48 protein-coding genes and 2 pseudogenes (1 of these 50 running past the window's edge) are annotated in these 57,671 nt (G+C 59.2%); 38 read left to right on the top strand and 12 right to left on the bottom strand.

Features of this window, described 5'->3' with window-relative positions; translation table 11 throughout:
* Together CHB75_RS17810 and CHB75_RS17805 are read left to right on the top strand one after the other, a co-directional pair.
* A protein-coding gene (locus CHB75_RS17810; RefSeq protein WP_089272994.1) for an AAA family ATPase crosses the window boundary here: on the top strand, positions 1-1,078 show its 3' portion. Its footprint begins 326 nt before the window's first position; only the last 1,078 of its 1,404 coding nucleotides appear in the window; the start codon falls outside the window, past its left edge; it ends in the stop codon at positions 1,076-1,078.
* Complete coding sequence (locus CHB75_RS17805; RefSeq protein ID WP_089272977.1) at positions 1,056-2,144, top strand: ParB/RepB/Spo0J family partition protein; 1,089 nt, start codon at positions 1,056-1,058, stop codon at positions 2,142-2,144. Before CHB75_RS17810 ends, CHB75_RS17805 begins: the two co-directional genes overlap by 23 nt.
* Before the next feature lie 419 nt (positions 2,145-2,563).
* Here CHB75_RS17805 and CHB75_RS22150 read toward each other — a convergent pair.
* Positions 2,564-2,779: pseudogene (locus tag CHB75_RS22150) on the bottom strand (DDE-type integrase/transposase/recombinase); the annotation flags it as partial.
* Between the two features lie 55 nt (positions 2,780-2,834).
* On the opposite strand from CHB75_RS22150, the gene CHB75_RS17790 reads away from it, so the two are divergent.
* Positions 2,835-3,545, top strand: coding sequence for an IS6 family transposase (locus CHB75_RS17790; protein WP_089272955.1), 711 nt, complete (start codon positions 2,835-2,837; stop codon positions 3,543-3,545).
* A 170-nt stretch (positions 3,546-3,715) separates the two neighbouring features.
* Here CHB75_RS17790 and CHB75_RS17785 read toward each other — a convergent pair whose 3' ends face one another.
* The 4 genes from CHB75_RS17785 to CHB75_RS17775 all read right to left on the bottom strand — a co-directional run bounded on the left by CHB75_RS17785 (position 3,716) and on the right by CHB75_RS17775 (position 6,821).
* Complete coding sequence (locus CHB75_RS17785; protein ID WP_089272973.1) at positions 3,716-4,279, bottom strand: PAS domain-containing protein; 564 nt, start codon at positions 4,277-4,279, stop codon at positions 3,716-3,718.
* 371 nt (positions 4,280-4,650) lie between these two features.
* Positions 4,651-4,806 carry a hypothetical protein gene (locus CHB75_RS21765; protein WP_176439188.1) on the bottom strand — a complete coding sequence of 52 codons (156 nt, stop codon included), beginning with the start codon at positions 4,804-4,806 and terminating at the stop codon, positions 4,651-4,653.
* Positions 4,807-4,889: 83 nt separating this feature from the next.
* On the bottom strand, positions 4,890-5,783 hold the full coding sequence (locus CHB75_RS17780) for a hypothetical protein (RefSeq protein WP_141135141.1): 894 nt from the start codon (positions 5,781-5,783) through the stop codon (positions 4,890-4,892).
* 96 nt (positions 5,784-5,879) lie between these two features.
* Positions 5,880-6,821, bottom strand: coding sequence for a hypothetical protein (locus tag CHB75_RS17775; RefSeq protein WP_089272969.1), 942 nt, complete (start codon positions 6,819-6,821; stop codon positions 5,880-5,882).
* A 119-nt stretch (positions 6,822-6,940) separates the two neighbouring features.
* On the opposite strand from CHB75_RS17775, the gene CHB75_RS17770 reads away from it, so the two are divergent.
* From CHB75_RS17770 to CHB75_RS17735, 8 genes are all read left to right on the top strand, one after another.
* The gene (locus CHB75_RS17770; RefSeq protein ID WP_141135140.1) at positions 6,941-9,424 is read left to right on the top strand and encodes a hypothetical protein; all 2,484 of its coding nucleotides are present in this window, start codon (positions 6,941-6,943) and stop codon (positions 9,422-9,424) included.
* Between the two features lie 71 nt (positions 9,425-9,495).
* A complete protein-coding gene (locus tag CHB75_RS17765; protein ID WP_089272965.1) occupies positions 9,496-12,822 on the top strand; it encodes an acetate and sugar kinases/Hsc70/actin family protein in 3,327 nt (1,108 codons plus the stop codon).
* Positions 12,815-13,612, top strand: coding sequence for a hypothetical protein (locus CHB75_RS17760; RefSeq protein WP_089272963.1), 798 nt, complete (start codon positions 12,815-12,817; stop codon positions 13,610-13,612). Before CHB75_RS17765 ends, CHB75_RS17760 begins: the two co-directional genes overlap by 8 nt.
* A complete protein-coding gene (locus tag CHB75_RS17755; RefSeq protein ID WP_089272961.1) occupies positions 13,606-15,093 on the top strand; it encodes a hypothetical protein in 1,488 nt (495 codons plus the stop codon). The genes CHB75_RS17760 and CHB75_RS17755 overlap by 7 nt, the downstream gene beginning before the upstream one ends.
* Positions 15,090-17,846 carry a hypothetical protein gene (locus CHB75_RS17750; protein ID WP_176439187.1) on the top strand — a complete coding sequence of 919 codons (2,757 nt, stop codon included), beginning with the start codon at positions 15,090-15,092 and terminating at the stop codon, positions 17,844-17,846. The genes CHB75_RS17755 and CHB75_RS17750 overlap by 4 nt, the downstream gene beginning before the upstream one ends.
* 31 nt (positions 17,847-17,877) lie before the next feature.
* Positions 17,878-20,967 carry a hypothetical protein gene (locus tag CHB75_RS17745; protein ID WP_141135139.1) on the top strand — a complete coding sequence of 1,030 codons (3,090 nt, stop codon included), beginning with the start codon at positions 17,878-17,880 and terminating at the stop codon, positions 20,965-20,967.
* 49 nt (positions 20,968-21,016) lie between these two features.
* Positions 21,017-23,326 (top strand): Yip1 family protein, encoded by a 2,310-nt coding sequence (locus tag CHB75_RS17740; protein WP_089272957.1) that lies wholly within the window; start codon positions 21,017-21,019, stop codon positions 23,324-23,326.
* Between the two features lie 159 nt (positions 23,327-23,485).
* Complete coding sequence (locus tag CHB75_RS17735) at positions 23,486-24,196, top strand: IS6 family transposase (RefSeq protein ID WP_089272955.1); 711 nt, start codon at positions 23,486-23,488, stop codon at positions 24,194-24,196.
* Positions 24,197-24,258: 62 nt separating this feature from the next.
* Here the strand turns inward: CHB75_RS17735 and ptsP are convergent, their stop codons facing one another.
* The 5 genes from ptsP to CHB75_RS17710 all read right to left on the bottom strand — a co-directional run bounded on the left by ptsP (position 24,259) and on the right by CHB75_RS17710 (position 30,793).
* Positions 24,259-26,781 (bottom strand): phosphoenolpyruvate--protein phosphotransferase, encoded by a 2,523-nt coding sequence (ptsP, locus tag CHB75_RS17730; RefSeq protein WP_089272953.1) that lies wholly within the window; start codon positions 26,779-26,781, stop codon positions 24,259-24,261.
* Positions 26,778-27,437: a dihydroxyacetone kinase subunit DhaL gene (gene dhaL / locus CHB75_RS17725; protein ID WP_217898805.1), complete on the bottom strand. Its 660-nt coding sequence runs from the start codon at positions 27,435-27,437 to the stop codon at positions 26,778-26,780. Before dhaL ends, ptsP begins: the two co-directional genes overlap by 4 nt.
* Positions 27,438-27,439: 2 nt before the next feature.
* Positions 27,440-28,507, bottom strand: coding sequence for a dihydroxyacetone kinase subunit DhaK (gene dhaK, locus CHB75_RS17720; protein WP_089272951.1), 1,068 nt, complete (start codon positions 28,505-28,507; stop codon positions 27,440-27,442).
* The gene (locus tag CHB75_RS17715) at positions 28,504-29,349 is read right to left on the bottom strand and encodes an MIP/aquaporin family protein (RefSeq protein ID WP_089272949.1); all 846 of its coding nucleotides are present in this window, start codon (positions 29,347-29,349) and stop codon (positions 28,504-28,506) included. The genes dhaK and CHB75_RS17715 overlap by 4 nt, the downstream gene beginning before the upstream one ends.
* A gap of 619 nt (positions 29,350-29,968) precedes the next feature.
* Positions 29,969-30,793 carry a class II glutamine amidotransferase gene (locus tag CHB75_RS17710; protein ID WP_089272947.1) on the bottom strand — a complete coding sequence of 275 codons (825 nt, stop codon included), beginning with the start codon at positions 30,791-30,793 and terminating at the stop codon, positions 29,969-29,971.
* A 98-nt stretch (positions 30,794-30,891) separates the two neighbouring features.
* Here CHB75_RS17710 and CHB75_RS22520 point away from each other — a divergent pair.
* Positions 30,892-31,302: pseudogene (locus CHB75_RS22520) on the top strand (hypothetical protein); the annotation flags it as partial.
* A 591-nt stretch (positions 31,303-31,893) separates the two neighbouring features.
* On the opposite strand, the gene CHB75_RS21430 reads toward CHB75_RS22520, so the two are convergent.
* Positions 31,894-32,400, bottom strand: coding sequence for a hypothetical protein (locus CHB75_RS21430; RefSeq protein WP_141135137.1), 507 nt, complete (start codon positions 32,398-32,400; stop codon positions 31,894-31,896).
* Between the two features lie 145 nt (positions 32,401-32,545).
* On the opposite strand from CHB75_RS21430, the gene CHB75_RS17700 reads away from it, so the two are divergent.
* The 17 genes from CHB75_RS17700 to CHB75_RS17620 all read left to right on the top strand — a co-directional run bounded on the left by CHB75_RS17700 (position 32,546) and on the right by CHB75_RS17620 (position 48,388).
* A complete protein-coding gene (locus CHB75_RS17700) occupies positions 32,546-33,307 on the top strand; it encodes an ion transporter (protein ID WP_089272943.1) in 762 nt (253 codons plus the stop codon).
* Between the two features lie 238 nt (positions 33,308-33,545).
* Complete coding sequence (locus tag CHB75_RS17695) at positions 33,546-34,598, top strand: FAD-dependent oxidoreductase (RefSeq protein WP_089272941.1); 1,053 nt, start codon at positions 33,546-33,548, stop codon at positions 34,596-34,598.
* Between the two features lie 205 nt (positions 34,599-34,803).
* Entirely contained in the window at positions 34,804-35,208 is a 405-nt protein-coding gene (locus tag CHB75_RS17690) for a cupin domain-containing protein (RefSeq protein WP_089272939.1), read from the top strand.
* The gene (locus tag CHB75_RS17685) at positions 35,201-36,694 is read left to right on the top strand and encodes a class I tRNA ligase family protein (RefSeq protein ID WP_089272937.1); all 1,494 of its coding nucleotides are present in this window, start codon (positions 35,201-35,203) and stop codon (positions 36,692-36,694) included. Before CHB75_RS17690 ends, CHB75_RS17685 begins: the two co-directional genes overlap by 8 nt.
* A 30-nt stretch (positions 36,695-36,724) precedes the next feature.
* Entirely contained in the window at positions 36,725-38,050 is a 1,326-nt protein-coding gene (locus CHB75_RS17680; protein ID WP_089272935.1) for a lysine N(6)-hydroxylase/L-ornithine N(5)-oxygenase family protein, read from the top strand.
* The gene (gene ectB, locus CHB75_RS17675) at positions 38,040-39,380 is read left to right on the top strand and encodes a diaminobutyrate--2-oxoglutarate transaminase (protein WP_089272933.1); all 1,341 of its coding nucleotides are present in this window, start codon (positions 38,040-38,042) and stop codon (positions 39,378-39,380) included. The genes CHB75_RS17680 and ectB overlap by 11 nt, the downstream gene beginning before the upstream one ends.
* A gap of 2 nt (positions 39,381-39,382) precedes the next feature.
* A complete protein-coding gene (locus CHB75_RS17670) occupies positions 39,383-40,282 on the top strand; it encodes a PhzF family phenazine biosynthesis protein (RefSeq protein ID WP_089272931.1) in 900 nt (299 codons plus the stop codon).
* Positions 40,270-40,797, top strand: coding sequence for a DUF3291 domain-containing protein (locus CHB75_RS17665; RefSeq protein ID WP_089272929.1), 528 nt, complete (start codon positions 40,270-40,272; stop codon positions 40,795-40,797). The genes CHB75_RS17670 and CHB75_RS17665 overlap by 13 nt, the downstream gene beginning before the upstream one ends.
* Before the next feature lies 1 nt (position 40,798).
* Complete coding sequence (locus tag CHB75_RS17660) at positions 40,799-41,293, top strand: hypothetical protein (protein ID WP_089272927.1); 495 nt, start codon at positions 40,799-40,801, stop codon at positions 41,291-41,293.
* On the top strand, positions 41,290-41,757 hold the full coding sequence (locus CHB75_RS17655) for a GNAT family N-acetyltransferase (RefSeq protein ID WP_089272925.1): 468 nt from the start codon (positions 41,290-41,292) through the stop codon (positions 41,755-41,757). The genes CHB75_RS17660 and CHB75_RS17655 overlap by 4 nt, the downstream gene beginning before the upstream one ends.
* Positions 41,738-43,306 carry an amino acid adenylation domain-containing protein gene (locus CHB75_RS17650; RefSeq protein ID WP_176439186.1) on the top strand — a complete coding sequence of 523 codons (1,569 nt, stop codon included), beginning with the start codon at positions 41,738-41,740 and terminating at the stop codon, positions 43,304-43,306. The genes CHB75_RS17655 and CHB75_RS17650 overlap by 20 nt, the downstream gene beginning before the upstream one ends.
* Positions 43,307-43,321: 15 nt before the next feature.
* On the top strand, positions 43,322-43,582 hold the full coding sequence (locus tag CHB75_RS17645) for an acyl carrier protein (RefSeq protein ID WP_089272921.1): 261 nt from the start codon (positions 43,322-43,324) through the stop codon (positions 43,580-43,582).
* 9 nt (positions 43,583-43,591) lie between these two features.
* The gene (locus tag CHB75_RS17640) at positions 43,592-44,527 is read left to right on the top strand and encodes an alpha/beta hydrolase fold domain-containing protein (protein ID WP_089272919.1); all 936 of its coding nucleotides are present in this window, start codon (positions 43,592-43,594) and stop codon (positions 44,525-44,527) included.
* Positions 44,524-44,922 (top strand): rhodanese-like domain-containing protein, encoded by a 399-nt coding sequence (locus CHB75_RS17635; protein ID WP_089272917.1) that lies wholly within the window; start codon positions 44,524-44,526, stop codon positions 44,920-44,922. The genes CHB75_RS17640 and CHB75_RS17635 overlap by 4 nt, the downstream gene beginning before the upstream one ends.
* Positions 44,923-44,947: 25 nt before the next feature.
* On the top strand, positions 44,948-46,195 hold the full coding sequence (locus CHB75_RS17630) for an NAD(P)/FAD-dependent oxidoreductase (RefSeq protein WP_089272915.1): 1,248 nt from the start codon (positions 44,948-44,950) through the stop codon (positions 46,193-46,195).
* Positions 46,192-47,166 (top strand): BtrH N-terminal domain-containing protein, encoded by a 975-nt coding sequence (locus CHB75_RS17625; RefSeq protein WP_089272913.1) that lies wholly within the window; start codon positions 46,192-46,194, stop codon positions 47,164-47,166. Before CHB75_RS17630 ends, CHB75_RS17625 begins: the two co-directional genes overlap by 4 nt.
* On the top strand, positions 47,144-48,388 hold the full coding sequence (locus CHB75_RS17620) for an MFS transporter (protein WP_089272911.1): 1,245 nt from the start codon (positions 47,144-47,146) through the stop codon (positions 48,386-48,388). The genes CHB75_RS17625 and CHB75_RS17620 overlap by 23 nt, the downstream gene beginning before the upstream one ends.
* 85 nt (positions 48,389-48,473) lie before the next feature.
* Here CHB75_RS17620 and CHB75_RS17615 read toward each other — a convergent pair whose 3' ends face one another.
* Complete coding sequence (locus CHB75_RS17615) at positions 48,474-49,445, bottom strand: LysR substrate-binding domain-containing protein (RefSeq protein WP_089272909.1); 972 nt, start codon at positions 49,443-49,445, stop codon at positions 48,474-48,476.
* Between the two features lie 100 nt (positions 49,446-49,545).
* Between CHB75_RS17615 and CHB75_RS17610 the strand changes: the two genes are divergently transcribed.
* From CHB75_RS17610 to CHB75_RS17570, 9 genes are all read left to right on the top strand, one after another.
* Positions 49,546-50,238, top strand: a complete 693-nt coding sequence (locus tag CHB75_RS17610) for an HAD family hydrolase (RefSeq protein ID WP_089272907.1) — start codon at positions 49,546-49,548, stop codon at positions 50,236-50,238.
* 29 nt (positions 50,239-50,267) lie between these two features.
* Positions 50,268-51,500, top strand: coding sequence for a transaldolase family protein (locus CHB75_RS17605; RefSeq protein ID WP_089272905.1), 1,233 nt, complete (start codon positions 50,268-50,270; stop codon positions 51,498-51,500).
* Positions 51,500-52,264: a sulfotransferase-like domain-containing protein gene (locus tag CHB75_RS17600; protein ID WP_089272903.1), complete on the top strand. Its 765-nt coding sequence runs from the start codon at positions 51,500-51,502 to the stop codon at positions 52,262-52,264. Before CHB75_RS17605 ends, CHB75_RS17600 begins: the two co-directional genes overlap by 1 nt.
* Positions 52,264-52,995, top strand: a complete 732-nt coding sequence (locus CHB75_RS17595) for an SDR family NAD(P)-dependent oxidoreductase (RefSeq protein WP_089272901.1) — start codon at positions 52,264-52,266, stop codon at positions 52,993-52,995. Before CHB75_RS17600 ends, CHB75_RS17595 begins: the two co-directional genes overlap by 1 nt.
* Complete coding sequence (locus CHB75_RS17590) at positions 52,992-54,200, top strand: hypothetical protein (RefSeq protein ID WP_089272899.1); 1,209 nt, start codon at positions 52,992-52,994, stop codon at positions 54,198-54,200. Before CHB75_RS17595 ends, CHB75_RS17590 begins: the two co-directional genes overlap by 4 nt.
* A complete protein-coding gene (locus CHB75_RS17585; protein WP_176439185.1) occupies positions 54,197-54,973 on the top strand; it encodes a class I SAM-dependent methyltransferase in 777 nt (258 codons plus the stop codon). Before CHB75_RS17590 ends, CHB75_RS17585 begins: the two co-directional genes overlap by 4 nt.
* Before the next feature lie 10 nt (positions 54,974-54,983).
* Positions 54,984-56,246: an MFS transporter gene (locus tag CHB75_RS17580; protein WP_176439184.1), complete on the top strand. Its 1,263-nt coding sequence runs from the start codon at positions 54,984-54,986 to the stop codon at positions 56,244-56,246.
* A gap of 32 nt (positions 56,247-56,278) precedes the next feature.
* Complete coding sequence (metK, locus tag CHB75_RS17575) at positions 56,279-57,481, top strand: methionine adenosyltransferase (RefSeq protein ID WP_089272893.1); 1,203 nt, start codon at positions 56,279-56,281, stop codon at positions 57,479-57,481.
* A gap of 2 nt (positions 57,482-57,483) precedes the next feature.
* The coding region (locus CHB75_RS17570) for an adenosylhomocysteinase (protein WP_141135136.1) at positions 57,484-57,671 on the top strand (188 nt) is incomplete at its 3' end.

Raw genomic sequence — 57,671 nt, 5'->3', positions numbered from 1 at the left:
ACTGCGCGACCACTTTGCCGAGGAAGGCGTCAGCACCAAGGAATACCGCCCCTACCGGCCCAAGGGCCTGCCCGCCAAGGTCGTGGCCGTCGCCAACTTCAAGGGCGGCGTGGGCAAGACCAGCACGGCCGCCCACCTCGCCATGTCCGCCGCGCTCGATGGCTACAAGGTGCTGGTGATCGACCTTGATTCCCAGGGCTCCATGACCTCGATCATGGGTGGTCAGGTGGCGGATGAATGGCAGACCGTCTTCCCCCTGCTGGCCAAGGATTATGCCACCCAACTGGTCGCGGAAAACCGGGTCCGCGAGGCGGCGGGCGACGCCCCCTACCCGCTTGACGAAACCCTGACCGAGGCGCTGAAGGTTTCGCTGCAGGACGTCGTGCAGAAAACCCACTGGCCAAACATCGACCTCGTTGGTGCGCAGCTCAACCTCTACTGGGCCGAATTCCAGATCCCGGTCTGGCGGATGGCTCTGCGCAGCTGGCCGCTTTGGGATGCGCTGACATCCGCGCTGGACGAAGGCGGCGCACTGGACAACTATGACATCATCCTGCTCGATACGCCCCCGGCGCTTGGTTACCTCACCATCAACGCCCTTGCTGCGGCGGATATCCTGCTGGTTCCGCTGGGCGCGTCCTTTCTGGAATTCGACAGCACGGGGCGGTTTTTCGACATGCTCTATTCGACCTTTGCCTCGATCGAGGATGGCGAAAACGCCGGTCGCAAGCGCGCCGGACTGCCCGAGATGAAGTTCGAATGGGACGCCGTGCGCGCCCTGATCACCCGCTTTGACGCCAGCCAGCAGACCGACATGGCCAACGTCATCCAGGCCTATTTCGGTGACATGATGAACGCCTACCGGCAGGAATACACCGCCATGGTGGGGCAGGCGGGGGAAACCGTGTCGGGCATCTACGAGGCGGATTATCGCAACTACAACCGCGAGACCTATACCCGTGGCCGCGAGGCGTTTGACCGCACCTATGCCGAGTTCAAGGAACTGTTGATCGGCGCCTGGTGGCGCGATGAAAAGATGAAGAAGGAGTCGCAGGATGGCGAAGCGCAGACAGCTTGAAGTACCCTCGGCCGAGGCGCTGAAAGAGATTGAGGACGGTTTCGCGCGCGAAACCTCACGCTCGGGAATGCGGCCCCCCATTGCCGATGTGGTGGCCGATGCGGCCCGCAGCGCGGACCCCTTGCCGCCGCTGGCCAGAGAGGAACTCGCCCGTGACAAGGCCGATGCCATGGCCATGCGTGCCGCGCTGGAAAAGGGTCTGGTCATCCAGGAGATCCCGGTTCACGAGGTCATGGCCGACGCCCTGACCCGCGACCGGATGAACCTTGATGACGACGAGATGCAGGAGCTTGTGGATTCGATTTCCCGCAACGGTTTGCGCCTGCCGATCGAAGTTTTCGAGCCGTCCAACCCCGAGGCCGCGGGGCGCTATGCGCTGATATCGGGCTTTCGTCGGCTGGCCGCCTACCGGCAGTTGAACGCGATGACCGGGGGTGAAAAGTTCCGCACCATTCCGGCCTTTGTCCGGGCGCCAACCTCGGTCGCGGCGACGCTGGTGGCGATGATCGAAGAGAACGAAATCCGGGTCGGGCTGAGCCAGTACGAACGCGGCAGGGCGGCGGCTGTGGCGGTGCATGACGGTGTTTTTGCCAGCATCGACGAGGCCGTCAGCGCGCTGTTCCAGAGCGGGTCCAAGGCCAAGCGGTCCAAGATCCGCAGCTTTGCCCTGATCCATGATGAGCTGGGCGACATGCTGCGCCATGCCACCAACCTGACCGAACGCCAGTGTCTGCGGATCGCGACGGCGCTGCGGGCAGGGCAGGGGGATGTGATGCGCGATGCGCTGGACGAGGCCGAAGCGGACAGCCCCGAGGCCGAGTGGACCGTCCTGCTGCCCTTTGTCGAAAGCGCCGAGGGTGCCGCGCCGGACCCGTCCCGGGGTGGGCGGCCGAAGGTGGCGAAAAAGGCCCGGAGCGGGCAGGTCGTGGCGCTGGCCAACGGGGTGTCGATCGAAAAGGTGAGCGGGCCTGAGGGCTATGCGATCCGGTTCCATGGCCGTGCAGTGGATTCCGAAATGGTCGATGCGGTGATGGATCACATCCGCCACCTTCTTGAAGAGATCTGAGGTTTCGCGCGCGAAACCCTGCCGCAGTGGGGCAGGGGAGGGGGGTGAATTTGGTGCGCCAAGTCAGGAGCGGCGACATGAATATTGAGCCATATATCCATTTATCATCAAGTGGATAACCCTGTTTGCGGCCTGCTGTGGCAGTGGCGTTTTTTCAGCCTTGGCGCGGCGCTTCGGAATGGTTCGGACCTTTTGTGCCAGTGCGCTGAGGCACAAGATCCCGAGGTCGCCGCTGTGCACCGCGTGCTTGCAGAGCTGCGCGACGGGCCGTTCGTGACCGCACCGCATGCTGGTGCGGCGGCACTGAAAAGTTGACCGACAGGGGGCAAGAAAACCTGGAAATCTGTCCTCTACGCCACTTCAACCGGCGCGATTTTACGCCAAATTTGCATAACGAACGATCTCATTTCGCGGAAGTCAGCGGATGGCATTTCGTGGCGCGAGAGGTAGAACAGGTTGGCTATCGGATCATGGATCGACAGAAACCGCTGCGCTTGGCAGGGTGATTTGAACCTCTTAGGGCCCCGTTCTCGTCGCCGCGTTGGTTGGTGTGAATTCTCACACCGGTTATTCAAGCCTTTGTGCGACCGATGTTCGACACCGGGCAGAAACTCGCGTTTTGCCGCGCCGTATGACCAAAATGGCATTGCCAAATTGTCTGGCTGGCCTAATCGGGCTATGACGTACTCCATGAAAATACCAACCAGTCTGCCGCGCCTGAAGGGCTTCCGTTTTCCACGTGAGATCATCGCTTACGCGGTGTGGGCTTATCATCGTTTCGCGCTGAGCACGGCTGACGTCGAGGACCTTCTGGCTGAGCGGGGCGTGATTGTCAGCCGGGAAGCCGTCCGGTTATGGGTCAATCGATTTGGTCGGCATTTTGCGAATTTCTTCCGGCGCGATCGTCCTCGTCCCAACGACAAATGGCACCTGGATGAGGTTGTGATCCCGATCCGCGGCAAGAAGCATTGGCTGTGGCGCGCAATTGACGCGAATGGCGAGGTTCTCGATATACTTGTGCATACGCGGAGAAGCGGAAAGGCAGCAAAGCGGTTTTTCAAAGGGCTGATCACTCGGTTCGGCGCGCCGAGGGTCGTGATCACGGATAAATTACGCAGCTACATCAAGCCGATCAAAACGCTGGCACCGGACGCTAACCACCGCGCCCACAAGGGATTGAATAACGCCATTGAAGGATCGCACCGGCCGACCCGCAAGCGGGAGAAGGTATTCGGCCGGTTCAAGTCTCACCGGCAAGCACAGAGATTCCTGACCGCACACGACCCGATCAACCTGATCTTCCGTCCCCGCCGTTACAGACTCACCGCAACATCATACCGCCACGCCCGGGCCGATGCTTTCAGCCTCTGGGCAGATTACACCGCCGAAATGGCGGCGTGATCCGCCGATCACTCCAACCGTAAAAGCTTGAGGCAACAACTTGGCGATGCCACCGGAGCCAATAGTGACAACTCGGTTACTGAATAGCCAAGGTTGTGCCGCGCACCGCGGTTGACCAGCATGAAATTCAGGCTTTGGGCGTCGAAGACGAACACCTAATTGGTCAAGCGTTACACTATCTGCCCCATGCATGACAACGCATCTTCGGCTCGTTTTCGATCAGTGATGTCATGGCGAATGGAGACGAAACCAGCGATTTCATCAGCGTCGCCGCGCAGTGGCAGAATAACGCTGTCGACCCAATAAATGGATCCGTCTTTGGCTCGATTGCATATCTCTCCATACCAAGCCTTCCCCCTGCAAATGGTCTTCCAGAAATCGCTCCAGAATGCGACGTCGTGAGTGCCGGAATTCACAATGTTGTGGAAAGAGCCGATCAACTCGTCTTCACTGAAACCGCTGAGTGCGCAGAAGCCAGAATTCACGCGCTTTATTCTGCCTCTGCAGTCGGTTTCGCTAAAGATCATGTGCTCTTCTATGGCGGCGAGCACCGCTCCAAACTTTGGGGCATTCGCCATCGCTGGCAGAGGGTCCCACAACGCGTCCAGAAAATCTTTGCCAGCTGCAAGCTTCTGGTATTGGTTCCCCATAGTATCCCCGCCAGTGATTCTGAGCCCTTCCAACTTGGCGTCTCTTAGTAAAAAATCTCCTAAGTGGAGTTGATTGGGGTTCAAAAAATGTTCCGGGTGGGCGCAGGCTGTGCAGTCCGGAGGTATCCGCCCACCTATTCCGATAACACCCAGTTACTCCTACCGATTTTATCTGGCCACACAAACCGGGGCATCCGGCCATTTCTTCCGAGAGGTTATGGCGACAATCTCGAGGGAGTGAGCAAAACTTGATGGCCGACGTGGTAGTGTGAGGTTTCGGAACAAGGCGGGACCCACGCTAGTGTCCGAGGGCGTGGTGTAATTTCCGAGTTTCTTGCGGTGTAGGGGGATGGTGGCCACCGAGGTGTATGGTTGGGTGGAGTTTCAACGCTTCAACCACGAACCACACCGAGACCTCGATGACCAAGGCAACAATGGAACTTTCCGAGCTTCTTTCAAAGCACGATCAGGGCGACTTGCCCGTGATTTGCCAGTTTGGCGCGGGTCATCGGGCTGTGCGGGGCCAGCCCGTGGCGGCAAAGCGGCGCGACACCCGGTGCTGCCCCGTCCACGCCCGCCAGAAAATGGCCCGCCTCCGATGCCATACGCATTCCCTACCATCCATGTGTGTCCGGACAAACCGCCGGAAGGGCAGGGGCGTCCGAGCAGTGACGCAGAACGAAGACGAGGCCCGTCAGTTCCTGTGGCTTTTGCCGGACTGTTCTGCCCAACCGAAAGAGATCGGGTCCACACCGATGCGGCGACCGGACGCAGCCAGAATAGCCATTTCTGGAGCGTCGTCCTCTATCGCGCGGGTCCACTCTTTGATCTCGGTCTCGAGTTCATTGACCTCCGCCGATTCCGAATGCGCCGACTTCAGGCTTGTCTTGACCGAGGCGCTGAAACACAGGCCCATATGTGCGCGCTTGGAGCTCAGGCCAATGGCGACATTCACAGGCATGTCAACCAACCCGCTGCCGGATTTTTTCCCTGCGATGCGGGCGGTCACTGCCAGTACATCCAGCGCCAGCATCCATTCGCCGTACTGCGGCTCGCCGTCATCGGCGGTATCATCCGGGTTCACGGGCAGCGATGTCGCGCGCCCACCGGCGCCTATGGCCGCGAGCGCCGCCATGCGAAACGCGCGATTTGCGCGGTTCCGTCCCGCCGTGAAGTGCTTGTAGACATGTCGCTGCGGCGGGACGAGCGTGATCTCGAATGGCGGCAAGGTGTCCGGCGCGCCGCTGATCAATTCGCGCGTCTCAAGCTCTGACCAGGCCCAAGAAAAAAGGCCCGGCGGAATGTCCTGCCAATACTCGCTTCCTTTAAATAGAAGGATTTGAGCGAGTGGAAAGCTGCGGTTGGGCTTCTCATCCAGCGCTTCTTCTTGGCGATATTTCAGACGCATAACCGCCAGGCCCAGCCCCGGCATGGCGCGCACCACGAGCGCGCCGACAGCCCGGCAGGCTGGGTCGATATCACCGGGTTCAGGCGTACCCTTGGGGTTGAGCGCCTTCCAGATGCTATCCGGGTCGGAGGAAAAATCGCTTGAGGCCGCGAGAAAACCCAATTTGGATGTTGGCGCCACCCGTCCGTCGGTCTTTTCGACGTGCTTGCCACGCACAGTCTGGGGAACGCGAAGCAGCTGGGGATCAAGGGAAACTGTCATGCTGATCCGATGTGCTTACATGGCCCGCAGGGCGCTGATGCTGTTATGAAACGGGTTTTCCCATCCGGTCGCGGCATAGAAGAAGGGATCTCCTACCAAGTAGGGGATATAATTCTGCGACGTCATGCCCTGAACCCGCCTCGGGTCCGACCCAGCATCCGAAAGCCGGATATTCGCCGACCCGAAGCCGTTGCAGAAGCCGTGGTTGGACATGCAGATCACGCGTTCCTCGATGCCGATGCTGCGAAATTCGCGCTCCAGCCTGTCGAAATACCGCGACCGTGACTTCAACAGGATCGACGCAACGCGCGCCATGGATTCCGGATCGGAGGCGACGTCGAAAGCCAGATCGGCGATCGACGCGAGATGAAGGTCGATCTTCGTCAGGGCGATCACGATGCGTTTGAGTTGCAACAGCCCCCCCTTGCTTCGCTTGCGTTTGATCACGAAATCCAGAAACGCCATCAGGTGCTTGGTCAGTTCGGTATCGGCGATATCCGTCGCGGGCAGCATGACCACGATGCCGGCGGCGCCGTCTAAGTGTTTTTCGAGTTTCTGCCTGTCCTCGCTGGGCATGGCTGAAGAATCGGAGCCGTACTCTAGCATGATCTCGCCTTTGAAATCCACGCATTCAAAATTGCAGGTGCGCGTTCCCTCAACCATCGGATCGGAGACCCGCAGCCTGTATCGCCACGTATTGAAATCGTCCGTCCCGGACCAGTTTTCCGAATGAACCTCGGCATAATCATCCAGTAGTGTTGCATGCCCGTGGTCGATCAGCTCGACATGTTCAATTGAATCAACGGGGTAGCCGTGTGATCCGACCTGCGACGCATAGTCAATTCTGTGCAGCGCCATGGATTTCCCCCAGCCTGACAGCCCGGCAAGCACCAACTTGGCCTCTTGCGGGAACTCCGGCAGGGCATCGTCACGGATATTTTCTTGCTTAACAATCATATTTTTACTTTAATCGAGTTCAGCCGTCGGTTTCAAAGTGTATTCATTGGCATCTATTCATCCATGACAATACGTTTAACAAAAATCAGACGAAAAAACACGGAGTGGGAGCCTTGGTCATGCCCGGCCAAATGATAAATGTCGTCTGGTATCAATCAGATAGGCTGTACCTCAGTATTGATCGAAGCCTTGTAGGCCTAGCACCTTCGAATTCGGAATTTGCCTTTATCTTCGTCGCGCATTGCGGGCGCGGGCAGCAGATGGTGATGGAAAGCGAGAAACTTATCGGCGCCACGTGCCTGAAATCCGGGCAACATGCAGTTCAGTCAATTCTGGTGATTCCTGCCGCGTGCCAGTATGTCGAGGTCTTGCGGGTTGATTTCGAGCACGAGCAATATGTCCCGCTTCAAATGATCCATCTCAAGTCCGGAGGAATGCCTGCGGCGGAGTCCAATCCGATCCAGGCGATTTTCAAGTTCAATAACAATACACAACCCGCCGGCAAAATAGAGTTTCACGGCTCTCGCGCGGTGCCGGAGATCAAGTCACCCTACATCGCATGGCGGTCCATCCACCGTCAAAACATTGTAGCCAATCCGAACGGTGTCAATATATTTAGCATCGGTACAGGGGCGGTGGATTACCCGACTGCCACGGCATCGCTCAGTGTCGAGCCGCTAGGATTCGAGCGTTGGAGCGAGGATGCGCCGCAACACAGCAGCGTGCAGGCCATCGCGTCGCGCGACCGGGTTCGTTCCGTCGATTTCATCATCTCATGTGCCAGCGAGGACGGAGTGCAGGACGTACTGGAGAACGTCTATCTGATCCACGTGCACAGGATGGCGCAACAGTACCGGGATTGGCTGCCTGAAACTGGCCTGAACGACGAACAGCGCCAAGACCTGTTCCGGGTGTTCGAACGGCGCTTCCTGGAAGTCGTGGCAACATCGGCAGACATTGCTAAGAGCGAGGGGGTGGAAGACGTCAACGATGACATAGAGGCGATGCGTGACACACTTGTCGATAGTCTGGAGAGGATCACGCGGGATGGGCTGCGCTATGAAACGCTTCAGGGCGGGCACGACATGTGGATGTGGGTTGCCGCGCCCATTGACGATTCAACGCTCGAATTGCGCGTCACGAATGTCTCGGTGCAAGATTTTCTCGTGCTTTATGATGCGAAGAGGCGCAGCCTGTCGGTCGTTGGGGATGGGCCGCCGCTGCCTGACGGTTTCGCTGCCTTCCGCGTCGACCATGGCAGTTGCGAGCCGCTCAACATCGGCGAGTTTGACGTGATGGAAACGGTTGCGGAGATTGCCGTCAACGCGGCCCCCAGTTCAGCCAACCGTGCGCGTGAACTGATCCGGCCGCATCCTGCGTTGATACCTTGGTTCGAGGCCAGGAACATCCCCGAGAAGGACCACGACCCGCAGGGCTATGTCATCCTCGAAGCGGAGGTTTACGGCAATCTCGAACCCAGAGTCGCCCCGAAGTGGGAGAACTTTTCAAAGTCTCCGGCAGTCGGCGCGATGCTCGCGCATGTCTTTGAAGCGCCGCCCGCTTCAGGCGAACCTGGCGGGCAAACGGGTTTTGTAGCCGCCGTCCTGAAAGAGCTGGGCGCTCATGTGGAAGACCTGCCGCGCATGCAGGACCAACTGGCCGCGCTGGCGTCCCTGCTGGCCTGCAAGGACGATAAGCATTTTCATAAGGCGGTATCCACGATCGAAGATCTCGATCTGCACCAAGGGCCGCATAACCTTCATGAAGTCATCCGGATTCTCAACGGTGACGAGGTCAAGGCCGAAGGCTCCGAACAGGGCAGCTCTGACATCTACAGCCTGGAAGAATATCGCAAGCGTTACCAGGCAGAGCGCCACGCGCGCAAGGAAGAGGAAAAAACCGCGATCTGGGTACAGGATATCCTGACAAGCACGCATGGCAATTCTGCCGATCCAGCGGACGGCAGTGAAACCGACTTCACGAACCTTGTAAGGACACTGGAGTCGCTGGTCGGGCATGAAAAAATGTCTGCCGAGGACAAGCACATGGTCGAGAAGCTGCTTGCCGAGGTAAAGTCCGAAAAGTTCGCCAAGAGCAAATCCGCCGTCGTCGCCGAGGAAGTGGAGAAGCGGTTCCCGCGTGCGACATACCCCTCTGTCGCAACAGAAGTGCTCAAAGCCGTGCGCGTGGCCCTGATACAGGTCGACGCCAAAGGGCTGGACGAGACCAGGGTCGTGGCGGTGGGGAAGCGGATCTTCGAAGCCTACTATCGCAAGCCCCAATGGCGCGCCAACACGCTGACAGACCGCGCCAAAGTGGCCGGTGAGAAAGTGCATGGCATGATCCTAACCGCCACCTTTGGCGGGCCCGAAGCCATTGATGGCTGGTGGCACGCCCGCTGTGGGATCGAGGCCATCGTCATGGCCGATGATTACGAACGCTGCGCCGCCGCACTCGAGGACGAGAATTTGCCCGAGGTGACTAAAGCCAAGATACTGCGCCGCCTGCATATCTGGCCGGTCGATGCGTCGCGCACCGTCGCTTTCGTGGACGCGGTCTTAAGTGATTGGCGTGCCGCTGCACCCGAGACCGCGCATGTCTGATCACCGGCCTGTGCCAGTCCCGTCCCGTTACCAGACGTGCAGCTGCGCGTTTCGAAGGAAGGATTGAAATCGTGTCAGCCGGATTGACCGCGAAATGGACCATTCCCCTGCAGGAGGATCGCGTCACCGAGAACATCTCCGGCCTGTCCGTCATTGTCGACGAGTGGGGAAAACCCCCGCCTAACCGCATCGTGGTCTACAGCATCAGCGACGGTGCAGGACCAACGAACCTGTCGCTGGTCGCGACGGGATTGCCGGGATGGCTCGCCGTGGAGTTCGGAAAGAACGATGTGCCGATTGGGGATGAGACCTTATGCGAACCGGGTGACATAGTTGGGCTCTTCTTAGTGTTGCGCAGCGAATACGACCACGCTACCATTTCGCAGGATCTCGAAGGCATTGAAGTCAATGTTCAGATCCGGACCGATAATTGCTTCCAAAACCATTACCTGAAGCTTCTAAACATCGAACCGGTGACGAGTACTTTCCCGGATTTGCGCATAGAAAAGCGGCAAAATGAGAAGCCGCTGCAAATCGGCGAGGCCGAGATCCGGGCCGATCAGGAAATCGCAATCGCCACGCTGGAGGTTAAGCAACCTCGACCGAGGCTGGCACATTCAGGTGGTGAACGCAGTGTCACCGTAAGTGCTAAGGTGCAGTGCGCATTCTCCGGTGCCAGCCTGCCGATCAGCGCGCAGATCACCAACAGCAACGGGCATACGGTATCCGATGCCGAACGTGGCATCCCCGACGCCTTCGATGTCGGCAAGACAATGACCTACGACCTGTCGATCCGGGCCTCGGCGATCGACTGGCCCGCGCCGCCCGACAACGTGGATCACGCGGATCTGAAGATCAATTGGATGGTAGCGTTCGAGGATGAGACGCCCGTTTCCGTGATCATTGCCCGCAGGATCACCCTGCGTCAGGGTGAACTGGTTGCGATCCGGTTTGGTGAACCTCCGAGCGTGACCCCGACCATGCTAAAGACGCCACCCGACGTTGACGATCTCTTGCCAGGTCGCGTGAACATGTCGAAACAGGCCCGTGCATTTTCGCTTTCCGTTTGCCAGCTCAGCAGCAAGATCGACACCCTACGCATGCGTTTCCGCCTGTCCGAGGGTGGGCCTGAACTTGAGACCGTAACACCGATAGACATCGACCTATCGGACTTGGCGCCGGGCGAATTCAAGGCCGTGCAGATCGAATTCAAGGCGCAATCCCTAAATGAAGCGCTGTCGCAGGGCAGCGACGAGAATGAGCTGGTGATCGCCCTCCAAGCGGAAAAGCGAGAGGCGCCGGAAGAGAAATTCTTCGGTGCGCTGCATGTCAGCATCACCGCGCACTCTCAGACCAGAGAGGTCATCGGCTGTCTGGATTTCGGGGCATCCTCGTCGGCCTTCTACCTTATGCGGTCTTCCGATGACCGTCGCACACCCTTGGCCCTGGGTGACTTCGCTTTTTCACTGGTCGGCAAGCACGCCGAATCCGTGCCTTCTGCAACCGTGCCCATAGCGCTCTTGCCAATGGCTGTCTCCCTCAACTCCGACGCGCACATGCGCTCGGAAAAAGACCCGTTGTCCCTGGTGCATCCCGACTTCATCGGCACCGAGGAAAGTGCTGTCAGAAAACGTCTGGAATTCGGCGAACGCAGCTACGACGTGTCGATCCCCTGCGTCGACATCGCGGATGCAAGCCGCCATGCGGACCGCACTATTAGGGACCTCAAACGTCGCTTCATATCCCCCGGCACGCTGACCTTGCCGGAAGTGTGGCGCAAGGACGGAAGCTCGGTTTCAAAGATTCGACAAATTGACTTCGACAATCTATTGCATGACGTGTTCAGCGAGTTGGGGTCCTATGTCCTGCCGCGTGCGCTGGTGCAGCCGGGCGGCGACCGCGACCAAGCGGAGGTCTGGCTGGATATGAACCCGTCCAACCTGTCGTTGGTGTTCACTCATCCCTGCGGTCTTGCCGAGGACCGGCTCAACGCGTTCAAATCCGCAGCGCAGCGCTTTGCGAAACATTTCACGGGGCAAGCTGAGGATGACCTGAAATGCCAATTGAAATTCGTCCCCGAGGCACTGGCCGCGGCGTATTATTGCATCGATCAGTATCGCGCCAATGATCCTCAGCGCATTGCGCGAGGGCACAAGACATATGCCTGTCTCGATATCGGCGCTGGTACTCTGGATGCCACCCTTATCACGGTGGAGCACGGTGAAGGCGGCTACGTCAAATCATGGGAAATCGACACGCATTTCGGCGCGCCGGTCGGAGGCCAAGATCTTGACTCGGCCCTTCTCGATGTCGCGCTTTCGACCCTCGATTCCTCGCTTTCGGAAGGCGGCGACCTGTTCGAATCGCATGAATATTTTCCCGATATCGCGGCCGATCCCGCGCGGCGCAAGGCCAAGATGGCGGAACGGATCGACGCCGCGAAAAAAGTCCTTTCCGAAGTCGTTCGCAAACACGCAGCCGAAACGTCAACCGCGTATTCATGGAATTCGACTTCTCTGCCTTCGGCCTTTGACATTGATCTGGCCGAGATTGTGCGCACCAAGATCACCGGTGGGGCTGGCCACTCGCGGAAGTACCTGACGCGATCTGAATGGCCCTGCATTCAGCTCGATCCCACGACAGGTGCAACCCGGCTCTCGATCCCGAAGGACGCGCTGCGCGTGCTGGGCGATTTCGATCTGTCCGACATCGGGCGCACCGACCCGAGATCGGTTGCCGCGCTCCTGGGCCGCGCTGTTCCGGCTATGCTCGCGCGCGAGGCGGAGCGCCGAAACCGAACAAATGTAACATGGTTCGTGACCGGCCGCACCCCGCTGTGGCCGCCGCTGTTCGAAACCATTGCTGAAACGGTCCGGTCGACCGGGGTTGGCGCGCTGGCCGACACCCGACCATTTGGCGCGGCAAAGATGAAAACCGCCGTTGTCGAAGGCGCGATTTCGCTGTCGCAGATCGACCTGGACCTGTCCGACCGCGAAACGCTTCCGCTGGCCTGGGTGCGCCGCGTGTCTGCAATGGTGGATGAGCTTTCGATGCAGAGCATCCTGCGGCTCGAAGAGGTGCGCTATCTCGACACCCTTTTGTCTTCGACGCCCCTGCCCGTGCATGATTGGAGTCTCGCGCACGTCCTTCCGGGATTGCAGGATCATACCAACAGCCCGCAGATCGGCCGAGACCAGATCGAGAAGCTGTTTCGAGAGTTCGATCTGCCAACGGTTCTAAAGTGCGAACCGGTGGCATCCTATGTTGAAAACGCGGTAACCGGTCAGGTTCTCTGCGAAATCCAGGAAAAATCCGACGGTCGCTACATCAAGATCGGCAATCATTCGATCCCCCTCACCACAGGGCGCATCGCATCCCGGAGTTCGGTCCATGCTTGAGTTTTGGACAGAGAACCACATTACCCTGATCGCCGCTGGCGCCGTCCTCGGGCTACTGATCATCGGGGTATTGTTGGTTCGCATTCGCCGGGATGCGCAAGCCATGACAAGCTTCGAGGCGAAGGTCGACACGCTAAAGGCTGAGAACCAGCAGTTCAGAACCGAGTTCGCGAGACTTGTCAACACGGATTCCAATGGCGAGGTGCCTAAGAACATCGCCGAACAGGTACGGGCCAGGTTTGCGTCGGATGCTCAAGGGACGGAACAGGGGCTGCCCATGCCTGCCTTGTGCCGGACGGCCTCCGAAAGCCTGAAGTCCGCTCGGGCCGAGCCCGGCCTGATGTTCAGCGAGAGTGATGCCGCCGACGAAATGCACAGGGCGTCGCTCGTGCTCGACAATATCTCTTCCGGCGAAACGCCGATCCTATCACAGCTGGAATCGGGTGAGCTTGACATCGTGTTCCGCCTGAGCGCCCGGCACCAGACCTATCAGCCTCAGTCAACCATGAGCCCGGTTCTGGCCTATGCCGAGGCCGCGTTGAAGTTGGCATGTTCACGCGAGGGCATCACCATCTGGGTTCCCCCGTTGCTGACCGTGCAACCCAGTGAATCGGTGGCCGAGATTCAACCCGAACCCCAGCTGCGCGACAGCACACTTGTCCGCAGGGCCATCAACCGGCTGCAAATCCCGGACAACGGCGTCTTGATCCTCGATTGCCAGTCCCCAGGGTGGAGCACACGGTCAGAGCAGCGCCCGCCCAAGGTTGTGACACTGGACAGCTCATGGTAAAGCCGATGAAACAGAACCCCCTCAATCGCGGCCAGATTCTGCACTTCAAGTCCCGGGCAGCTGTGGACGAAGGGCTAAATTTCGCACGAAGCGCGATTTTTCAGTCGCAGCCGATGCCGATGAACGGCACCGAACTTGATGAGGACGAGCCTCCTGTCGGCCTGAAGGCGCGGGCGAAAGCCTTATACAGAAAATTGCCGTTCGTGGGCCGAACTCTGAAATCCCTCGATGATATCGTCGCGCGCGAGTATCTCGATGTGCTGGTCGTCGGCGAACGCTCCGGCGGCGGCCGCAGCTTCGAGGTCGTGTATCCCAGCGTCCTGTTGCTCGGTGGCGCGGGCTCGGTGATTGATCCCGGTCTCGCGGATAAGATCGAAATGAAGATTCAACGGACCTTGGAGGCCAGCGCCGACGGCCTGTTCGACCCCGAAGAAGCCATTTCGGTACGGTGTTACGCGTTTCGCGACCGCAACAAGGACGATATCGACATCTTCATCGGACCCTCGGTGTTTGCGCCACGCCAGGGTCAACGGTCGATCGGGAAACTCAGCTTCATCTCGGACAGTGGCGAAGAGGAAGAGCCTCAGCTGCCGGGAAGCCAGACCGCCGGCATCTACAAGAACCAACGCCGGCTTGGGTTCGGCCTAGGCGAGACGCCCTTTCCGTCGGCATTGAGATCGCCCGATTTCAATCATTATGCAGGATATGTCACGCTGTTCGATCAAGGCGCGGCAAACGGCTGGGATACGGCCGTCGACGCACCGTTCGCCCTGCGCCGGCAGCCGTACCAGCGCGGGCAACTGCCTGATTTCCGCAGCACCGAAAGCAAGGACCCCTGGGTCGATCAGGCTTGGGAAATGCAGCATTTCGGCGCGTCGCGCGCTTCCAGCCCAACTCGGGTCGCGCTTACCTTGGATACCCGCCGGTCGCGGCTGTTCTATGACCCGCCCCGGAAGGATTGCCTGCGCGTGACCGGCGTTCATCTGGACCCTGAGGCCTTTGCCCGGCGGCCGCTGCGGGTCTGGTGGAACTTTACCGCCGCGCAACGGGCAAGGTTCTCTGAGATGCAGTGGACCTGGCTTTCCGTGATCTGGGATTTTGAGAAGGAGCGATGCTACGCCTATGATTTCAACGAACCCATCTTGCTGGGGGCCGGTGTCAGCGGGCTGAAGGTCGAGCCAGAGCTTGATGGCAAGGGCGTGGTCCTGTCCCTCGCGGTTGACGACAGGGATACGGCGCGCGGGTTGGGCTACATCCTTCCGCCCACGCGTGACGATGCGCTTGTCTTCACGGAGGAACACGCAACCTCGGAAGGCGGCTTCTGCCTCGATTGGCTGGACAGTCTTGCAACCGTTGAATTCCCGCACCGCAGGATCGGCCTCGCCCGCGCACTGCATGAAGAAGGCGTGGCCTCGGACTTGGTGCGCGCGGACCTGTCGCAAGGGCGAGTGGGTCCGCTTGTCGTCGAGACGGTGGCGTGATGAAGCCGGATCGGATCAGACTTCTCGTTGCCTCCGCAGGCGTGGTGCTCGTGCTGGTCGGCATCGGCGCGTTCAGCTACATCGCCGGCACGTTCAAGCGCAACGCGGAGTGGGTGGGCGCCGCGCAGAGCGTGGGTGCGGCGGCGGTTCCGAAGCTTCTGGAAAACCTTCACGAAGACCTTGTGGACGTCGGCATCATCAAGGCGCGGCGCACGCCAGATAGGCTGTCGATCTGGCATCCGCCCTGTTCCGCGATGGTGCGCGAAGATGCCGGCATTATTGACCCGCCACAAGAACAGCTGCGAAACGCCACTGATCCCCGCGCCCTGCGCAAGAAGCATGCGCGGTTGCTCCGGGTGCTGTGCATCACCGACGTCGGTGAACAGTTGCGCGAGGAGATCGCAAGCTTCAACGCCGGTCAGGCACTGATCGGCATTCGCGACAACCGCGCCGCACGAAGCCAGCCCGTGCTGTGCGAGGATGGCGACGACCCCGGGGCGTTCATTTCCCCGGGATGTCTACCCGGCAAGTGGAACGCGCGGCACAAGGCCAGCGGGGTCCCACTCGATACTGGCGGCCACGCAGCGATTTCGCTGCGCAGCTATGTCGTGCTGGCCAACGCCCAACGGCGGGCGATGGCGGATTGGGTGACGCTGGAGACCGTGGCGCACGGGTCGAACAGCTATATCTTCAAGACCGACCTCGGACCAGTGGCGGGACCGGTCGAGGTTGATGTGATCGGCCGTGTCACCGCCGTCATCATCGACGGTGCTCGTCATGACGTCGATCAGAGCGGTGCGATCATCTCTGGCGGGGCAGGGCAGGGGCTGTCACGCGTCACGGCGGTCTGCGCCGACACGCGCAATACGGAAATCGCCTGCAAGGCCGGGGATGCAGAGCAGGATCGCATCGGCATGCGCTTGTCGCTTCGGGCCGCGCAATCGGCTCAGCCTCAAGACATCGCGGTGGAGATTAAGCCGCAACCGCTGCGGGTGGAGACCCTGCTGCGCAACGCGCGTCGCAGCACAAAGGGGCGCATCGTTGGCAATGGGCTGATCGCGCTCAATTGCACGCTCGCGTGGCCCGCCGAAGCGGCGGGCTTCGGCGAGGGGCCTGTCGCCACCGGCTGCGACGTGGTGTGGAACCGCTCGGGGTCGGGGTCAGGCGGGTCGAGCCGCGAACCCAAGCCCTTCCGCATGATCGCGCGCCAGACCGGGGTCTTCGACTCGAAAGGCGGACTGACCTCCGATGCCTACGCGCTCGGCCTCGCCAATCTGATGGGTTTCGGCATCACCGATCCGGGATCACTGGCGAGCAAACTGGCCAGAACGGCCAACCCCTCGTCGCAGCCTTACCAGCTGACCGTCCGTCCCTCGTTCCAGATGGGTTTGCAAAAGGCGATCCGGGACCAGTGGCCGGGGATCGACAGCCCCCCGGGCAAACGCCGCGCGACCTTTGTCGTACTGGATGCCGAGGGGCCGGACGCCGGCGCGCTGCTGGGCTTTGGGACGATGCCGGGCGCGGCCTATGGCCTGTCGCATTGGGATGTCCTCGCCCTGCAAACCGCCGCCCCGGGAAAGGCCCCAGCACCGGCCCACGCCTGGCGTCGGCACGACCAGCTCTCGACGCCGGGCTCTTCGTTCAAAATGCTGACGGCGCTGGCCGCGATGCAGGCCGTGCTCGACGGCCACCCCGACGCCCGCCAGATCGAAGACCTGCTGCTAGGCAGGTTGAGCGTGAACAAGGCCGAGGCCTTCCTCGGCCTGGGCCGCGGCGGGTTTCATGGCGCGCGCTGCTCGTCGGGAAAAGCCGGCAGGGATTGCTGCGCGCGCCCGCAGATGCGCGATGCCTTCGTCCTGGCCGTTCCGCGCGTCGGCTTGCCACCGCGCTGCATCGGCAATTTCAACGTGGCGACAAACTTGGGAACGTCCTGGAATGCGGGTCCCGGCGTCGTGGGCGCGCTCGACACTTCGTCCAACCTGTTTTTCGCCGGTTTAGCCCTGCGCATGGACCGAGGCGGCCTTGAGGACGCAAACGGGCGTATCCACGACAAGGATGCCCATGATCTCGCCATGGCGCGAATGGCGCGGAAGCTGTTCGGCGACCTGGGGCCGACCCGGCCATCCGAGTTCGACCCGCTGTCGCCCACCTTCACCCTGGACAAGGTGCGCCTGGGGCAAATACCCCGTTGGGCGCCGTCGCCGATCGGGATCGAGGCGACCATCGCAGCCAAGGGCGAGCCGCGGCTGCAACAGCTCGCCTTTTCCGGCATGGGCCAGAACGTGCAGGCGACGCCGCTTGCCATGGCCAGCATCGCAGCCTCGATTGCCACTAACCGGGTAGTGACGCCTTGGGTGCTGAGCCGCGCGGGCGGGGCACCGCCGGCGCGCGGGCCAGAGATGGCGCTTCTCGACATCCCGGTGGGCAAGGACGCGCAGGCTGCCGTCCTGCTGGAAAAGCTGACCGACGGTCTGAACGCATCCGTCTCGAACGCGATGGTTAAGGGCCTCCCGCATCTTCGACCGACGGCGCATTTCAAGACCGGCACCGCTGACCTCGACGGCGATAACCGCAACACGGTCTGGACCGTCGGATTCATCCGGCCGCCGCAAGGTCGAGCCTCTGGCATCGACCAGACCTATGCCATCGCCTGCAACATCGGGCCTGTCAGCGGCACCAGCGCTATCTGCGCCGCCGCGATCCCGAGGATACTGAAGCTTTTGGACGACGGGGTGCATCTGCGTGACAATTAGCCCGGTCCTTCGTTTTCTTGCACCGCTCTGCGTGGTTCTGATCGGCCTTGTTGCAGCTTTTGTCGTGATTGCCTGGTTCGGCGGTGTCATCCTGCATATCGACAGGCAATCCCCCGAGCGCCAGCACTTCAAGAGCCTGGAGGTAATCCTGCCCAAGGGCGATGAAGTCATTCTCGGCCGCGAACAACTGGGCCAGGTGCGGGGCGCATCTTCGGCGGCGCGCAACCATATCGCCCTGCGCGCCGACGCCACGACGGGCCTTGTCACGATCGCGCGGGTCACGTCGGTCCGGCGCCTTCAGCTGAGCCTCGATTCCGGCAAGGGCGCGCTGCTGTCCAACCGGGTGATGATGCCACACGCCGTCGGCAACATGGTGCGGATCGTCCTGGACGACGAGGAGATGGTCATCGACGCCCATGAAAACGGCGCGCTCACCGTGCACCAGAAAGCCGCGGGCGTCACGCGCGTCCATCGCATCCGCCGCGACGGCACCGCTAGGTCGGGCGGGGCACGGCCGGGGCTTTGCGCGCCCGAGGGCCGTGATTGGAAAGACAAGGGGACTCGCGCGATGCGCGAAACCCTTCGACTGCCCGTCTGGCTGGGGATGAACGTCAAGAGACCCGTCGCGCTCTTCGGCGGAACGCAGGGGCTGAAAACTGCGACGCCCTGCGAACTTCGCTCGGGGGCCGTGTTCGTGCCGCTGACCAGGTCCGCAACCGCGCTGGAAATCGTGTTGCAGAACGACACTAAGGCGGGTTTTGCCACGGTTCACGTTCAGCGCAGCCCAGCCACGGGGATCGTCAGGTTTTATCAGACTGACGCTGTGACAGAACCCGGGCGCCTTTTGCAGCTGGGCGCGCGGAGCTTTGCATGGCCGGTGCGCGCGGAAACCGACCGCAAGGGGCTGATCGAGGTCACGGGCTTTATCGCCGGGCGCACGAAGTACGATATTCGGACAACGGAGCGCACCGCAACCCACTCGACCGTCCTCATCACAACCGACATCAACGAGAAGGTGCCGTTCTTTCACAGGGATGGCTGCGTGGATGGTTTGGACGACACCGGTTGTCTCGTCACCGGGAAGAAGAAAATCGAGGACGTGAAGCTCGACATCCGCGCGGAGGAGGTGACCGGGCCTTTGGATCGGCTCGTGCTCGGTCTTCAGGGTGAACATTTGCGCAACAGGGAGCGCCTGTTCTGGGGCCTGCTCCTGGCAATCCTCATCTGTTTCGCGATCATCGCCCGCAAGAGCTGGGGCAGCTATTCCCCGAGGCTTCGGCCGGTCGCGCAGGTCTGCTTCTGGGGCACGCTGGCCCTGACGCTAGTGCCGCTGCTACCCACCGCGGCGCTGGCCGCCCTCGGCGACCTGGCCGACGGGCTGAGCGCATCGCGGCTGCTTCTGCTGGCGCTGCAAGGCGCGTTTCTCCTGGCCAGCGCCCTGGTGATCCTCGGTCCAGACGGCGACTGGAAGTTGACGGTCTACTGGCTAGCCATGCTCGTCATCATATTTCTGGGCGCCACCTCGATCTTTACCCTTAGCGCTGAATCCCCGACATCAAACTGGGATCGGTTCGCGATAAAGCATCTTCTTCTGGTGTTGTGGCTCGTGCCCCTGCCGGTCGCTCTGGCGGCCTCCATCGCCATGCCGGTGGTCCGCCAATCCCTGGGCAAGGATTTCTCTGGCCGCATGACATGGGTCTCGCCGTCGCGCATGATCCTGCGATTGTCGGTGGTGGGCTTTTTCCTGTGGGTCATGATCGGGAACCAGCAGGGCGTGGGCGGGTTGCAGCCTGTCGAGTTCGGCAAGAGCGTCACGATGCTGGCGCTGGCGATCCTGGCGACACAGGCGTTCTCACGAGGTCGGCTGCTGGGCGAGAACAACGGCCGCCTGGCGGCGGGCGCCGTTATCTCTGTCCTGGCGTTCTTTCTCGTCCTGATCGTGGCGCCTGTTGTGCGCAACGATTATTCGCCGTTGATCATAGTCGCGTCCACGACGCTGATCGTCATCGCGGTCGTCTGGTCGGTGACGCTGCTGCGCCTGGTTATCAGCCGGCTTGAGGATAACCGGCAGTTGCAGGACATGCCCCTGCGCTTCGTTCCGCGCTTGCGCCGCGGCACTTGGCGCGAAACGCTGCGCGCCCGGCTCTGCGGCTTGCCGGTTCTCGGCAAGGCCCTTCGCAACGGGGGCGGGGTGTCGCAACGGTTCTGGAAACGGCGCAACCTCAAGGACACCGGCCCGCTCGCCGCGCTTCTGGCGGCTTGCCTAATCGTGTTGCCGATTGCCTTCATGTTGCAGAACAAGGCAGTGCACCTCGGGGCGAAAATCCCGGACTGGTCCTGGAATCATTCGTCGCAACATCAGATCGACACGGTGATTGAGGCCATTGGCGACAGCCGCTATCTGCTGGGCGGGCGGTTGATCGGCTGGGCGGATCTACGGTTCGATGCCACCGGCGAGGACGAGATCGGCGTCGGCCACCCCGATCTTGCGTTGCAGGTGGTGCGGTCGCGCGTGGCCATCGCCAGCGCGCCCTGCGGGTTGAGCCCAAGCCTGAACCGCGATGCCTCGCGGGATGCGACGGAGTGGCTGGTGCCTCTCTTGGCCTGGGTTGCGGCCTGCGATCCGCAGCCGGCGGTCTGGCCGCGCCCCCAATCGGCCACCGCAGGCTGCGATTATCCGCGTATCTTCGACCCGGTCCCCAGCCATTGCATTCCGGTGGTGCAAAGCGATTTCGCGGCCACCTTCCTACTACAGCGCCACGGCCTCTCGGCAGGGCTGGTCTTGGTCCTGGCCCAGATCGTCGTGACCGTCCTTGGCGCAGTCGCCGCACTCAAGCTGCTCAGCCGCAGCTCGCGCGACATCGTTGCCGGTGCCGCCGACCTCGGGCTTGCCACGCTAGCGCTGGGTTTCATCACCTTGCAGGCGCTGCAATGGACCCTCGCATGGAGTAATGCCTTCGGCCTGTTGCCGGTCATGGGGCAGCCGATGACATGGCTTTCCACCGCCACCAGCCACCTTCTATTTATGGCGATCCCCGCGATTGTTGTGATAATCCTGACGTTTCGGCTGGGCACTATGCAGCAAGAAACGGTATCCTTCCGCTGGGTACCGAGACCATGAGAGCAGCCATCGGATCAGAACACCGTCTAGTTTGACAGAGGAGTGTGTCATGGAAATTCAGAACATCGAAAGGCCGATCGGCGTTTGGCTTGCTGCCATCACTATCGGCGGGCTCGGCCTGATCATGACGATCCTCGGCGTATTTGGCGGCGTGGATGAAATCCTCAGCGCCGGTTCCGAAGGCGATCGGCTTCTGCCGATCAAGATCATGGTTCTCTCCGCCTTCATCCTAGTCCTGTTCGGGCTGTTTTCGAGTCTCGCGGCGGATGCGATATCCGGCAAGACGAACGTCGGTCGGACATTCGCGATATTGGGGTTCGCGATCGCTTTCGTCGCGGTAGGTTTCTTCTCCTTCACCTATTGGAGCAATCAGCTTTCCGGCGCGCTCGAGATCGAAGCCGAGGAAGTGAACAGACAGATCACCACTCTCTCCGCCTTCCCGGACGAAGTGGTGGGTATCAGTAAGGATTTCACCAGCGCCGCGCAGGAAACGATTCTGACTGGCAACGCGGCGAAGACCTTCATGGACGAGTTCACCACGATCGTCGAGGCTGCGAAGATGATCGGCGATATCTCTGAAAAATCCTCTGAGCGCCAGTCCGAAAAACTCAAAGAAGCGCAGGGCCGTGTGAAGAAACTGAACGAAGGTATCAGTGACGCAGAAGCCGAAAAGGGTCGCGCCAAAACCCTTATCGCGAACTATGTACAGAGCTTCGAAGGGTATTTCGGCAAGGCCCCGCCCCAGCAGCAGGATCGCCGCCGTCTGATCGCCGATCTGCAAAACGCCCTGAGCGATGAATGCGGCTTTGCCGGTGATGCGCCCATTTCCTTCTCGGAAGCAGATCGCCTGCTCGTGTTCCAGGGCGCGCCCGAGACGCCGAAACCCTTCAGTGCCGGGCAGATCGTGCCGCAAACGAATGGCAGGGCGTGTGGCGGACGCGGCCAATTGGAGCGCGCCCGCGCCGCGCTAAACGCGCTCAGCGAGATATTCGCGGACATCCCCACAGACCTCTGTGCCAGTTTGAGCCGGGCCAGGGGGGCAGGGTCGTGCACCCGTGAAACCGGAGTCGCGCTACTTTTCCTAACCGAGTTGCAGGAACAGGATGAAAGGATCGCCCGCGCGGATGAGACCGCAGCCGCCTTGAACCGCCAACTTCCTTCAGCGAAGCAGGCTGTCGAGGCAGCCTCGGGGACCGTGAATGTCAGCAGTACCGAGGTTTTGCTAAGCGAGCTTGAAGCGTTCAAGCGCTCCCCCACGCCGGATGCCCTGGCCGCGCTTGAGGATGATTGCGAATGGCTGAGCGAGTTGACCGACGCGGAAACCGGTGCCTGCTCCGCCAGCGCGCTCTCGCTCGAGGTGGCGAGCCTGGCGGCGCTGAAATCGGCGCACATCGACCTGCAAGACGAATGCACGTCGGGCAAAACGCAGATCGAGCAGGAGAGGGCGCCGATCATCGACACCACCAAGACCAACGACGCCGGATCGCAACAGGCGTTGCAGGCACGAGCCGGCCGGCTGACGCAGCTGGGCGACGATCACATCGCGCCCTGCTTCGCCGGCGCGCGCACCCTGATACGGGACAACCCGGACCTGCTGATAGAGCTCGACACCGAAGAGGTGAAGTTTAAGCAGTTCTCCGCCGGGCTGACTCAGGTTCCCCCGCCCTTCATCCGGACGGTCGAACGGGTCAAGGCGCTGTTCACCGGACAGGGCGTGAACGCGTATGCGGTCGTTTTGGCCTTCGTGATCACCGTCGAGTTCGGCGTGTTCTCCGCAAAACTGCTGATCAATCGCGCAACCCCACCTGCGCCCCCGGCGCTCGACAGCTTCACCGTAGCCCATGCCAAGGCCGCCAGGACGTTGTTAGACAAGGTCGGCCCCCGCGACAAACGAGGCAACTCCGATCTGCTGCCGGATTTCCAGACAAAGATCGTGGACGAAGATCACCGGCGAATGGTCGTAACACTGGTGGATGACCTGATCGACAACAACATGGCGATAATACGAGAGAACCGCGCCGGCCAATCCACCCGCATCAACGGCCAGGGGCGCAACTTTCTGAAATCATTGGCTGAATACCCTTTTCCTGATCCGGCCAGCGAAGACGGCGCGGATAATCTTGCCGGCCTCAGGCCCGGTTCTTTTTCGCCCAAACCGCGGCCCGACCCCGCGCCGAAGCCGAAACCCGCGAGTTCGGGCGTCCTGAACAGCATTCGTGACACCTTTTCCAAGGGCTCCGGCGGCACGTCGGCAGAACCCACGCCTCGGCCAAACGCGCCGACAATCCACCTCGACAAGGGCCGCCCGCTTCCCCCACGCCGGGGCCAGCATCCATTCGGGATGAAGCGCAGAAAGTAAGTCCATGCATGCCGGGGCCGGTATCATTGTCGGCTGACATGCATATTTAACATAAACCAAATTATGCGAATATTATTAAAGCATTGGTTTTGAATGGAAAAGTCTTTCGAAGGCATTGCCAAATTGTCTGGCTGGCCTAATCGGGCTATGACGTACTCCATGAAAATACCAACCAGTCTGCCGCGCCTGAAGGGCTTCCGTTTTCCACGTGAGATCATCGCTTACGCGGTGTGGGCTTATCATCGTTTCGCGCTGAGCACGGCTGACGTCGAGGACCTTCTGGCTGAGCGGGGCGTGATTGTCAGCCGGGAAGCCGTCCGGTTATGGGTCAATCGATTTGGTCGGCATTTTGCGAATTTCTTCCGGCGCGATCGTCCTCGTCCCAACGACAAATGGCACCTGGATGAGGTTGTGATCCCGATCCGCGGCAAGAAGCATTGGCTGTGGCGCGCAATTGACGCGAATGGCGAGGTTCTCGATATACTTGTGCATACGCGGAGAAGCGGAAAGGCAGCAAAGCGGTTTTTCAAAGGGCTGATCACTCGGTTCGGCGCGCCGAGGGTCGTGATCACGGATAAATTACGCAGCTACATCAAGCCGATCAAAACGCTGGCACCGGACGCTAACCACCGCGCCCACAAGGGATTGAATAACGCCATTGAAGGATCGCACCGGCCGACCCGCAAGCGGGAGAAGGTATTCGGCCGGTTCAAGTCTCACCGGCAAGCACAGAGATTCCTGACCGCACACGACCCGATCAACCTGATCTTCCGTCCCCGCCGTTATAGACTCACCGCAACATCATACCGCCACGCCCGGGCCGATGCTTTCAGCCTCTGGGCAGATTACACCGCCGAAATGGCGGCGTGATCCGCCGATCACTCCAACCGTAAAAGCTTGAGGCAACAACTTGGCGATGCAGTTTCAGCATTTCATGGCGTGGCAGCGGTTTTGGCCATAGCTTTATGCCTGCCAAGAAAAAGGGATGCCTGTTCCCGAACGGATCTGGCTGTATCCAAGCCCAGGACGCGTGCCGACAGATTTCGACACTCTGACAGCGACAAACCCCGAAGAGTGAGTTTGAATTCCGCGATATCGGCTGGCGTCATGCTGAATTCATCCAGTCCCAGCCCTAACAGGATTGGCGCGGCAATCGGGCTGCCGGCCATTGCTCCGCACATCCCGATCCAGATATCCGCATCATGGGCCGCCTTGATGGACTTGGCGATCATACGCAGGACCGCCGGATTGAACGGGTCAAACAGGTCCTTCAGCTTGGGATTGGCGCGATCTGCGGCCATGACATATTGCGTAAGATCGTTCGTTCCAATGCTGAAAAAATCGACCTCGGGTGCGATGAGGTCGGCCATTTCCGCGGCGGCGGGCACTTCGATCATGATCCCGATTTCGAGCCCCTCATCAAAGGGCAGCGCCCGCGTGCGAAGCTGATCCATCACTGACTGCACCCGTTGCTTTGCGGCTTTCACCTCGTCCACGGTGCTGACAAGCGGGAACATGATCCGCACCGGGCCATGGGCGCTGGCGCGTAGTATTGCGGCGAGCTGGGTTTCAAAAAGTTCCGGCACGGCAAGGCTATAGCGCAGACCACGCCAGCCCAGATTGGGATTGGCCTCGGCCGGGCGATCGAGATAGGAAACCGGCTTGTCCCCGCCGATATCTGCGGTGCGCACGGTCAGCGGCTTGCCTTTCAGCCCGGCGACGATGCTGCGGTAGATGTCATATTGTTCGTCTTCACCTGGTGCTGTGTCGCGGCGCATGTAGAGGAATTCAGTCCGCAACAGCCCGACCTCCTGCGCGCCGCTGCGCATGATCACGCCCAGTTCATCGACGGAGGCCATATTCGCGGCGACGCGCACCTTGTGCCCGTCCAGCGTCTCGGCGGGAAGGTCCCGGACAGCTTCGGCCCGTGCCACGTGGTCTTGCCAGATCTTGCGTTCGTTCTGCATGGTTTCGATGGCGCTGGCATCCGGCGCGATGGTGATTTTCGCCGCCGCCCCGTCGAGCAAGACCTGCTGGCCGTCGGCCACTGCCGCCAAGGCATCCCCCAGGGCAAAAACGACAGGTATGTTCAGGGCGCTGGCCAGAATCGCGGCGTGCGATGTGGTGCCACCGGTCGCGGCACAAATTCCCAGAACGGTTTCCTGGTTCAGGGTCAGAACATCCGAAGGGCGCAGTTCCTCATAGGCCAAAATCGAAGGCTCTGCCGCGTGATCCGTGGCGTCACCTTGCCCCATCAAAAGGCGCAGGACACGTAGCCCGACATCGATCACATCCCCTGCGCGCGCCTGAAGAAGGGGGTCCTGGAGCGCAGCATAGGTTCGTGACAAATCCCAGACGACCTGACGCCAGATCGCCTCGGCGCAAATGTGCTGCTTGGAAATCCGTCCTAGCACCGTTTCGATGATGTCAGGGTCGTGCAGATAGCTGATATGGGCATCGAAAATCTTGCGGTCATAGGCGCTGATGCGCTCGCCTGCTGCCGAAAGCGCGCCGTTAATCTCGGTCTCTGCCGCCGATAGGGCCATTTTGAACCGTTCGATTTCGGCGTCGGGGTCAGAGATCGAAACCGGTTCGACCTCGGGCAGAGCACTGCGGACATGACGGATCGGGCCAAGCGCAAATCCGCGCGCAATGGACAGGCCGGTGAGCGTGCCTGCGCTGACGTCGCGGGGCGGCCTGGGCTGGGGCACGGGCTTGCGGATCGGTTCGGGTTTCACAGGGGCGATGCCGTCTTCGCCAAAGTTCTCTTGGATCAACTGGTCAATCGCTGCGAAAACCGCCTCGGCCTCGGCTGGATCTGCCACCATCAGGATCCTATCGTTCCTTGCGACTTCCGACAGCATGACACCGTTGATGCTTTTGGCATTTACAGATGTCTTGCCCTTGGTGACATTACGAAGCCGGATGTCACCCGAAAACGCATTCATTGCACTTACCAGAGAAGCAGCAGGCCGTGCATGCAGGCCCAGCGGATTTCGGATGGTGAATTCGCGCGAAACTCCGCCCGTTTGTGCAGTGTCCTGCTGTTGTTTGACAGCTTCGGTGGGAGCCGGAACCGCTTGGCGGGCTTCGCGCATGGCGTCTTCAAGGCTGCTCCCAGCCGCAATCTGAACAGCAGCGGCCAGCACACCTTCGACAAGGGGGGCGTCGCAAAACTGCACTTTGGTCTGTTCTTCGGGCTCTAGCAGGTCCATGGCCATTTCAGCATTCAGCTTGGCCGAGCCGATATCGGCAAAGACCAGAACCCCGTCATCCGACATGACATCACGGATCGCGTCCAACACACGAATTCCATCTGTGCCCAAGGGATGATCCGGGTCATCCACGCCACCGGCAGAGGCGATGGGAATGGGCACCTGTGTCATGGCATCTGCAACATCCTTGAGGCCATCCGACAGCTTGCGGCTGTGCGAAACGATGACAATCCCGATCATTCTGATGCCTTTTCAACCGCGTCAGAAAGCGCCTGAACAATCAGATAGCTTGAGGTTGCCCCGGGATCCTGGTGACCAATGCTGCGTTCCCCGAGATAGCTTGCGCGGCCGCGTTGGGCCTGCATCGGGATGGTGGCCTTCATACCGGACTCGGCGGCGTTTGCGGCAGCCCTGAGCGCGGCCAGAATCTCGCCGCCCTGCGCCGTTTCAGCCTGAAATGCCTCTGACGCGGGGACAAGCGCATCAAGCATGGTCTTCATCCCCACGTCAGAGCGCCCACGTTTCTTGACACCGGCGATGGCGTCTTCGAAAAACTGCGCCAGATCTGCCTGACTCAATTCGGTTTTGCCCATCAACGGCTTACTGCCCTCAAGGAACAAGGTCCCGTAGAGTGGGCCCGCCGCCCCGCCAACCTTCGCGATCAGTGTCATCGCCACGGATTTTAGCAGTGCGCCGATGTCGTCGCCCTCGGGCAGCTTTTCCAAAACCGCGTTAAAGCCACGATTCATATTATTGCCATGGTCCGCATCACCGATTGGCGAGTCGAGATCGGAGAGGTGCCCGCGGTTAGCCGCGAACACCTCTGCTGATGTCTCAATCCATGCACGGATCATTGGGCCGGTTACGGTTTTGGGTCCAGCCAATGCGTCCGCCATGATCAGGCCCCCCAACGCAATGCAGGGGTTTTCACCGGGGCATCATAAAGCCGCAGGATTTCATCGTCTGTTTTCACAAGCGTGATGGATACCCCCGCCATTTCGAGCGAGGTAATGTAATTGCCCACCAGATTGCGCAGGATTTTCACCCCATGCCGCCCGGCCACTTCGGCCAGTTTGGCATAGACCGTGTAGAGTTCAGAGAGCGGCGTGCCGCCCATGCCGTTGACGATGGCAATCACCTCATCGCCGCTTTGGAACACGATATCTTTGACTTCGACATCGACCCAATCACCTTTCTCTGCATCCCATTCGCTCAGATTGCGGGTATAGGCCTCGTCTTCGAGAATGCGGTTGGCCAGGATTTCGGTCACTTCATCGGCGCTTTTGATCTTGCTGCGGGTGGTGCCGGGTTCGCCATGAATGCCGATGCCGATTTCCATCTCATCTTCGGCCAATTCAAAGCTGGGTGTGCCGTTTTGCGGTGTCGTGCAGGAGGTCAAAGCCATGCCCATGCTTTTGCCAAAGGTGTTCACCTTTTTGCAGAGCGCAGCAAGTTGATCGAGGTCGTAGCCTTCCAGCGCGGCAGCCCCGCAGACCTTTTCGGCGACCACAGTCGTGCCAAGACCCCGGCGCCCAGCGGTATAAAGCGAGTCCTTGAGCGCGACATCATCGTCGATAATGACATTGCGCACCTCGATCCCCTCGTCGCGCAGAATGTCCGCGGCCATCTGAAAATTCAGCACATCGCCAGTGTAGTTCTTGACGATCTGTAGCACGCCTTTGCCGCCATTCACGGCCTTGCAGGCAGCGACCATCTGGTCCGGAGTAGGGGAGGTGAACACCTGTCCCGGACAAGCGGCGTCCAGCATCCCCATACCGACATACCCGCCATGAAGCGGCTCGTGACCTGACCCCCCACCGGACACAAGGGCCACGCGATCTTTCACCCCGCCAGCCACGCAAACAAAGTTCGGATCAAGGTGCACGTCGATACTGTCATAGGCAAGCCCGAAGCCTTTGAGTTGTTCAAGGGTGACGTCTTCGGCATTGTTGATCAGTTTTTTCATGACTTTTTCTCCCATTCGGGCGTTTCAGTATCGTAGGTTTTGAAGACATCGCGATAGAACCCGCGATAGAAGGCACCGGCAACGAGACCACCCGCAATCGAGGCAATTGACGGTATCCACCATCCGCCGCGCGGACCAGGCAAGGCCATTTCGCCCCAACCAAAGAAATACGACATGATGCGCGGTCCAAGATCACGCGCCGGGTTCATGGCGGTCATGGAAATCGGGGCCTCATAGGCGACAAGAGCCGCAACCAGAAGGCCGATAAAGAAGGGTGCGAGGTTGGCCGATGGGGCGGATGTGTTGTGCTGGTCGGTCAGGAACAACACGCCGAATACAAGGATCGCCGTGGTGAAGGCTTCGGAGAGGAACCACTTTGACAAGGGAACCTGCGCAAAGGCTTCGGGGGTTGTGCCAATAAAGGCCGGGTTCGGCGCATAGGTGCCAAAGCCCATCGCACTCAGCTGGCTGCCAGCCGTGCCACGCACAAGTCCGGCGCCGAGTTCATATTGCGCAAGGATGCCAGAGTAGAAAAAGTAGATGGCCGCAGACGCAAGCATCGCACCGACGAATTGCGCTAAGATATAGGGCCCCACCTTGGCCCAGGGGAACCCGGTGAAAACGGCCATAGTCAGCGTGACCGCCGGATTGATATGGCCGCCTGAAATCTTGCCCGAGGCATAAACACCAAGCGTCACACCAAGCGCGAACATCAAGGACACGGGCCAAAGGCTCAGCCCGCCTGTCCAAACCGATACCGCAACAGAGCCAACGCCGAAAAGCACAAGAATAAAGGTCCCGATACCTTCGGCGACCATTTCATGGAATATATTTTTCTTCACCGTATGTTCCTCCCAGAAAATGCGGAAACCGAAATTCGAGCAAAATCGCCCGCAATCCGATCCACTGCGCGGCGAAGCGGCACCAGATATAAGTCACATCTGGAGCTACACCGACGCACCAAACGTACCTGATGCCCGCAGAGGGCGATTGACTGAAATCAACCAAGATGCCTCTGGTTGTCCCATTCATTCAGGCCTGCCAGCGTTCGGGCGGGAATGATGGATGCAGATGTTCCAATTCCCGAAAGGGACCTGAGGAGGGCCCAATTATATGGCGCGGATCAGATAAGTTTTCGAAAACGGGAATTGCGCGGTTTGTCGGTCAGCCAACTACTGGCGCGTCCATATTGCAGTTTCAGCGAAGACCCGGTTCCCGCCCATCGAGAAAATACGCACCAGATTGCCACGTGGGTGATTGCCGGGCGGATTCGGGCCAAACACGAAAAATCGGTGGTCCGCCATGGCCCGCTCTCGCTATAGCCATGCCGGACGGTACTGACTTTGGATCATCCTGTCTGGCTGTTGGCGACGCTGGACCAGCTTGCGCAAAAGCGCCCCGGCTTTGCATCTCAACTGCGGTCGGTGATTAATGCTGAATGCATGCCAGCCAATGACTGGTTTACTTTGGAAGGTGCAACGGTGCGATATCAAGGCGATAATCTTCGGCAACCCGAAATACGGTGCCATTTGGAACCTGATACCAGTCTTCGCCATGCGTGATCGGTTCAGATGCGATTTCGGTCGCGAGATAGGAGCGCTTGGGATCATGATGGACATGTGGCTGACCACAGATCGGACAGCTGTAAGTGTGATCGCGCACCAGATAGAATAGCGATCTGTTCAGGCATGATCCGATCATATGATCGCCGTTTGTCAGGATGACATTCAGCCCGACACGCGCATCAGGGTCCACTTCGGCAGACCACGTGATGACCTGTTCAAGCCCCAGCTTTACTGTCTCAAACAAACCGCGTTCGGGATGCTGCAGAAAGAGACCCAGAAGATAGCGGAAAATGTGTTCGCTATCCGTGGTTCCCTTGATTTCGGACCGGTGCAGTGGATCGATATGATCCAGCATCTTTTCACGGACCTGATCGAAATTCGGGACTGTGCCGTTATGAGCAAAAATCCAGCGGCCGTGATGGAATGGATGTGTGTTTTCTATGCTGGTCCCGCCTACCGTGGCGCGCCGCACATGGGCCACAACAGTCCGCGCATAGACCCGTGCTGCCTTTCGGCTGAAATGCTCGCCATGGAAGGCAGCCCAGACCTGTTTTTCAACCATCGCATTTCCGTCCTGATAGTCGGCAACTCCCCAACCGTGACCATGGGCATATCCCTGCATGTCACCTTTGCTTTGTTCCATCAGAGCGTTCTGGGATTTCACGAGACTGCATTCCACTTTCGTGGGTTCGTTGGCGTGCATCGCATAGAGACGGCACATGGATCGTTTCTCCTGTTTTCTTCCCAGAGTACGGGTTTTCACGTGGTCAGCATGATCGAAATCAAAAGCCGACGAGATATCCCGCCTAAAAGGGGCGAATGAGTGTTGTTGCTTCCTCCACGGATCACGCGGACCAAAGGCATGTCGCAGAGCTGCTTGATGGTGAACCAGCCTTGCTCTCTTCGCTGGATTTTGGGCCATACGTTGCGCAAGGGATCGGTGACGGGCCATCTTTGATCATCGGGGATCAGGCCGAGATTGCACTGCTTGCTTCGGCAAAGGAAACGCGACTCGACTATCGCATGGCTTTGCTGGCGAAATCTGGCGATAGCGTATTCGTCCGCCGACAAGTGCGCGATTTTGAAGATTATCTTGCAAGTAATCTGGGCCAGAAAGACGTTACATATCTGCATGGACGCGGGGATGATGCCCGGCCGGTAACGCAACAGATTCGCACTTCCGCCAAGATGCTTGAAAGGCTCGCCGAAAGGGCACGAAGTTCGGGTGGGCTGACATTGAAACCCTACCTGACAACCGGCCACAGCTGGCGGCTGGCCCAATCTCTGGGCGAGGCAGCCAGGTGCTGTATCCATGTCTGTGGCCCGTCACCCAGACTGGCGCGGCGGGTGAATGACAAGCTTTGGTTCGGACAGTTCGCCCGCCGTATTCTGGGCGACCACGCTACGCCCCCGACACGCGCGGCATATGGCCCGGCGGCGGCGGCAGGGTTGGTAAGGCGCATTGGCAAGCAGAGCGATCAGATCATTGTCAAAGTCCCTGACAGTGCAGGCTCGGCAGGAAACCTTCGCCTTGAAGGCGCTGCGGTTCGTGGGAAAAGCCTCTGTGATCTGAGACAGTTCCTGCTGCATCGTCTTCATACTTTCGGCTGGCAGGACACATACCCGATCCTTGTCGGTGTCTGGGATGAAAATGTCAGGTGCAGCCCGTCCGCACAGATCTGGGTGCCTCATGTTCAGGACGGCCCGCCTCGGATCGAGGGGATCTTTGAACAGCGGGTCCACGATAGCGGGGCTGCTTTTGTGGGCGCGGCGCGATCGACCTTGCCCCAAGAATTGCAGGAACGTCTGAGCGCCGAGGCGTCACGCATTGCGGGCATCTTGCAGCGCCTGGGGTATTTCGGAAGATGCAGCCTTGACGCGGTGATCTTCCGAGGCGCTGACGGCGCCGACAATATCCACTGGATCGAATGTAACGGGCGTTGGGGGGGCGTCTCTATCCCGATGGCCGCCGCAGACACTCTTTGTGCAAATCAGCCTGCGCCAGCGATCTCCGTCATGCAGGAATTGCGCCCCGGCCGTCAGATGCAAACAAAGGAACTTCTGCGCCGACTTGGTGACCTGTTGTTCAGAGTCGGCCATGACAAAACCGGCATTGTCGTGATGTCGCCCCCCGAACACGACAATGGTGCTCATATAAATCTTCTTTCTCTGGCTCAAACGCAGCTTCTTTCCGACGAATTGCTGAATGAAGCCATGCGCCGGATCGCGGATTAGGAATCGCATCTCCTGAGGAAGTTGGGCGTTTCCATTTCGAACGGCGCCAAAGTCCCGCAGTGCTGCCCGCCGCGTGACGATATGAGCGATCACTACATGTCAGATAGTTAAGGAATAATCGTGAGGGCAGGATAACGTTGACAGGCTATGGTCAAAGCCGGGGCAGGTTTCGAACATTGCGCCGCATCAATCTGCTTGGCGGTGCCGCTGATCGCACCCTTGTTCAGGAGAACGGCCCGTGCTGGACCACCTAAGATCGCTTTATCAGGACGACACTCCGCAGGCGCACAGGTTCCGCTATGCGCTGCTGGTGTTTGATATCATCACCGTCGTGTTTGTCATCCTGACATCCTTTATCCAACGGTCGCTGACGATCGAAACGCTGGATGCCATTTTTGGCGTTGTCATCCTTGCCGATTTCGTCATCCGGGTCTGGCTGGAGCCGGAAAGGGGGCGCTTTCTGCTCAGGTTTACCACATGGGCCGATATCGCCGCGATCCTGTCCTTTCTTGCCCCCATTGCGGGCGAAGGCCTGGGCTTTCTGCGCATTCTCAGAACCTTGCGGCTGCTGCGAACCTACCAGCTGCTGGGGCGCCTGCGCCGGGATTTCAAATACTTTCGCGAGAATGAGGATGTCATTCTTGCCGCGATCAACCTTGGCGTGTTTCTGTTTGTGATGACCGGATTGATCTATGTCACACAGGTCGGCATCAACCCCGACATCACCAACTACGCAGATGCACTGTATTTCACCGTCACCACGCTGACGACCACCGGTTTCGGCGACATCACCCTGACCGGGGGCTGGGGGAGGATGCTCTCCGTCGGGGTCATGATCTTTGGTGTGACGCTGTTTCTGCGCCTGTTGCAGGTCCTGTTTCGCCCGCTGAAGGTGCGGCAGGAATGCGAAACCTGCGGGCTGGTGCTGCACGATCAGGACGCTGTGCACTGCAAACACTGCGGCGCCACGATCCATATCGCGACCGAGGGAAGCGTCTGACACGCGGCGCTTGCTGGCGGGAGGCATCGCCGGTGTGGTGAACCCCGCGCCTTTACTGACTGTGCCAGCGCCGCGAAACCATCACAGGCCCCGGCAGTCCTGTTCCGGGAACCATTTCCCTTGCCGCCTTTGGCCCCTTGACGATCAGCACCGGCCGCGCCAGCCTTGGACAGGACTCAAAGGCAGCATCGCCTGATGGCTGTCTGCGTTCTGAATTGCCGGAAAGGCGCGTTGCACAATGACCCGAAAGCCGGATGTCATTATCGTTGGGGCCGGCATCAACGGGTTATCCGCAACACTCGAGTTGGTCCGGCAAGGATTGTCTGTCCGTGTGATAGATCCCTGCGGCCCGGAAAATCCGGCAGGCGCGTCCTGGGGCAATCACCGTTTGATCCATCCCTTTTCCGATCGGCCCGACCGTCCAACTGCCGATGATGCGATCACCGCGCTTCATGCGTGGAAAGAGGTTCTGGAGCATATCGGGTGCGATGGATTTGCGCCGGTTGGTGTTCTGTCACAATGTCCCGGCCCCCTTGCGCGCCGCGCTGCCGGGATCACGCATGTGGAAACACAACCAGCTGAGGCCATTGTCGAAAGATACCCGATATGGAGGGGCTTGCGCGGGGAGGTAACGCTCGCGGTAGATTTCGGAGTGTTGATGGCCAGCGAAATCCTGACATCGCTGCGCAGTCATCTTGAGGCGACCGGGCAGGTTTCATTTGTGACCGAAACGGCCAGCCATCTTGCCCCGGACCAACCTGTCGTGCTGACGGATCAAAACCGGCACGAGGCGCGTCTGTGCGTTGTCATCGCCGCAGGGGCCGGGACGGGCAGGTTGCTCGCCGCGTCAGGGCAGGACCTTGAACCGTTGGCCGGGCATTTCCGGCGGTTCGAATGCCATGTCCTACATGCCGATCACCCGGAGCTGTCGCTGACATCCGATCAGGCCGCATTTTACAGTATGGCGGGTCAGGACCTTTGGGGAATGCAGCCTGTGCGCGGCCAACGTCTGAAACTGGGGTTTGGCAAGCTTAGCAAAGAACAAGACCCAAACGCGCGGACAGGAGCGGACACCATCGCGAAAGCCATGATGCGCGCCTACACGTCGCAGTGGCCGGGGTTTGGACAATGTCATGATGTCGAAGTCGAAAGCAGTCACTGGACCTCGATTTCGCTACCCTTCCCGCTGCTCAGGAAGGGGCCGCACGTGATTGTCACCGCCGATAACGGGGGCGGTTTCAAATTTGCGCCGCTGACCGGGAAATCGGTTGCGCGTACTGTCCTGAGATAAGCCAACAAAATCAACGTATAAGGCCTTGCTCTGCGCCGCTGGTGGTGCCGCGGACAGCTGTCCGGCAGCCTTTTACACCAGCGGCCGCAAATTTTTTTTGACAGGGTATTAATTTATCTAAATTGCGGGAATCTGACTCCCCATGGTACCGATATTTTGAAAATAAGCCTGCCTGAATTATCCAAAGGTATCCAAGGGACACGTAATGGCAATTCATATTTCCAAAGGTAAAGCTGCAAAAACGAATTACGAATATGGATGCGATTTACGTCGGGTTTATCCATGGGATGACGTAATGGATCCTATATACTGGGGAGCCGCAATTGCATCGGTTCGGGTGAGCGAATCCACAACGCCACATTCCCACGACGAAGACGAAACGTTTTTCATCATGTCCGGCAATGGCCGCATAGACGTTGATGGTGAAAATACGCCGGTTGCCGCCGGCGATGTCATTTTTCTCCCCCGAGGCAGCACACATACCATTGCAAACGAGAATGCTGTCGAGCCGTTGGTTTTCCTGACTGTGTTCTGGGCAAGCCCCGAGGCGAAGGGCGCGCTGCGTCGCGCCCTTCAGGCCGAGGAAGCGGGAGAACTGGCCGATGCGTGATACATTGATCATTGCACCGCCGCCGACCCCGAATGGCGATCTGCACGTCGGGCATCTGTGTGGGCCCTACTTTGGCGCCGATGTTTTCCGCCGGTATCTGACCCTGCGCGGCCATACCTGCATCACCGCTTTGTCTGTTGATGTGAACCAGAGCTATGTTGTCACAACCGCAGAACGCCTGGGCAAAGATCCGGGTGCGCTGGCGGTGAAAAGCCATCAGGAAGTGTCTGAAACGCTGGATATGGCCGACATTGATTTCGATATCGTCGGGTTTCCGGATCGGGCCTATACAGCATATATATCTGACTGGTTTGCCGCCCTGTACGAGCGGAATATATTCCAGCGCCAGACCCGACCCTACCCCTATGACGTCGTGCGCAAACGCTTCATGTTCGAAAGCTACGCGTCGGGAACATGTCCGGTGTGCCTGAGCGGCACAAACGGGAATATCTGCGAAGCCTGCGGACATCCCAACGATGCGCGCGATCTGCTGGGGCTTTACCCGACTGGCGGTGCCCCGGGCGACCCGATCGAAATGCGCCCGGTCGAACAATATGTCCTTTCCCTGGAGGACTGGCGCGAACCGTTGCGCGACTACCTTGATACGGCCATTCCGGAACGCCGTCCGAGCCTGCAACGGCTTATTGATGAGCTGTTCGCGCGCCGTCTGCCCGATTTCCCCATCACCTTCCCGTCACAATGGGGCATCCCGGCGCCGTTTCCCAACGCCGACGGCCTAGTCCTGAACGTCTGGGCCGAAATCCTGCCGGGGCATTACCACTGGCTGGAACAGGCGGCGTCCTCCAAAAACATGACGTTTCCGACCGATGCCGATTATGTTCAGTATCTGGGTTTCGACAATTCATTCTTTTACCTCATAGCGCATGTGGCTTTGGCGATGGCGGCAAAAAAATGTGGTGTGCGTTCGGTATTGCCCGCAGCGATTGTGACCAATGAATTCTATCAATTGGACAACTTTAAATTTTCGACAAGCCAGGGCCATTTGATCTGGGGGCGTGATCTGCTTGCCGAAATATCTGCGGATGAGGCGCGGTTCTATTTCGCATGGTCCAACCCGGATTACAGCCAGGCCAATTTCACGATGGAAGATATGGAGCGCGTGTTGAACCGAAAACTGCGCGCGCCGCTCAAAACTATCAGGGCGGGTTTGCAGGCTGTGACGGTTCCGGCGCAGGTGCAGGATACCGTCTGGTCAACCGCGCTCTACTCCCGGTTTGAATCGGTCTACGACATCGGACGCCAAAATCTGCGCGCAGCGGCGCAAACCGTTGCGAATGGACTGTCGATCCTGATCCGCCAAATGGATGCAGGGGCAGCACCATCCGAGCTTTGTGCCAGTGCGCGTGCGATTGCTGTGGGCCTTGCCCCGCTTTCGCCGGGTTTAGCCGCCGAACTCTGGCAGCTGAGCGGCGGCGTTGGTCGCATTACATGGCCGCAATCTGAACAGTTATCTCAAGTGGCCTGAATTTTCGGCCGAAATCGATAGGAGCTTGTTATGAAAGACCAGTACGCCGGACACACTGTTGATGTCCTTGGCATAGGCTTCGGTCCATCGAACCTGTCGTTGGCTGTGGCACATGAGGAAGCGCGGAGCGGGCTGAATATGCTGTTCATTGACGGCGCGTCCGGGCCGGAATGGCAGCCCGAAATGATGCTCCAAGGCTCAGACATTCAGAACAACCCTCTTCGGGATCTCGTGACGCCACGCAATCCGCGCAGCTATTATGGTTTTACCAATTACCTTAAAGAAAAAGGGCGGCTGTTCGAATATCTGAACCTTGGGCTGCACTACCCGCTGCGCAAAGATTACGCGCAATATGTGACTTGGGTGGCAGAGCATTTTGCGTCGATCGCCCGCTACGAGACCCGGGCGAGAAACATTCGCATGGATGTCGACCAAAACCTTTGGCATGTGGAAACCGATTCAGGCGACATCGCGGCACGGGCCTTGGTTCTTGGTACCGGACGCAGCCGGAAGATCCCGAAATTTGCAGAAGCGGCGCTTGGCCCGCGGGTGTTTCACGCAAGCGATTACCTCAAGCGGATGAATGTTTTGGGCATGAACCTGCGCAGCGTCGCGGTGATTGGCGCCAGTCAGTCCGCCGTGGAAATCACGCTCGATCTTGCGAACCGGTTGCCGCAGGCCGAAATCCACACGATTCATCGCAGTTTCTCGATGCGGCAAAAGGATGCCAGCCCATTTTCGGATTACGTCTATTTCCCTGAATTCGTCGACTATTTCTTCCGTGTTGGCGATGAAGCCCGCGAAAACCTGAGTCGGCAGTTGCGTGGCACAAATTACAGCGCAGCCGATCATGATGTGCTGCACAAACTTATGCTGACCCTGTACGAGGAACGGCTGGACCGACGGCAGCGCATCCACATCCGCAACAACACTGCCGTCGAAACCCTTGTATCGGACGCAAACGGTGCGAGCCTTACTTTGAAAGAGCAGCATCTGGGTGACGTTGAAACCCTGAACGTCGATGCGGTCATTCTTGCGACCGGGTTCCGCGATCTGGGCCATGGCGAAGGCGATGAACTGTTCCCCGAGCTTCTGGCGGATGTTGCGCCGCACCTTGCACGCCGCGGGGGCGGCGCTTTGAAGGTTGAACGGGATTACGCTGTAGCCTGTGATGCCGGGCTGGCGCTCTATCTGAACGGTTTGTGCGAAAGCTCTCACGGGTTGGGAGATGCCGGATCGTTCAGTCTTTTGTCCATGCGCTCGGCTGACATTCTGGCCAGCCTGGAAGCGAAGCTTATCGCACCATCCCAATCCCACAGGCACCCAGTTTTGGCGGAGACGACCGATGCAATTTGATAGTAAGGTTTCAGATCTGGACGTATTCGAACGTCATGAATCCTCTGTGCGCAGCTATTGCCGGAGCTTCCCGGCGCTGTTTACCCAGGCCAGCGGCACTGTGATCACTGATGCGGACGGGCGGGAATTCATCGACTTCCTGTCCGGTGCCGGCACGCTGAATTACGGACACAATCACCCCGCTGTTATCGAACCGGTGCAACGATATCTGCAGTCTGGTGGGATTTTGCACAGTCTGGATATGCACACAGCCGCAAAGATGGATTTTATCAAGGTATTTCAGGATATTATCCTAGAGCCACGCGGCATGAATTATAAGATGATGTTTCCCGGACCGACTGGAACAAACGCAATAGAGGCCGCCCTGAAACTTGCGCGCAAGGTCACGGGGCGCCGCAATATCGTGGCGTTTTCGGGTGGCTTTCACGGCATGACGCTGGGTGCGTTGGCAACAACGGCAAGCGCGCAAAAACGCGCCGGTGCCGGCATTGAAATGGGCGGCGTGACGCGCATGCCCTATGATGGTGCGTTGGGATCGCAGATCGACACAATGGATGTGATCGAACGGCAGCTCTGCGCCAAAGGGTCGGGCATCGATCCGGTCGCCGCCTTTCTGGTGGAAACCGTGCAAGGCGAAGGCGGATTGAACGTTGCGCGGCCAGTCTGGCTGCGCCGGTTGGCGGCCTTGGCCAAGCGGCTCGGGGCGCTTTTGATCATTGATGATATTCAAGCCGGGATCGGGCGGACGGGGACATTCTTTTCGTTCGAAGACATGCAAGTCGATCCTGACATCGTGGTGCTGTCGAAATCGCTGTCTGGCTTTGGCGCGCCATTGTCGCTGATGTTGCATCGCCCGGAACATGACGTTTTCGCACCGGGGGAACACAACGGTACGTTCCGGGGCAACAATCTGGGTTTTGTCGGTGCGGCGGCGTCCATCCGGTCTTTCTGGCAGGATGACAGTTTTCAAAACCGGATCGCGGTCCGCGCGCAGCAACTCCGCGAAGGTCTGACACGCATTGCCGCAGACCATCCCCACGCCATCAAACGTACGAAAGGGCGCGGCATGTTCATGGGCCTTGATTGCCGGAATCCGGAAACTGCGGGAAATCTGGCAGGCTGGCTTTTTGACAAGGGCGTCATCATTGAAACATGCGGGCCAGAAGACGAAGTCCTGAAGATGTTGTCACCCCTGATGGTCACCGAAGCGGAACTGGCCAAAGTTCTGGGCCTGATTTCAGAAGGCCTGATCGCCCTCAATACACATCAGATTTCGCCGGACCACGCTGCGATCTTCAACCAGATCCCAAGATCGGCTGAGGTGGTCTAGACATGGGCTTTCCCGACGGTCGTTCAGACTTTGAGCTCTGGCAAATCGACGTCTTCGCACAGGCGCCTCTTACCGGGAATCCGGCGGCGGTGGTGTTTGGGGCGGAGCGCGCCGACACGGCTCTGATGCAGGCGATTGCGCGGGAAACCAACCTGTCAGAGACCGTATTCTTGCTGCCGCCCCGACAGGGGGGAGACGCGTTCATGCGGACATTCACCACCCGAAGAGAGATAAACTTTGCGGTGCACCCCGCATTGGCAGCGGCACATGCGTTTTGTGAAGCGACCAATCCGGGGTGCACCGCCGTCCGGTTTGAACATTCGCGCGGCGATCTGCGGATATGGCGCGACGGACCAAACGCGCCATGGTTTGCAACCGTGCCACAACCAAAGTTCGAAACCACGGTGTTTTCTCCGGCTGATCTTGCGGGGTTATTTGGCTTGTCTGTGGACGATCTTGCACCAGGATCGCCACAAATCGTGGCGACGGGCGTACCTTGGTTGCTGATCGAGCTTGCGACGGAAAGCGCGATCAGCCGGGCCCACCCCGACATGACGGCGATTGCGGATCTGACGCGATCAATTTCGGCTGTGGGCATCACCTTGTTCCGGCCCAACCCGCGCCCCGGGATAAGCGCAGAACTGCGCACATTTGCCCCGGCAGAGGGCATATACGAAGACCCGGTCTGTGGATCCTGTGCCGGTTCAGTGGCCGCTGCCTTGCGCCGCAGAGACCCGGCTTTCGCGGCCCAGGCGCTGCACCACCTTGAACAGGGGCACACCATTCACCGCCCGGGCACGATCATGGTGCGTCTGGAGGATACGGATATCCACGTTGGCGGCCCGACGCTCACCGTTATGCGTGGACACTTCAACAGGGAAATTGCGCTATGCCCCGCCTAGCTTTCACCACTTTCGCGATAATGAAAAAACCTTATGGCGACCCGGTCGTGCACGGGTTCGAAGCGCTCACCCCGGCAGTCTTTCGCAAGGCCGAAGAATCTGCCGGTTTCATCGCCCGGGCCCGCGAAATCGATGACCGTGACGAGCTGACGAATTTTGAACGGGATTGGGGCCCTTGGGGCAAATTCGCCGTACCCCGTTTCTATGATGGCGGGTTCGAAACGGCCCAGGACACACGAGCCTCGACGGTGTCGCTTTGGGCCTCGGTGGATGCGGTGCGGCAGTTTGCCTATTCGGGCCTGCATCAACGCGCCCTGCAGCAACGCGAAAAATGGTTCCGCAAACCAGCTTGGCCAACCTATGCCATGTGGTGGGTGGACGATGCGCATACACCCAGCTGGGGTGAAGCCTGCCAACGGCTTGAACATCTGCACGATTATGGCCCAAGTGCTTATGCCTTTGATTTTTCGCAGGTGTTTGCCGCGCAAGACCGCACACCCGAGAAGGTGATCTGACATGGGGGCCACAGCGCAGATCAGCAATCCGATGAAGTTCGCATCGCGCCAGGTCGTCGATCTGGGTATCGTCCAGGGGGCTTGGCCGGTGAAGGTCTATGCCATTCTGTCCGACAAATGGACAGTGGATGACCTGCCCGACGCCGCCACGTTTGAAGTGGCTGTGCGTGATGCGGCCGCGACCTTGCAGCAGCCGCAGGATCATCCGGCCGGTTTCGCGATTTTTCACATGGCGGATGATGGTTTTTATCTTCTGATTTCGCGGTTCAACAACGCCAACAATATCCGCCACAGCGTCTTTAGCCTTGCGCAGCATGTGACCGGACTCAAATGCGCGCCGCTGGCCGATCCCAAACTGATCGCCTGTATCTGGGAAATGCGCCTGATGATGGCCGAAGCAGATGCCTGGATCGAAACCGTTCTGCGGCCCGGCAACGGGCTGACGCAGGATGCGCTCTCTGCCTATCTGGCCTGCAGATACGAGGGCACGGTATGAGCAATATTCGCCCCATAGAAGCGCGCGATCTCAACGCCTTGGTGCCGTTGTGCCAGGAACATGCCGAATACGAAGGGCTGACGTTCACCAGGTCCGATCAGGTCGAACGCTGGGACAGCCTTTTCTTTGCACCACAGCCGCATCTGTTCGGATGGGTTGTCGATATGGCCGGGCCACTGCAAGGCTATATGACCGCGACCATCGACACCGCTACATGGGCTGCGCGGCCTTTCGTGTATCTGGATTGTCTCTACCTCGCCCCCTCGATCCGTCGGCAGGGGTTTGGCAGGCGAATGATGGCGACGCTTCAGCGTTTTGCATGCGAGCATGACTGCAAGGAAATTCAATGGCAAACCCCGCCTGACAACGATCTGGGCCGGGCATTTTACCACAGTCTCCGGGCTCAGGAACTTACCAAATCCCGCTTCACACTTCAGGTGGCCCATGACCCAGAATTTGTTTGAACCGCCTTGGTCTGCCGATTGCGGGCCCGGCCCTTGGGGCGGAAAGCTGGCTGATCTTGGCGGGTTACTGCGCATGGGCGATGCGACAACGCCGGACAAAGTCGCGGTTGCCGACCCGAAAACCGAACTCACCTACCGGGATCTTGAAACAGCAGCGCTGAACATGGCGCACATTCTAAGGGATCGCTGGGGCATCACCCCTGGGGATCGCGTGGTCGTCCTGACGAAAAAATGGCCCATCGTGCCCGCAATCGCGGTGGCGATCTGGAAACTCAGAGCGGTTTATGTCCCGATTGATGCTGATCTGCCCGCAGAGAGGCTCAGCAGCATGATCGGCCGCGCCCGGCCCGCGCTGACCGTAGGTTTCGGCCCAGCAATTGTTCAAGGTCACCCGCATCTGGATATCAGCGACTGGCACCAGCTGACCAAAGACAGACCAGACGACATAGTGCGCCCTTTACCCGGCCCGGACGACATTGCCTATATCATCCATACCTCTGGATCGACGGGAAAACCCAAGGGCGTACAGATCACGCATCAAAGCCTTTCGGCCTATTTTCACGCGCATAACCAGATGCTGCAATTTGGCGCGGGCGCCCGGGTGCTAAGCTTTGCGCCGTTTCATTTCGATGTTTCGATAGAGGACACACTGCTGCCGCTCTCGGTCGGCGCATTTGTTTATTTGTACAACCGGCCCGCTGTCGGAATGATCATGCGGCGGACCCTGGCGCGTCAGCGCATAACGCATCTGATCGCAGTATCCACTTTGCTCGCCGTGCTGTCAGATGATGCATCAGAGATCCATCCCGATTGTTTCCCCGATCTGGAAATGATCATGACCGGGGCCGAAACCTGCCAGCCCGCAATTCTCAACCTCTGGAAATCTGCCCGGCCTGATTTGCGGGTGTATAATGTCTATGGCCCAACAGAAGTCACCATTGTCTGCACCGGATTCGAGCTGAAGATCCCCGAACCCGGGCGGACAACGGCATTTCCCATCGGTCGCCCGCTGGCCGGTGTCGATATCAGACTGTTGGATCCGGCCGGGCAGGACATCACCGGGGCTGATCAGCCCGGTGAGCTTTGCCTTGGCGGGGTGCAGGTGATGGCGGGCTATCTTGGCGATCCCGCGGCCACGGCAGAGCAGATTTTCGAAAGATCGGGTGTCCGCTATTATCGGTCAGGCGACATATGCAGCTTTGATGTGGATGGCGATCTGGTCTTTCTGGGGCGCGCGGATTCCCAAGTCAAACTGAACGGACGCCGGATTTCCCTTGGCGAAATTCAGTCGGAATGCATGTCCCTGCCGGGGATTGACCGCGCTGTTGCCGGTCTTGTCGCGCGGGGAAAAACGCAGCTGATTGGCGTGGTCCTTGTCAGCGATGATCCGGATGCGGTCGCAAGGGCCCGCCGCCATCTTGACCGTGTATTGCCCGCCTATGCACGCCCGTCCCTTTGGGACAGCGTTTCAAAACCGAACCTGTCCGGAACCGGAAAATCAAATGACCGGGATCTTCTGGCGCGGCTCTCTGTCTGTGTCTCTGGATAAAAAGGAACCATACATATGCCCGATACGATACCCTTTCTGGATGATGTCCGCGCCCTGATCGCCGCCGAACTGAGCGGCACAGACATCGCAGAGCTTGCGCCAGACACGAAGCTCCACACACTTGGCATCGACAGCCTGACCGCGGTCAATCTTGTGGTGGCCCTGTCCGCCCAGACCGGTGTGGACCTGGAAGACTTCATCGACGATCTGGAAACGCCCGACAGTATCGCAGGGCTTTGCGATATCGTGGCACGTTTCCACTCGGCGACGGTATAGGGCAGGTCAATGGCACAAACCCTGCTTTGCGCAGTCCCCGGCAACATGGCGACGCTGCCAGAGCCAACAACCGCGCGGCATATGGCGCTTGCGCCGGATATTGGCCGCGTGATCGCCGCGCGGCGACTGATGATGCGCAAGGTGGCCCCGCGCGATGACGCCGATTATGGCCGCGCCGCACAATCTGCGTGGATTGCGAATTACACCAACCCGGTATCAGCCGATGTGGACATTCGCCAAACCGACCGATGGACCCATGTCCTGACCCCCGCAAATGCGCAGAACTGCACGCTTCACTACATCCATGGCGGCGGTCTGGTGTACTATGATGCCTTGGATTTCCTCCCGATGCTGACCCGGCTGGCTGCCGGTTCCGGTGCGCGGATCATGGTGCATGGCTATGCCAAGATGCCTGAAAATACCGCCGATACCTGCCTGTCCCCCTTGATCGCGCGGATCATGAGCGCGCTTAATCCAGATGGCCGCGACATCGTTATTGGAGACAGCATCGGGGGGCTTGTTGCGCTGCACATCGCGGCGGGGCCTGTGCGCGACCGGGTTCAGGGTGCCGTGCTTGTCTATCCCGTCCTGTCGCTCAGCACGATTTTTCCGTCATACAGCGATTTCGCGACCGGTTTGTTTCTGGATGCAGAGGTCATGTTGTGGTTTCGCCGGTTGTGGGCAGATTGGTTTGTGCAGCATGGCACAGACCCGCTCGCCATGGCGCGGCTGCCCTGCCCTGTCACGATCTTTGCCGCGCCCTGCGATATTCTGGCCGACGAAGCCCGGGCGTTCGCGCAATGCCACCCAAAGGCCGACCTTCATTGGTTGCAGGGGCAAGGCCATGATGCACTGCTGTATGCCGGGCGTGTGCAGTCGGCCGATGTGGCTCTGACGCAGGTCGCTGAACACCTTAAAACTCTCGTAAAAGGAAACGACAAATGAATATGGATCAACTGCGCCACTATCAGGCGAAACTGGCCTACGAAATGGACAGTTTCGATGTCTACACCACGCTGGAAAAGGGCAATAAGCCGATCACCATCGTGGATGGCCGCTCTGACGCGGCCTATCAGGTTGAGCATATTCCCGGTGCCATCAACATTCCCCACCGCGAAATCTGTGTGCACCGCACCGCCGATCTGGACCCAGGCCGCATCTACGTCTGCTACTGCGACGGGATCGGGTGCAATGCCTCAACAAAGACCGCCCTCAAACTGATGACTCTCGGATTCGAGGTGCGCGAGCTCATCGGCGGACTCGATTGGTGGATACGCGACGGATACGCAACCGAAGGCACCAAGGCCCGCACCGGCACAGAAATCATTTGCGGTTGCTGACGCACTGAACCCAAGGACCCATCCGATGACCCAGATCTTTCCGCTTTATGACGCGATTGTGGTTGGTGCCGGAGTTGCCGGCACCGCCGCTGCCATCCTTCTGGCCAAGGCGGGGCTGTCTGTCTCGTTGGTTGATCCAAAGCGAAGCATGACGGATCACAAATCGCTGTGCACCCATTTCGTTCAACCGGTCGGCAATCATGTCTTTGCGGATTTGGGGGCCAGCGACCTGTTGGGTCCCGAATGCAGCATCGCGACGCAGGCCAAGTTCTTTGTTCCCGGCGGCACGATCGACGCGCCAACAGGTTACGGCAAGGACGATATACATTCCTCCGCGCATAACCTTGAAAGGCGCGTCATGGACCCCCTATTGCGGCAACTCGCGGCGGCAAACGGGGTCGATATCAAACTGGCAACCCGGGTCATTGGCCTTGAACGGTCCGACGATTTGTTCACAGCGCACATGGACGGGGCGCAAGCCGGCTCTGTCAGGGCACGTTACGTGATTGCTGCGGACGGTCGTATGTCCGATATCGCCCGCCTTGTCGCCGCGCCGACACAGACAACCCCCAATGACCGCTTCGCCTATTTCATCTACGGACATGGCATCGCAGCGCCACAGGACAATCGCTCCTTGTTCGTGCTGAACAACGCCGAGATGAGCTTTCTCTATCCGTTGATCGGTGAGCGCACGCTGCTTTCGGTCTATGTGAAATCCGACAGCTTCGGTGATTGGGGTACTGGCCGCACCCGTGTCGATCACCTGATCGATCAGTTCAAACGTCACTTGCCGGACGTCGATTTCAACGGCTTCACGCCGCAAACCCCTGTCATGGGGTACAAACGCTATGACAATCAGCTGCGACCGGCAGTGACAAACGACATTGCCTTTGTCGGCGACGCTGCCCTGTCGCTTGATCCGATGAGCGGTGTGGGATGTTCCTTTGGCCTGATGTCGGCCCGTTTCCTGGCGGATGCCATCGGGCGTCACGGCCCGGATCGCAACGCCGCATTGGCCGAATACGAAACTGCCCACGCAGAATTCTTTTCACCGCACGCAAGCGGGATCATGGCAGATGCCCGTGTGGCAAAATCGGAAGAAACAAGCCGGAAAATCTATGCCACGATCCTGCAGGATGATCGGCTGAAACAGCGGTACCTTGACTTGACCGGTCGCCTGGTCACGCCATCGCAATTCCAGAAAAGCTACCTTGTCGGGGCAGCCAAGCAAGCCGCCGCACAGCAAAAACGCGCGATGGAACCGGCAACATGACCGAAAAACTTCATTCATATGACATGGCGCTGTTCAGCCGCAGTTTCCTGAATTGCGCACAGCGACACAGTATCGTCATGCTGGCAGAACGCCGTGTGCGGGTGGCCGAATTGTTTGCCACATGCCATGTGTCGAGTGATGTCATTCTGGATCAATGTATCCGCAAACGCATACCAAAATATGATTTCGACTTTGACGGCCTGACAGACGCGGATTTTCAGATGGCCGGGGTCGACCGCAAATCGCAATTTCCCGACAACTTTGCCACGGCCCGCGACACTGTTCTTGAACGCATCGCCGCAGATGGGTTTGTGTTGCTGGCGGGGGATGTTTTCTATCTCGAACACTGCCCCGAATTCCGCAATGCGCATCTGTTTCATCTGATTATCGTCACAGGCTATGACGCCCAGACCGATACCTGGGCGATCATCGACGACAATCCTGCCAGCGTTCTTTGCCACTACAGCTACAAAACCCCCGATCTGGCTGCGTTTTACAACAACAATTCCGTACGAGAATTCAGAACTTATGCAGCCCTGGCAACACAGGATACGGCGGCGGCGTTGCATCGGTTCCGCGCCCATCAGAAGGGGCGCACAGACAGCCTGGTTCTGCTCACCGGAATTCATGATCTGCTGGCCTCTCCCTGGAATGATCCGGGCGTTCTGTTCGGCCATCTGGGCCAGGCCATGTCGATCCTTGCCGGATCAAGACGCTGCTTCGGGGCCTTCCTGCGTGATGTGGCACATCAACCGGACTTGGCAAACATGGCTGACGCGCTCTCGGATCGCGCGTTCAAACTGCGCGAGCTGATCACCTTTGCAGGCCTTGGCAAGATGCCCCCGTCACGACGCATTCCCGCGCGCGCCGCTGAACTCGCCGCGGCTGAGGCTGACTTCAGCGCGTCGCTCATCACTTTGACCCAATCTTTGGAAGAAGATGAAACCAATGACCTATGCACCCACGGATGACGCCTATCTCACGCTGCTGCAACGACGCAGCTATGCGGCATTTTTCACCAGCCAGTGTATCACCAATCTGTGCGACGGTTTGCTGGCGGTCACGATCATCTATTTTGCGATCGAAATGAACGCCTCGGCCTTGCAGCTTGGGGCTGTCACCTTCGGAGTGACCCTGTCACGCGGCTTTCTTGGGCCGATTGGCGGCGTCATGGGGGACCGCATGGACAAACGGTGGTTCCTCATCGTGGTCGAACTGCTGCGCGCCCTGCTCATGCTGGGGCTGTTTCTGTTCTATACCTCGGGCGCGCTCAATATTTACAGCCTCACCGCCTTTGGCATTCTGGTGTCGACCTGCTTTGCCATTTCCGTTCCGGCGGCCAAATCCATGATTCCGAAACTGCTGAAGGAAGAGCAGCTTCAGGCCGGCAATGCCCTGGTTCAAACCATCACATGGCCAGCGTTTTTCCTCGGTTCCGGACTGCTGGCGGGGTTTTTGCATTTCGACATGAAAGGCGGCATTTTCCTTGCGACCGCAGCCGCCTTTGTGGTTTCGACGGCGTTGCTGCTACTTTTGCCAGAGATTAACACCGACAGCGATGCCCCCTCAGCAAAGACCTCTTTGCGCGAGGACCTGAGCCAGGGCTATAAAGAGCTGTCTTCGGATCGCGTACTGCTCATCCGGGTCTGGAGCTATGCGGCTTTCACCTTTTTCTGGCGCGGCGCCCTGCAAATCGTGCTGCCCCTGCTGGTGCTGAGAGAGCTTGAAAGCCCCGCGTGGTTGTTCGGGGCCTTGATGTTCGTCAACGGTGCGGGTGAATTCGTTGGGAATTTGGTCGTGGGGCGGCTGCAGCTCCGCCGACCGCTGGTCTTTTCGTTCCTGTGTGAACCGGTTTTGGGCTTTGGTCTGATGTTGCTCGCCCTGGCGCTGTTTGTCCCCTATCCCATGGTGCCGTTGTTCACCGGCGCGCTCTTGATCGGGCTGGGGGCTGCGACGATTGATATTCCGCTTCTGACGGTCATCCAACGCCACGTGAGCCAGCGCAACATCGGCAAGGTCATAAGCTATTGGTTCACGATCGGCTCTTTTGGCGGCGCAATGGGAAACCTCGCGCTTGGGGCCTATTTCGAGTTCCTCGATGTTCGGCTGGGAACGACAATCCTGTCGATTGGTGTGGTCTTGCTCGGTCTGGCCATGCTGAACTGGGCCTATCGCGCGACCCGTCAGGCCTGACACCGCAAGCGGCAAAACGCTGCGGGAAACACCTGTGCGGCCTTCAGGGCCGCACATTTTTTGTCACATCTGAATGATGTCAGGCTTATGGCTTGTCCCGCGCACGGGCCGCTGATTTGGGCGCAAGCCTTTGCGCATAAAGGGCAACACGGCCACTGTCGTTCTTGAACTCACTGTCGTCGGCCGTTGTTTGGCTCTTCAGCCACTTCACAAAATGACGCAGCGCAGGGCGTTCGAGGCGCGGCGACCAGACAAGCCGGTAGCCGGTGTCGTCGCGCGTGTCGATATCATCAAACAGAATCCTGAGCCGCCCTGCTTTCATATCCGCGCCTGCCAGCTCGCTCCCCATAATGGAAATGCCCTGCCCGGCCAGAAGCGCGGAATAATGCATGGCCCCTTCGATCGTCAGCCGGTTTCTGTGTGAGGCCGGGTCCAAACCTTTTTCTGACAGCCATAACATAAAGATTTCCTTGTTTGGCTCCAAAAGCCAAGTGAAGCGGAACAAATCAGATGGCTCAAAAACGGTCTGATCCCCCACGAGAGAGGGCGCTCCAATAACGCTAAGACCGGTCATGACAACCGGAATGCTGTTAAGCCCCCTGCCCGGTTCCGTTCCAAAACGAATCGCTGCATCAAAGCTGCCATCATCCAAATCTATCACCGAACACCGCGCGTCGATGGTAATTTCAATATCGGGGTTTTTTGCGGAAAATGAATGCAGTCTTGGAACCAGCCAATTCGCGGCAAATGACGGCGTTGTTGAAATTCGCAACGGCATTGCAGCTGCTTGTTTCCGCACCATCAGCAGCCCATCCCGGACCTTTTGGAAGCCATTTGTCAGCGCTCCACCCAGGATTTCCCCTGCTGCGGTTGACTGCATTTTTCGGCCGGTCCTGTCCAGCAAAGGCACGCCAACATGCTCTTCAAGTATACGTAATTGCTGAGAAATTGCGGCATGTGTCACACCAAGTTCTTCGCTGGCCTTGGCCAGGGAACCTGTCCGGATTGTTGCCTCGAAAGCCCTAAGTGCCGCCATGGGAGGAAGGCGATCAGACATGTTAAGAATCCTTAAGCAGTGTCAGAAAAATTGAATTTCCACATCACTAAATTCTACCTAGCGTTGAAGAGCAACAACATTCAACGCTCGGTATCAAATCATGGTTTCTTTTGATGAACTTGTAATCTTCGACTGCGACGGCGTTCTCGTTGACAGCGAGCTATTGACCATGGCGGTTCTTTCCGAACAGATTCCCGGTCTGGATGCGATGACCGCCTATAACCGGTTCAGAGGGCGCAAAATCTCTGATTGCCTCAGAGAACTGGAAACGGAATTCGATTTTTGCCTTTCGGCTGAATTCATCGAAAATTTTCGCAATGCCTGTGCGGATCGTTATCGCGCCGAACTGAAATGCGATCCGGATCTTCGCGGCGTCGTCGACGGTCTGGATGGCCGGTATTGCGTCGGCACCTCAGCCCCATTCGAAAAAGTCAAAACCATGCTCGGCGCGGTTGGTGTTTGGGATTTGTTCGAATGGCGCATCTTCAGCGCCTATGCCCTCAAGACCTGGAAACCGGCCCCTGATCTGTTTCTGACAGCCGCGCGTCACTGGGGCGCCGAGCCATGCAATTGCCTTGTGGTCGAAGACAGCCCGACGGGCGTGGCCGCCGCGCGCAACGCCGGCATGTACACCGTCGTGCTGGACCCGCGCGGAGAAGCAACCGGCCCCGAATTCGCCGGCACCCAACGCATCACACGTATCGCAGACCTGCCCGCACAGATCGCTATGTGGCGTGAAAAGCGCCGCTCGAGTCGCCCCGAGCGAATTCACAAGGAATTTGTTTCGATCTGATCCGCAACTTCAAAAAAGGCCGTTTCGTCATGACATTCAAACCTTCCCCGTTCGAAAGCCTTCAAGCCGCCAACCCGGATGCCGAGATCTGGTGGGACAGCTCTCCTCAGATCTTCGGCAAGTTCCGCGACACATTCCTGTCTACCGCCTCCACTTCGGACGAAGCCGCAGTGTGGCGTGCGCAGCTGAACCGGTTTTTTGATCCCGAACGCCCGACCGAGGGCCTTGTGCGCGGGATCACGACAAATCCTTCATTGATCGCCAGCTGGATTCAGAACGCACCCGAAGAATGGACACCCATCATTTCCGAAGCGATCGCCCGCCAGCATCGCCCCACGATCGAAACAACTTATCAACTGGTCTATCAGACGGCGATCACCCGCGCGGCGGGCATGATGTTACCGCTCTGGTCCAAGTCCAAGGGAAAATACGGCTGGGTGTCCGGCCAGACCGACCCGCGCATCATGTTCGATTATGACGCGATGCTGGAACAGGCTCTGGGCATTGCCCGCACGGCCCCCAACGTCATGCTTAAGATCCCCGGCACCCAGGCGGGCTACCGCGTGATCGAAGAACTGACCGCGCGCGGCATTTCCACCAATTCGACACTGTCCTACACGGTTCCGCAGTTCCTTGCCTGTATCCAGGCGGTAGAGCGTGGACTAGCCAAGGCATACACCGCCGGCGTCGATACGTCCCGCTGGCGCAGTGTCATCACCCATATGATCGGTCGCTTTGGCACGATGAACGGTCTTGGTGCAGAGGCCGAAGCCCGTGGCATTCCTCTGTCCGAATCCGACACGCGATGGGCCGAACTTGCGATCCTCAAGCGCGCGAATTCTCTGATCCGCCGCAAAGGGCATCCTTGCAAGATGCTGCTGTCGTCGCTGAAAGTCGACAAGCGCAACACGCCTGACAGTAATCTGTCCATGCATCTGGAACACACCGCCGGGGCGAACATTGCCTATACCTGCAAGCCGGACTTTATCGCGGACATCCTGAAAGATCAGGATCGCTGGCAGCCCTGTACGCCAAAGGGCATCGACTCGGCCGTCCCGGAGGCGGTCATGGCGCGGCTGCTCCAGCTCCCTTCCTTCCGCAAGAGTTACGAACCCGACGGGATGACCCCGGTGGAATTCGCCGCCACAGGCGCGTTTCTGGGCACCTTCATGGAAGTGAACGAAAACACCCGTCGCCTGATCCATCACATCGGTTTGGCGTATGAGCACGACGTAAACACCGCCCTCGCGGGAGCGGCCTGATGACCAGGGCAATCTCAATCGCGCTTTGGACGCATCCCCGGTCGATTTCGACCGCGTTTGAACGATACTTTCTTGAGCGCAAGGATTTTCAGGTCTTTCACGAGGAATTTGCCGCCGTCTATCAGGCCAATGACAGCCGCGAAAAACTGCCGCACGGCACGCTTGATCCCACCCTGCCCGGGGACTACGCCAGCATCCGTGACCGGATGGAGCAGGCCCGCCAGAACGGTCCCGTTTTCCACAAAGACATGTGTTATCATGTACTTGGAAACCTGATAGACGATCACGAATACCTTGCGAACCAGGTGAACATCTTTCTTGTCCGCAGCCCGGAGGAAGCGGTTCTATCGCTTGCCACGGTGCACCCCGGTATGGATTTCGACTGTATCGGCTACGCCGAAGTGCCCGTTCTGTTCGATCATGTGCGTCAGGCGACGGGCCGTACACCCATGGTGATCGACTCTGCGCAGCTGGCCAGCGATCCGGTCGGGACCATGCGTGCAGTCTGTGATTATGCCGGCATCGATTTTGACCCGCACGCCCTCAGCTGGGGCGCGGCCATGCCGCCGGTTTGGCAAACCTGGGAAACCTGGCACGCCGAAGCGGCCCAAAGCACAACCATCACGGCCCCCAAAAAACAATACTCCGTCTCTTTCGAAAGCCAGCCCCGCCTGCGCGCAATGGCCGATTTTTGTCAGCCTTTTTATGCCCATATGCAGCGCTTTTCATCCCCCATTAAGACCCGCACCGAGGAGCTAATCTGATGACCGAACAAACCGTTTTTATCACTGGCATTGCCAGTGGCCTGGGCGAAAAAGTCGCCGACTTGTCGCTTGCGCAGGGCCACCGCGTCTATGGATGCGATAACAACAAGGACAAGATTCGCGATTTCGAAGCGCGCCACGCAAATCAAAAAGTTGAGGTGTTTTTTTGCGACGTCTCAGACTTCCCCGCGCTCGAAAAGGTGTTCCAGACCGTCTGTGAAAAGGCTGGTCGCATCGATTCCCTTGTCAACAACGCGGGCATGTATCTGGGCAAACCGCTCAGCACCTATGATGATGCGCTGATTGAGCGGGCCATTGATGTCAATCTCAAGGCGCCGATGAAACTGTCGCTTTGGTACGCGGATCACGTACGCAAGAACGGCGACCGGGGCAGCATCGTCAACATCGCCTCTGTTGCCGGCGAAGTCGGCTCATCGGACGCTGTCTACGGATCGGTAAAGGCTGGTGTCATCGGCCTGACAAAATCCAACGCAATGAATTATGCGCCGGAAATCCGTGTCAATTGCGTGTCACCTGGCCTTATCGAAGACACTGATATCGCGCGTGAAATCCCAGAGTATCGCTATGCGGAATACAAACGCCAGGAATTGCTGGACGGCGGGCTGAACTGTGAATCCGTTGCGGGTGTCGTGAATTTTCTGATCAGCAACAATGCGCGGTCGATGACCGGGGCGATCATTCGTTCCGACAACGGGTGCTATCCAAGATGATCACGCTCCCTTTCCCCCCGACCGATGGTGCCCTCGGGCAAATGACGGCAAACGGCGATCAGCCCCGGATCATGATCCTTGGCGTTGGCGATTTGGCAAATCACGTCATCAACCAACTACTGGCACGCCCTGGCACAACCCGACTTATCCTGGCCGGGCGTGATGAAACAGCCCTGCGACATCGTGCCAATCTGGCGCGCTACGCTGCGGCCAATTGCGGTATTCTGGCGGAAATCGAAGTCGCCCGGATCGATCTGGCCGATATGACGGCGACTGCTGAAACCCTGGCCGCGGTCAAACCCGACATCATCTTTATGGGTGCCAGCCTGCAATCCTGGCGCCGCCTGACAGAACTGCCCAAGGCCGTTTTCGAGGCTCTGGACGAAGCACAATTCGGCCCCTGGCTTCCGATGCATCTTTCGTTGAATTACAATCTCATGCGGTCCATCCGCGATGCGGGTATCACCCCAAAGGTTGTCAACGCAGCCTTCCCGGATGCGGTGAATGCCATTCTGGACAAGGTCGGCCTGGCCCCGACGCTTGGCGTCGGAAATGTAGCCAACATCATTCCCGGTCTCACCTTTGCCATCGCGTCGATTACGGGGGTTCCGGTTGATGATCTTCGGGTTCGTCTGGTGTCGCAGCACTATTTCAGCCACTTCGTCCCGCGTGCGGGTCACAAGGGCAACGGCGATTACCATATGTCCGTCACCCGCTGCGACGGCACCCCGGTCGAGGTGGATCACAAACAGGCCTTCGGGCAGCTCAACGGAGCGTTCAAGCGCATCGGCGGTGTGGCGGGGCAACTGCTGACAGCCGGTTCCGCAACCCGCGTTCTGGCCGCGATGGCCGAAAACCGCAGCATCTCGGCCCATGTGCCCGGCCCCTCGGGCCTGCCGGGCGGATATCCGGTGCGCATTTCCGCCGAAGGCGCCACGCTGGATCTCCCCCACGGGCTCAGCCTGTCAGAGGCGATCGCGATCAACCAGCGCTGCCAGCAGGCCGACGGCATAGAAGCCATCGCAGACGATGGCACCGTGACCTACACGGACCGCGAAATGGCGATCATGACGCGCATGCTTGGGTATTCGGTGCGCCGGATGGCACTGGCGGACACCGCCGCGCAAGCCAATGAACTTGCAGCAAAATTTGCGGAATTTCGGGTCCGTGCCCAATCAGATACATCATGGAGGATGGCCGGATGAACGTCGCAGTTTCCCCAATGGGCACGGCGGTGGTGAAAGCCCACCCCGTGACCGAACAATATCAGGACGACCTTGTAGATCGCTGGGACAACCTGATCGATTGGAACAAACGGCAGGACGGTGAAAAGACCTTTTTCATCGATCAACTGACGTCAAACGGGGCGCGCCGTGTGCTGGATGCCGCCTGCGGGACGGGGTATCACGCCGTCCGCCTGACACGGGCCGGTTTTGATGTCACCGCGCTGGATATCTGCCCCAACATGGTGGCCCGTACCGCTGAAAACGCGCGCGCCCATGGGGTCCGCTTCAAGATGATGGTGCGTGACTGGCTGGAGCTCGACAGTGACGCCGCGCCGTTTGATGCAATCGTCTGTCTTGGTTCGTCTTTCCCACATTTGCTGGACCCGGCCGACCGCAGCAAGGCGCTGAAAAACTTTTACAGCCTGCTGCGTCCGGGCGGGCAGCTGATCCTGGACCATCGCAACTTTGATGCGATCCGGGTGGGGCAATACGCCAATACATCGGGCCTGTATTATTCCGGTCAGGGCACCCGCGTGACCCCTTCGATCACCGGGGATATCTGCACCTTTCAATACGATTTCCCCGATGGCGCGCGGCACCACCTGCGCGTGGCCGCGATCCCGCGCGACACGATGCGCGCGGAACTCACCGCCGCCGGGTTCAATGACATCACCAGCTACGGCGATTTCCAGCCTGACTATGACCTTCACCAGGTTGGCTTTCATATCCATGTTGCCCGCCGCCCAGCCTGAGGACAAAACAATGACACAGATCGATGCGCAAAATTCCGTGCTTAAGATTCCACTCTATACGAAACTGCAACCCGCCATTGTCGCCCTGACGCTGACCAGCTTTGTTGCCGCCACATACGGCTTTGGAATGTATCTGTTTGCAGCAATCCTGCCGGCAATGCGCCTGAGCCTCGGGTTTTCTTACCAGACGGTCGGCGTGATCACGAGCATGGCCCAGGTGGCGTTCATGCTCTTTGCCATCGGCGGCGCACTTTTGGCGCACCGGATCGGCGGTGCCTGGGTCGCGATCCTGTCGATGATCGTATGCTCGGCCTCCCTGATTTTGGTCCCCACGGTTTCGAACGTCGTGGTGATCGGTGCCCTGCTTGTCCTGCTGGGCGGCTGCGCTGCGTCGGTCTATGTGCCGATGGTCGAACTGGCATCGCGCACCGTTCCTCAATCCCACCGTGGCAAGGTTCTGGGACTGATATCCTCGGGCACAAGCTATGGCGTGTTCATCAACGGGTTGCTGGCCCCGCATTTCCTTGCATCTGGGACCTGGCAGGGGATCTGGCTCGCGGTTGGCACAATCTCGGTCGCTTTTACCGTGATCGGATTTGCGGTCCTGGCCCGCGCCGGTGCGCTCTCTGCTGCTGACCGTCCCACCAAAACCGTTCCGCAAGATGCCGACGTACCGGCCAAACGCGGGCTGATGAAAACGCTGGGCCGGGCCGAAACCTGGGTCCTTCTCATCCTGGCAATCACCCTCCTCAACGGCATGACCACAATGCCGTTCCAGAACTACCTGACCTCCTATCTTGAGGACGAACTTGGCCATGGCGTCGCGCTCAGCGGACAGCTCTGGGCGACGATCGGCTTTATCGGGATGTTCTCCGGCTTCCTTCTGGGGACGCTGGCTGACAAGATCGGCATTCGCGCGACGATGCTGCTGACCTATGCCCTCTTGCTGACAGCCTCCGGGCTTCTGGTCTTCTTTCCGGTCAAGGAGATGCTGCTGATTGCAGGCGTCTGTTTCGCGCTGGCCTTCTATCCGATCTTCGGACTGGTGCCCGCCTACATAGCCAAGACACCCAGTAACCTTTCGGGAACCTCCATCTTTGCCATCGCCAATGTCACGCTGGGGGTTGGCGGGATCGCCGGAAACTTCTTTGGCGGCTATTGGGCCGGCCTTACCGGAAGCTTCATCGGCATCTACGTGATCATTGGCATTCTTACCATTGTGACAGGTGCGCTTGCCTGGGCCCTGCCCGCTGAAACCCGGGGAAATGAATAACATTTTCAGTGACTTGAAGAAAGGAAACAGAGATGTTCACCAATACCTATCTGTTCAGCAGTGAATCCGTGTCCGAAGGGCATCCCGACAAGATCTGCGACATGATTTCGGATGCTATTCTGGACAGCTACCTGGCCCAGGACCCCGATGCCCGCGTGGCCTGCGAAACCCTTGCCACCACCGGTCACGTCACCATCGCAGGCGAGGTGCGAACCCGCGCCAAGGACCACCCCCCCGCGGCCGATATCGCGCGCAACGTCATCCGCAGCATTGGCTATGATCAGGATGCCTTTTCCTGGCGCACCGTGGATATCGTCAACCGCCTGCACACCCAATCCGCCGATATCGCCCGTGGTGTCGATGATGCGGGCAACGGCGAAGAAGGCGCCGGGGATCAGGGCATCATGTTCGGCTATGCCTGCCGGGAAACCCCCGCGCTGATGCCTGCGCCCATCGTCTATGCACATGGGATCCTGCAAAACCTGGCGACAGATCGCAAGGCGGGTATATTGCCCCAGCTCGGGCCCGACGCCAAAAGCCAGGTCACCCTGCGCTACCGCGATGGCAAACCCGTCGGCGTTGAAACCGTTGTCCTGTCGACCCAGCACATAGAAGGGCTCAGCGCTGCGGACATCAAGGACATCGTCGCCCCCTATGTCATGGATATCTTTCCAAAGGGCTGGGCCATCGACCCCAACCGCCTTCTGGTCAATCCGACTGGCAATTTCGTGATCGGCGGCCCAGATGGCGATACGGGCCTGACAGGGCGCAAGATCATCGTTGATACCTACGGCGGGGCCGCGCCCCATGGTGGCGGGGCCTTCTCTGGCAAGGACCCGACCAAGGTTGACCGCTCGGCGGCCTATGTCGCGCGATACTTGGCCAAGAACGTGGTCGAAGCCGGGTTGGCCGACACCTGCCTCATTCAGCTGGCCTATGCCATTGGCGTCGCCGAACCCGTCTCGGTCTATCTTGATCTCAAGGGAACTGGCCGCGTTGATCCGGTGCGGCTGGCCAAGGTTCTGCGTGAAATGGTCCCGCTGACGCCGCGTGGAATTCGCAGCCACCTTGATCTTGCGCGTCCGATTTACGCCCCGACCGCATCTTATGGCCACTTTGGCCGCTCCCCCCGGGACAGCGGCAGCTTTTCCTGGGAATCCACCGATATCGCTGACCAGCTGGCCCGCGCCTTTGGTGCGATCGCTCAACCCGTTTCTGCCCAATCAGGACATTAGACATGACCCTTCAGCAAACAATCACCCTTCCGGATTTCGCGGTAAAGGACATCGCGCTTGCCGCATATGGCCGCAAGGAACTGGATATTGCCGAAACGGAAATGCCGGGCCTGATGGCATTGCGCACCGAATTCGGTGAAGAGAAGCCACTGAAGGGGTCGCGTATCGTCGGGTCTCTGCACATGACGAT

It is taken from the genome of Puniceibacterium sediminis, from assembly GCF_900188035.1.
GTDB lineage: Bacteria > Pseudomonadota > Alphaproteobacteria > Rhodobacterales > Rhodobacteraceae > Puniceibacterium > Puniceibacterium sediminis.
Note: the sequence above shows the minus strand (reverse complement) of the source record. Positions and strands in the feature narration are given on the sequence as shown.

Bases quoted from the DNA above. Each gene is read 5' to 3' on its own strand.
- CHB75_RS17805 (WP_089272977.1), top strand. From the start codon at position 1,056: ATGGCGAAGCGCAGACAGCTTGAAGTACCCTCGGCCGAGGCGCTGAAA.
- CHB75_RS17790 (WP_089272955.1), top strand. From the start codon at position 2,835: ATGAAAATACCAACCAGTCTGCCGCGCCTGAAGGGCTTCCGTTTTCCA.
- CHB75_RS21765 (WP_176439188.1), bottom strand. From the start codon at position 4,806: ATGCGTATGGCATCGGAGGCGGGCCATTTTCTGGCGGGCGTGGACGGG.
- CHB75_RS17775 (WP_089272969.1), bottom strand. From the start codon at position 6,821: ATGATTGTTAAGCAAGAAAATATCCGTGACGATGCCCTGCCGGAGTTC.
- CHB75_RS17770 (WP_141135140.1), top strand. From the start codon at position 6,941: ATGCCCGGCCAAATGATAAATGTCGTCTGGTATCAATCAGATAGGCTG.
- CHB75_RS17760 (WP_089272963.1), top strand. From the start codon at position 12,815: ATGCTTGAGTTTTGGACAGAGAACCACATTACCCTGATCGCCGCTGGC.
- CHB75_RS17755 (WP_089272961.1), top strand. From the start codon at position 13,606: ATGGTAAAGCCGATGAAACAGAACCCCCTCAATCGCGGCCAGATTCTG.
- CHB75_RS17740 (WP_089272957.1), top strand. From the start codon at position 21,017: ATGGAAATTCAGAACATCGAAAGGCCGATCGGCGTTTGGCTTGCTGCC.
- CHB75_RS17735 (WP_089272955.1), top strand. From the start codon at position 23,486: ATGAAAATACCAACCAGTCTGCCGCGCCTGAAGGGCTTCCGTTTTCCA.
- ptsP (WP_089272953.1), bottom strand. From the start codon at position 26,781: ATGATCGGGATTGTCATCGTTTCGCACAGCCGCAAGCTGTCGGATGGC.
- dhaL (WP_217898805.1), bottom strand. From the start codon at position 27,437: ATGGCGGACGCATTGGCTGGACCCAAAACCGTAACCGGCCCAATGATC.
- dhaK (WP_089272951.1), bottom strand. From the start codon at position 28,507: ATGAAAAAACTGATCAACAATGCCGAAGACGTCACCCTTGAACAACTC.
- CHB75_RS17710 (WP_089272947.1), bottom strand. From the start codon at position 30,793: ATGTGCCGTCTCTATGCGATGCACGCCAACGAACCCACGAAAGTGGAA.
- CHB75_RS17695 (WP_089272941.1), top strand. From the start codon at position 33,546: ATGACCCGAAAGCCGGATGTCATTATCGTTGGGGCCGGCATCAACGGG.
- CHB75_RS17690 (WP_089272939.1), top strand. From the start codon at position 34,804: ATGGCAATTCATATTTCCAAAGGTAAAGCTGCAAAAACGAATTACGAA.
- CHB75_RS17685 (WP_089272937.1), top strand. From the start codon at position 35,201: ATGCGTGATACATTGATCATTGCACCGCCGCCGACCCCGAATGGCGAT.
- CHB75_RS17680 (WP_089272935.1), top strand. From the start codon at position 36,725: ATGAAAGACCAGTACGCCGGACACACTGTTGATGTCCTTGGCATAGGC.
- ectB (WP_089272933.1), top strand. From the start codon at position 38,040: ATGCAATTTGATAGTAAGGTTTCAGATCTGGACGTATTCGAACGTCAT.
- CHB75_RS17670 (WP_089272931.1), top strand. From the start codon at position 39,383: ATGGGCTTTCCCGACGGTCGTTCAGACTTTGAGCTCTGGCAAATCGAC.
- CHB75_RS17665 (WP_089272929.1), top strand. From the start codon at position 40,270: ATGCCCCGCCTAGCTTTCACCACTTTCGCGATAATGAAAAAACCTTAT.
- CHB75_RS17660 (WP_089272927.1), top strand. From the start codon at position 40,799: ATGGGGGCCACAGCGCAGATCAGCAATCCGATGAAGTTCGCATCGCGC.
- CHB75_RS17655 (WP_089272925.1), top strand. From the start codon at position 41,290: ATGAGCAATATTCGCCCCATAGAAGCGCGCGATCTCAACGCCTTGGTG.
- CHB75_RS17650 (WP_176439186.1), top strand. From the start codon at position 41,738: ATGACCCAGAATTTGTTTGAACCGCCTTGGTCTGCCGATTGCGGGCCC.
- CHB75_RS17645 (WP_089272921.1), top strand. From the start codon at position 43,322: ATGCCCGATACGATACCCTTTCTGGATGATGTCCGCGCCCTGATCGCC.
- CHB75_RS17640 (WP_089272919.1), top strand. From the start codon at position 43,592: ATGGCACAAACCCTGCTTTGCGCAGTCCCCGGCAACATGGCGACGCTG.
- CHB75_RS17635 (WP_089272917.1), top strand. From the start codon at position 44,524: ATGAATATGGATCAACTGCGCCACTATCAGGCGAAACTGGCCTACGAA.
- CHB75_RS17630 (WP_089272915.1), top strand. From the start codon at position 44,948: ATGACCCAGATCTTTCCGCTTTATGACGCGATTGTGGTTGGTGCCGGA.
- CHB75_RS17625 (WP_089272913.1), top strand. From the start codon at position 46,192: ATGACCGAAAAACTTCATTCATATGACATGGCGCTGTTCAGCCGCAGT.
- CHB75_RS17620 (WP_089272911.1), top strand. From the start codon at position 47,144: ATGACCTATGCACCCACGGATGACGCCTATCTCACGCTGCTGCAACGA.
- CHB75_RS17615 (WP_089272909.1), bottom strand. From the start codon at position 49,445: ATGTCTGATCGCCTTCCTCCCATGGCGGCACTTAGGGCTTTCGAGGCA.
- CHB75_RS17610 (WP_089272907.1), top strand. From the start codon at position 49,546: ATGGTTTCTTTTGATGAACTTGTAATCTTCGACTGCGACGGCGTTCTC.
- CHB75_RS17605 (WP_089272905.1), top strand. From the start codon at position 50,268: ATGACATTCAAACCTTCCCCGTTCGAAAGCCTTCAAGCCGCCAACCCG.
- CHB75_RS17600 (WP_089272903.1), top strand. From the start codon at position 51,500: ATGACCAGGGCAATCTCAATCGCGCTTTGGACGCATCCCCGGTCGATT.
- CHB75_RS17595 (WP_089272901.1), top strand. From the start codon at position 52,264: ATGACCGAACAAACCGTTTTTATCACTGGCATTGCCAGTGGCCTGGGC.
- CHB75_RS17590 (WP_089272899.1), top strand. From the start codon at position 52,992: ATGATCACGCTCCCTTTCCCCCCGACCGATGGTGCCCTCGGGCAAATG.
- CHB75_RS17585 (WP_176439185.1), top strand. From the start codon at position 54,197: ATGAACGTCGCAGTTTCCCCAATGGGCACGGCGGTGGTGAAAGCCCAC.
- CHB75_RS17580 (WP_176439184.1), top strand. From the start codon at position 54,984: ATGACACAGATCGATGCGCAAAATTCCGTGCTTAAGATTCCACTCTAT.
- metK (WP_089272893.1), top strand. From the start codon at position 56,279: ATGTTCACCAATACCTATCTGTTCAGCAGTGAATCCGTGTCCGAAGGG.